The following is a 57671-nucleotide window of genomic DNA, read 5'->3' on the forward strand; positions in this document are numbered from 1 at the left end:
TTCTCGCTTGTGTCTTTATCTGGCTGCCGCTGATTTGAATTCTATACAGCCCCTAGAAAACTTTATTCCGCCATAGTTTACCTGTCAATGGATAAAATCCCAACTTTATTTCATAAGTCGTATCCTACAATTATGTAGATAAAAAAATACCGAACGTTAAGTCCGGTATTTTTTTATGATTTTAAAATTCAATCAATTATGCCCAACCATCTAGCGTTCCCGCCCAGCCTTTTACCAATGGCGCACTTAATGCTTCAAGCAAGTCGATATGCGCCTCATCGAGGTTCAAGGCGGGAATATAATGATACTCTTGCCCGCCTGCACTGAGAAAGTTATCACGGTTTTCAATGGCCAGTTCTTCTAGCGTCTCTAAACAATCCGCTGAGAATGCCGGACTAATCACTTGTACTGAGCGCACACCAGACTTGCCCCAATCCTCTAATACCACGTCAGTATAAGGTTTCACCCACTCTTGTTTACCAAAGCGCGACTGGAAACTGATAATCCATTCATCGTCTTTTAAGCCAAGCGCCTGGGCGACTTGCGCTGCGGTACATTTGCAGCGCTTAGGATACGGGTCACCTTTATCGGCATAAGGCTGCGGGATACCGTGAAAGCTAAACATCAGCTTTTCAGGTTTGCCATGCTCTGCTTGAAAACGGCGAATCGAATCGGCCAACGCCTGAATATATAACGGATGGGCAAAGTAATCTTTGACTATCGTATAATTTGGCAAATTACGTTGCTTAAGCGTCCACTTGGTCAGCGCATCATAGACCGCGCCGCCAGAAGATGCGGAATACTGTGGAAACAATGGCAAGATAACAAAATGGTCAACACCTTCATCACGCAAAGTATCCATCACATCAGGCAATCCAGGATTGCCATAGCTCATCGCAGAGTGTACAGAAACCCGAAATGGGGCGACACTATCGGCCAAGCGTGGCTCTAGCATCTCAACTTGGCTGTTTAATATCTTACGAATGGGCGAATCACCTTCCCAAATACTGGCATAGGCTTTGGCCACACGCTTAGGACGACTTGGCAACACAAAAATATTAAGGATAATTGCCCATAAAAACTTGGGAATCTCAATCACTCGTGGGTCTGATAAAAACTGTTTAAGATAACGTCGCACAGCAGGCGCAGTCGGCTCATCTGGTGTACCAAGGTTAACAAGTAAGACGGCAATACGTGGGGGCAGTTCAGGTTTCATAGCAGCACTATTTTATGGTCAGGTTGTTAGAGATAGGATTATTAAGACATGATTAAAGTAACACCATGTTAGTGTAGCATTTTATCCATTGGCTACGCATTGCAAAAGTGTCTTTATACAATTTGATACGCAGTGGTGAACCATAGATTTTATCCATTATTTACTTGCTATAAAAACTAAGCTCGAAAGACTACTTTCGAAGGTTGTACTCATACGCGCATCGCCATACAATAGGCAAGCACATTGTCAAACAAAGAAACAGTGTAGACAAAAACCGTTTAAAAAAATGTCGATAAAACAGTCCGTCGACATAGTCCCCTTCTTATTTTATTGATGATTGTTGTCTTGCGAGGTAGATTTGAACGCACGCCCTGATAATACCAGTGACCAGTCCCCCACAAATAAATCTAATTCGGTGGGCATCGTTACTCCCCAGAATTTTCATTTCGCCGAGCCGTTGACCTTAGAGTGTAATCGCACTTTGCCGTCATTTGATCTGATAGTCGAAACTTACGGCACGCTGAATAGTGACAAATCAAACGCCATACTCATTTGCCACGCCCTTTCAGGCAGCCATCACGCGGCAGGCTTTCATCATGCCGATGATAAAAAGGCGGGCTGGTGGGACAATATGATTGGCCCCAACAAAGCCATCGATACCAATCGATTTTATGTGGTCTGCGTCAATAATATTGGTAGCTGTTTTGGCTCTACTGGCCCAACGACGATTAATCCAGAAAGTGTCGGCTCAGACCAGCACAATTCAGACAAAAACAATCAGGCCAACGAAGCAGCAGTTTATGGCCCTGACTTTCCACTCATCACGATTAAAGACTGGGTAAAGACCCAAGCGATGCTCTCAGACCGTCTAGGTATTGATGTTTGGCATGCCATTGTCGGTGGCTCAATGGGTGGCATGCAGGCCATGCAATGGTCAGTTGACTATCCAAATCGGTTAAAACGCTGCGTCATTATCGCCAGTACCCCTAAGCTCTCTGCCCAGAATATTGCTTTTAATGAAGTGGCGCGCCAGTCCATTCTTTCTGATCCCGACTTTAAAGACGGACGCTATTTGCAAGCGGGCACTTATCCTCGTCGCGGGCTGATATTGGCACGCATGGTTGGTCATATCACCTATTTGACCGACGATGCGATGAAAGCCAAGTTCGGTCGTGATTTAAAATCTGGCAAATTTATGTATGGCTACGATGTTGAGTTCCAAGTCGAGAGCTACCTACGCTATCAAGGCGAACGCTTTAGCGAGAACTTCGACGCCAATACTTATCTGCTCATGACCAAAGCTTTAGATTATTTTGACCCGACTCGTGATTATCCATTAAAGCCATCAATGTCATCAGAACAATCACATCCATCAGTGCCTACCGCATCATCAGCACAGCTCAAAGACTCTATTGCTGCGTCAGTCAAAGACGCTCAACAACCTGCGCAAAAAAATGAACCAAAGGACGCGGTAGCAGCCGTAGATGAGAGCGAGGATATCCATCAGCAAGAGCTAACGGCATTGAAAGCCGCCTTTGCCCATACACAATGCCAGTATTTAATCGTGTCATTTACCACAGATTGGCGTTTTGCACCGGAGCGCTCACAAGAAATCGTCGATGCACTGATGGCCACTGGTAAGCCAGTCAGCTATATCAATGTCGATGCACCGCATGGCCATGACTCATTTTTATTTGATATTCCACGTTATATGGGCGCGGTCAGAGGGTTTTTGAATGCTCCCTTTATCACGGCGAATAAGTCAAAAGATAGCCTGTCAAAAAGTAACGATCAAAACAGCAAGAAAAACAATCATCAAAGCAGTTATAAAGAATCAGGAGCGCGCTCATGAGAATGGATCATCAATTGGCCGAGCGCTGGATTGCTCCAAACTCACACGTTTTAGACTTGGGTTGTGGTAACGGTGAGCTGCTCGCCCATTTACAAAAAAATCGCGGCGTGACTGGATACGGGCTTGAGATTGACGAAGACAAAATCAACGAGGCGATCTCCAATGGCTTATCCATTGTCGAGCAAGACCTCAATGACGGCTTAGCGCGTTTCGCTGATAATAGCTTCGATACGGTGGTGATGGCGCGGGCGTTACAAGCCGTCAAATCGCCTGATGTGTTACTGCTTGATATGTTGCGAGTCGCGCGCGAGGCGGTCATCACCTTCCCTAACTTTGCGCACTGGCAAAACCGACTACATTTAGGGCTAAAGGGGCTAATGCCCGTCTCAGAAGCCTTGCCTTATGAATGGTATAACACCCCAAACATTCATCTGTGCACTTTTAAGGATTTTGAACAGCTTTGCACTGAGCATGATATTCATATTATCAGCCGTTTCGCCGTCAGTGATTCTGAAAAAGCGCATACACCACTGATGACTGCTTTGATACGGCAGGCTCCCAACCTGTTGGCAGATGTTGCCATCTATCGTGTTACTAAGCAAAAGCCATAGCAATGGCAGTAGGTATGGCTATGATCAACTCAATCTAAAAAAGATACAGTGCTATTGGCTATGCAACCATATAAACTAATAGCCACTCTACAATAAGCCGTGTTTCAACCTTAGCGCCTGTGGAACATTCAAATACCTTAACTATAGTCAGTGAAAAGTAAAATCGATACATCACGTACTGCAGGTACCGTTTTTTCTAGCTTGCTGTGCCTACGCAGACAGAGGCTACAAAAAAACTATACCCGCAGTATCGTAGCGTTTTTAAAGTATTTTAACTATACCACCAGTGCCACATTTGAATATTCCATAAATCCTAACAAAGTGTTATTATTTTCTTACCCTCTAGTAACTGTATGATTTTACTGGAGACAATAACGTATAATTGGCTATTAAATCTTGTAATTAGTATTTGAGTTTCGTAAGTTTGGGTGTTAAGCTAACAAAACAGTGTCAGCCAGACCCTAATTACGACCGTTTATCGGATCGACTAGAGTCAATATGACGCTATCATCATTGGTTACATTACTAATAATTAGGTAAGTTGGTATCGCAAGGGTCCACCTAATTGTTATCGCCGTCTAACTGTCTTTAGCGAGACAATGTTTAGCGGTACCATTCTTTTTGCTTATTAACTGCCTAATTTTGGAGCTGCTATGAAATTATTAAAAGCTGCGTTGTTTACTGCATTATTTTCTTGTGCGGGCTTAGCCAATGCTGAGTTAATATCGAACGTGCCACTTGATACCTCTCGTTTTGAGCTGATGCCGGTTAGTGAGCTGTCTGCGAGCGCTGCTCAAGGCAATCATCACGCCCAGTTTTATTTAGCCAAGCGCCTACAAAAAGGCCAAGGTATTGCTCAAAATACACCACAAGCCATCCAATGGTATACCAAAGCTGCCCAGCAAGGTGTTGCCCCTGCCCAGCTAAATCTTGCCATTATGTACTTGCGCGGCGAAGGTGTAAAACCTAACCTACAACAAGCCCGCGTTTGGTTAGAAAAAGCGGCGATGCGCGGTGATAACCGTGCCAGCTATACGCTTGCACTGTTAGATGAGAAACAAAAAAATCTGGTTGATGCCTATAAATGGTACGACTTGGCTGCTCGCGATGGCATGCTTGACGAAAAAGTGCGTAACAAAGCACGTGGCAAAATCGGCCAGTTGGCATTGAACTTATCAAGCTCAGACATTGCTAGCGCTCGCAGCAAAGCAGATACTTGGTTTCAAAGTAAGTAAGCTTTTAATAGTTTAGAGCATAATAAAAAAATCCAGCTTATTAGCTGGGTTTTTTGTTTTTCATCATTGTTCTACGCTATATTGTTTCGATAAACGTATCGATAAATCTGCAAAAACCCCATCAAATTTGCTACACTACGCGCGCATTTGGTTAATTCCACAACTGCACCAATGTTATAACCCTTTCTAAACTAACAAAGTCTAACCCGAGTGATTACGATATAAGGAAACCGAGCGCAGATAGTATCCAAAGTACATCAAGCGAGGATGACACAATAGCGTATTGATATGGGTTTGACTGTCCACCCAATGCACTAGGTTTGCGACCTAGCCAGCAGGAGAAAAACATGAGTACCTCACAAGCTACTAACGTAAAAGCACCAACCCATGCGACCGAATACGATAGCGTCACCAACAACATCGTCGTTGCTGCCCTTTATAAATTCACCCGCTTTGCTGATTTCGAGCAATACCGCGAGCCAATTTTAAACACCATGCTCGATAACGAAGTTAAAGGCACATTATTGATTGCTGCTGAAGGTATTAACGGAACGATTTCTGGCACACGCCAAGGAATTGATAACGTCCTTGATTATCTGCGTAGTATCGAAGCGATTGGCAGCTTTACCTTTAAAGAGTCTTATACCGATGCCCAGCCTTTTTATCGCACCAAAGTGAAGCTCAAAAAAGAAATCGTCACTATGGGCGTAGAAGACATCGACCCATTACAATCGGTCGGACGTTACGTTAAACCAAGCGAGTGGAATGCGCTTATCTCAGACCCTAATGTTATCCTTATCGATACGCGTAACGACTACGAAGTACAAATCGGTACGTTCCAAAATGCGGTCAACCCAAATACCGAAACGTTCCGCGAATTTCCAGAATACGTCGCCAAAGAGATGGATCCAAGCAAACATAAAAAAGTTGCGATGTTCTGCACCGGTGGTATCCGCTGTGAAAAATCCACAGCATTTATGCGCGAACAAGGCTTTGAAGAGGTCTACCATTTAGAAGGTGGTATCTTAAAATATCTAGAAGAAATCCCTGCCAATGAGTCTATGTGGCAAGGCGATTGCTTTGTCTTTGACAACCGTGTATCAGTCAATCATAACCTAGAAAAAGGCAACTATGAGCAATGTTTTGCTTGTCGTATGCCAATTACTGTCGATGAGATGCAAAGCTCTGCCTATATCAAAGGCGAATCATGCCCGCACTGTATCGATAAAGCCACCGATGAGCAAAAAGCCCGTTTCCGTGAGCGTGAGCATCAGATGCAGCTGGCCAAAAAACGTGGCGAAGCTCATATCGGTAGCGACGTCATCGATGTGATTGAAAAACGTAAAGCAGCTAAAACAGAAGCTCGCCTGCAAGCAGAAGCTGCCAATAAAGCCAAAGCAAAATAAAACGACGCCGAAAAAAGCCATAAAGAAGCCCCAATCAAATTGATCGGGGCTTTTCTTATTTTTACTTTCTTCTAAAACGTGTACTTAATAAAACTTATACCATTCACAAAAATTAGAGTGGCAAGAAAAACGCGTGTAAGTACTACCTCTTGTAGACTAAACAAGTTTGACACAGCCAATCTTACCTTTTGGGTTTGGTATTAGCTACCACGGTAAGTGCTGTAGCCGTATGCTGACAAGGTAATTGGCACATGATAATGCTTGTCGCCTTCGATATTAAAATTCACTTCAACATAAGGGTAAAAAGACTCTAAGCTTTGATTACGAAAATAAGGTGTCGTCTCAAATATTAACTTATACGTACCATCGTGATCGACATTGCCACTATTTGGTAAAAAGTTATTAATACGGCCATTGTCGTCGGTCGTTTTAGTACTAAGTAATTTCCAGGCGCCATCATCTTGCATCATAAGTTTTACATCGACATTTGGTGCAGGCTTGCCTGTACTAATATCTAGGATATGACTCGATAACTGATATTTATCTTGGTCACCAGCCGCAAAACTTGCTGTCGCACTCATAGCCAGCACGCCACCTAATGCAGCAGCTTTTATCATCGTTGTTTTCATAAAAACCCTTATATAACGTTTCATTTATTTATACTAATTTGGTTCTATTTATCATGCTAGGCGTCTATTAGATAGTTGCCTCACTACTTCACTTCATATCATAACGAAGAAGCAATTAACTTTGTGTCTGAGCAATATGTTCGTTTAGTATAAGTTGTCATACAGATATCATTGTAAAGAAAATGTTAATTTATATAATAAAGTTTTATAGGCTGTGGTGATTGTGCTAATCAATACCCGTTAGACGAAAACAGTTGAACAAAGAATAACCGACAAAAAAATAGCAGACAATTATTTCAATTGCCTGCTATCGATATACGAGCGTTTAATTTTAGATCTACCTGCTATTTAAATATCCGTGTTATCTAAATATAAGTGCTACTTAGAACAAAATACGCACGCGAATGGTTTCTTCGACGTCTTTTAACTGATCTAAAGCCGCTGTTGAATCGTTATAATCAACATCCATCACCAGATAACCCACATCACCTTCAGTCATTAGGCTCTGCGCTAAAATGTTGATATGTGCTTCAGCAAATAAGCGGTTAATCTGTGACAGTACGCCTGGGACGTTTTTGTGGATATGTAACAGACGATGCGAGCCTTCTTTGAACGGCAGAGAAACTTCTGGGAAGTTCACAGCTGTCGCCGTGTCGCCTTGATCAGAATATCTGACGAACTTATCTGCGACTTCTAGACCGATATTGGCCTGTGCTTCTTGCGTTGAGCCACCAATATGCGGGGTCAAGATGACATTATCAAACTTACGCAGTGGGGATTCAAACTCTTGATCAGCAGATTTTGGCTCTTTTGGGAACACATCAATCGCCGCGCCCAATACTTTGCCAGACTCAAGTACAGCCGCAAGGTCATCAATCTCAACACACGTACCACGAGCAGCGTTGATAAAGTAGCTGCCATCTTTCATATGCGCGAACTGCTCAGCTTTCATCATATAGCGCGTGCTTGGGACATCAGGCACATGCAAGGTGACGATATCAGCAGTCGATAGTAGCTCTTCTAAGCTACTGACCTGTACGGCGTTGCCAAGTGGTAATTTGGTCACTACATCATGATAAATGACTTTCATACCGAAACTTTCTGCCAATACAGACAGTTGCGAGCCGATAGAACCGTAACCGACGATACCGATGGTTTTGCCGCGCACTTCATGAGAATTGGTCGCCGATTTGCCCCAGCCGCCGCGATGTACCGTTGCATTCTTTTCAGGAATACCGCGGTATAGCATAATGGCTTCCGCCAATACCAATTCAGCCACCGAACGTGTGTTCGAAAATGGCGCGTTAAAGACGGGAATACCCAAATCACGTGCCGCGTCCAAATCTACTTGGTTGGTACCGATACAAAAGCAGCCAATACCGATCAACTTGTTTGCATGCTCAAGTACTTCACGGGTCAACTGGGTGCGCGAGCGAACACCAATGAAGTGGGCATCTTTAATTTTTTCGATCAGCTCATCTTGATCTAGAGCGTGACTGATATTCTCAATATTATGATAACCAGCGCCTTCTAATACTTTTAAAGCATTGTCGTGTAGACCTTCAAGCAATAAAAACCGGATTTTGTCTTTTTGGAGTGATAACGCCATATGAGAACTGTCCTATAATTGTCTTATAAAATTATCTAAGCGATAACTTATGATGGATGAAACGAAAACAGTTTGGATATCTTACACAAAATCGGGCGGCGATGTTAGCAGATTAGATGAATTATTGGTTATCAAGCCTGAAAACTTTTTATGCTATAGTGAATCAGTTTATCTAAACGTTATATAATAGATTCATTTTAAAAACGACACAGTGTTATTGGCTATCATTTTTTTGCAATCGCTGGCAAGCCTGCGAACGGCAAACAAGAGAAATTATAGCAATAGCACGTTACTTTTTACTTTACTAAATTTAATTTACTAAAGTCGTATCGCTTTTATTTTGAACTGACCGCGACTATTTGTGAAGCTTCAACTTGTGAAGGTTCAACACGCCCTATATAAACATACTTATGTACACCTAGATATATCAATTTAGCGATATAATAATCCTTTTTATGCATAGCACTTACGTTTATACCGAGATTTGACCATGACTTCTTTATCTAGCCAAAGCACATCCGACACCCCTACTGCTGCCGTTCAAAACATTTTAAGCACTCTGCTAAATACTCATCAGTTTGACGCCAACCAAATCAAAACCGATAGCGAAAGCTTAGAACATTGGGGCAAAGACTGGACTAAGCACTTTGCCCCTAATGCTGCGGCCATCGTTTTTCCAAAGACCACCGAGCAAGTACAAGCCATCGTCCTACTTGCCAACGAGCACAATGTCGTACTAACGCCAAGTGGTGGTCGTACGGGATTGTCTGCGGGTGCAGTGGCAGCCAATGGCGAGATTGTGGTCAGTATGGATAAGATGAACCATATTGGTCAGTTCTATCCTGCCGATCGTATGGTTGAAATTGAAGCAGGCGTCGTCACTCAACAACTACAACAATTTGCCGAATCAAAAGACCTCTATTATCCTGTTGATTTTGCCTCAGCAGGCTCTAGTCAAATCGGCGGCAATATTGGTACCAATGCTGGTGGTATTAAAGTCATTCGTTATGGCATGACCCGTCAATGGATTATGGGGCTGACCGTGGTCACGGGTAAAGGCGACATCTTGCAGCTCAATCGCGGGATGATAAAAAATGCCACGGGTTATGATTTGCGTCAACTCTTTATTGGTAGTGAAGGCACGCTTGGTTTGGTCACCCACGCCCAAATCAAGCTTGAGCGTCAGCCACAAGACTTAAACGTCATGGTGCTCGGCATGGACAACTTTAATGATGTGATGAATGTCTTGTCTGCCTTCCAAGCGAAGATTGATTTAACCGCTTTTGAATTCTTTGATGATGTGGCGATTGATAAACTGATGGCACACGGTCAAGTACAAGAACCGTTTGAATCGCGTACCAAGTTTTATACGCTGTTAGAGTTTGAAGCGCCATACGAGCCAATCATGGATAAAGCCATGGCCATATTTGAGCATTGTATGGAGCAAGGTTGGGTCGTCGATGGAGTCATGAGTCAAAGTATTGCACAGGCTGAAGAGCTGTGGAAACTGCGCGAATATATTTCTGAGACCATCTCGGTATTTACCCCTTATAAAAACGATGTTTCGGTACTCATCAGTTATGTTCCTGAATTTATCGCTGAGATTGATCATATCGTCAGCAGCAATTATCCTGACTTTGAGGTGTGCTGGTTCGGTCACATCGGTGATGGTAATTTGCATCTTAATATCTTAAAACCTGAAAATATGAGCAAAGATGATTTCTTTGCCGAGTGTCAAATCGTCAATAAGCATGTGTTTGAGACGGTACAAAAATATGGCGGCTCGGTATCTGCAGAACATGGCGTGGGGATGACTAAAAAGCCGTATCTAAACTATAGCCGTAGCGAGGCTGAGATTGACTATCTGCGTGAGGTCAAAAAAGTCTTTGACCCCAATAATATTATGAATCGTGGTAAAATTTTTGATATGTGATGTATTGATATAGTTGATTCACTTTAGAACCGATACAAGTGCTACTGGAGTAAATTTTTCGCAGCCTCTGTCACGCTTGCGAACAGCAAGCAAGAAAAATTTATAACAGTAGCACGTGGCTACCTGTGTATCGATCAGTGTATCGATTTTATATGGAACTGCCTATACTGCTTTTCACTACTACCAACAAAAAAGACGCTAAACTGAGCATGTTAGCGTCTTTTTTGTTACTCGTCTTATGAACTTTACGATTTTTTAACTTATAAATATAGCAATATAAGCGCCAGTATAAGTAGCACGCTCAGAAAACCTTGAACGATTAAAAAGGCTTGATGCGGCGCGGCGATATGACGAAACATATTACCCAGTGCATTATAAGTAATGCCTGCTGCTCTGACATGTGGCGGACTATCAAAAGCTTTGATGATTTGTAAAAACTGCTCGGTACGATCTGGCACCCAACCATGCGGTGCAAACGGCAAAAACGGTGACAACTGTGCGGCTTGGCTTTTGGTGGCAGGTGACCATAACCAACGCTCCAAAAACAGCAAATGCATACGCCAATCATCAAAGCTGCGATGCTCTATCGCTTGCAACAATAACATCTCGACATTCTTATGACGGTTATCGGTAAAGATACGCTGTTTTAAGGCAAATACATGCGCCTTTTCGCCTTCGATACATTGCAAAAAGTGACCATTACCATAACATAAAGTACCTGTAATACCATGCTGCTGATTATAATTACGCGCGTGGCACTCTACCTCCTCAAATATAGAGGTGTTTAAGCGTGAGGTCATGGTCAGAGTGCTGACATACACCAATTGCACGATAGCTGAATCCCCTATTTCGTCCCACGTACTGACTTTATTGGTATGATCTAAAGGCATCATAAAACAATCCTAAAAAGCCGCTGCAATACGACTAAAAAATAAGCAACAGATGTCTAAATCAACAAGAGGTACGGCAAGCAACTCACAAAAACATAGCAAATATTTACCGCGATAGACTGTTATTGGTTATGCAGCTTGCTATCATAACTAGCCAATTTCACAATAATAAACGCGTTAATATAAGCGCTTTGAAAACCACTTCAGCAACACTAAAATAGATAGGTAAAATACGCTAAAATATAACCATAAGCGATTGTAAATACAACAATAAATTATTGTAGCGGTAATATTTTATGATTGAAACTTCTTTATCGCCTTTGTTACACAAAAGCTTGGCCGTTTGCATGCTATCACACCACCATATTCGCTCTTACTAAAACCAGTAAAGCATCAAAACAGGAATATTATGAGTAAAATAGAAAAGATAGACGACTTTCATCTAACGATTGCTGAAATTAAGAAAAAAGACTATTTGCAACTAAAGGAACTGATGGACCGTGTCTATGTAAACTTAGGCGGCGCATGGTCAAAGACCACCATTCATACTTTGATTGATGCCTTTCCTGAAGGTCAGATTGCATTATTTGACCATGATAGGCTGATCGGCATCGTCCTCTCTATGCGCGTTGATTATGCTAAGTTTTCTAACCCGCACACCTATGATGATTTGATTGGTCATAAAGAAATTATCAGAGACAACCCCGAAGGCGATGCTATTTATGGTCTCGATGCCTTAATTGATCCTGAATATCGCGGCTATCGTTTAGGCCGCAGGCTTTATGACGCTCGTAAAGAGCTGTGCCGCCAGTTAAACTTCCGCGCGATTTTGGCCGGTGGTCGTATTCCCAATTATCATAACCACCAAGACCTCACGCCTGGTGATTATATCGATGCGGTTGCCGCTCGTGAAATTCATGACTCTGCGTTGTCTTTCCAATTATCGAATGGCTTTATCGTCAAGCGTATTTTGACCGCCTACTTACCAGATGACGCTCAATCTAAAGGCTTTGCCACTTTACTTGAGTGGGCAAACATTTATTATGAGCCACAAGATTACAAACCAAATACTCGAAAGTCTGAGGTGCGCATTGGGGGTATTCAATGGCAAATGCGTGAAGTCGAGTCGCCTGAAGAGTTGCTCCAGCAGGTCGAATTCTTTGTCGATATTATGGCCGATTACAACTCAGACTTTGCTTGTTTGCCCGAGTTTTTTAACGCACCATTGATGGGTTTGTGCGAATCGACGGATCAAAACATCGCTATTCGATTTTTGGCAGGTTATACCGAATGGTTCAAAAACGAGATTTCACACTTAGCCGTCAGCTATAATGTCAACGTCATCACTGGCTCTATGCCCCTGCTTGATGAAAATGACACCTTATATAATGTCAGTTACCTCTGTCGCCGCGACGGCACGGTAGAAGAACAGCGCAAAATCCATATTACCCCACATGAGCGTAGCGCTTGGGTAATCGAAGGCGGTGATGAAGTCAAAGTATTCGATACTGATGCCGGCCGAATTGGTATTTTGGTCTGCTATGACGTCGAGTTTCCTGAGCTTGCCCGCTTGATGGCGCTTGATGATATGGATATTTTATTCGTACCATTTTGGACCGATACCCAAAACGGCTATCTGCGTGTGCGTCACTGTGCCCAAGCACGAGCGATTGAAAACGAATGTTACGTGATGATTTGTGGTTCAGTTGGTAACTTACCGCAAGTCGAAAGCTTAGATATTCAGTATGCGCAGTCGTCTATTTTCTCACCGTCAGATTTTGCCTTCCCTCACGATGCGATTATGGCAGAAACCACCGCCAATACCGAAATGGTATTCTTTTCGGATTTAAATTTAGACAAGCTTATCCACGTGCGCAACGAAGGCTCGGTACACAATTTGATTGACCGCCGTGACGATCTGTTTAGCTTAAAATGGAAAAAGAAAGCCAAAATTTCAGCAAGTAAATTGACCGATGAAGAGCGCCGTGAAAACTCAGGCAGCGTCCTTATCGGCAACCCATTACAAGACCGCGCACAAAAGCCTTAAGTTGCTACGAGCAAAGATGGGATAATACTTAAAACTCGTTACTAAAACACTTTAATCATACGGCTGACCATTCAGCCGTTTATTTTTATCTATTAAAAGCTATCCAGCAAAAAAGCAGCCACTATGACGACTGATATTCAAAAGATAAAAGAAAACCCTAAAGAAAATCCCAAAAAGACCCCGCAGCAAAAAGCGCTGTCGATAATAAAAACGGTATTATTATATGGTCTAATATTTGCCGTGATTTATACGGCCATTAATTGGTGGCGACAACCAGTCATGCCAGCCAATCCGCAGTTGCAACTAACCGACTATCAAGGGCAAACTGTTGACTTAGCAGCGATGAGCCACGATAAACCAACGCTGGTCTATTTTTGGGGTACGTGGTGTCCTGTATGTAGCGTCACCTCGCCGACTATAAACAAACTTGCCACGGCAAATAATTATCCTGTGGTCACTATTGCGATTAAATCAGGCTCAAATCAAGAGTTGCATAGCTATCTTGATGAGCATAGCTATAGTTTTACGACAGTTAATGATCAAGAAGGAGTCATTTTTGATGACTGGCAAGGACAAGTTACGCCATCGTATGTGATATTAAAAGACGGTGAGATGGCACAAGGATTGACCGGTATTCAGCCACTTTGGTCGCTTAAATTGCGACTGTGGTTGTCGTCTGTTTTTTAATTTCTAGCTTAAAAAGTCAGCTTAACAATGCTTATGGTATTTTTGATTTAATTTATACCACTTTACTTCAAATTAAATAAGTAATAGAAAATCCAAGCCCATTAACTAACAAACATTTGTTATAGTAAACTTTCATTTAATCTTAATAATGGACTTGGAGTTTGAAAAATGAACTGGAAGAGTACTGGTGTCACAATAGTTACGGCTACGTTAATCAGCATTTTAAGCATGACTTCAGCAAATGCCGAGCTTAAGGATTATTATAATGAATGCATGAGCAAATATGAGACGATAAATAATTCGAGACTTTATGAATGTGCTGGATATGCCGATCCAAAATATAAAAGTGCCATGAATAAGGCTTACAATAAAATCTACAAATCTCTCAAAGCTAATGGACGAAACGCTACTGATGCCGATAGTTTTGAAAAATCACAACTCGGTTGGCTAGACTATCGTAATCAACAGTGTGGCTTAGAGGGCATGTATATTGGTAGTCCAGCACACCCGTTGTGTTTAGCATCTAAAAATAAAGCGCGCGCTGAAGAGTTAATAGATTTCTCAGAAAATTTCTAATCAAAAAACCTCTAAAAAGACATTCTTCTGAAATATGTCTATTACACCAAATATATCAAAAACCGACTTATAAAGTAAAAACCTGCCAATCATTGACTGGCAGGTTTTTGGGTGTTTTCAATAAAAGATTAGCGTTGCTTTAATAAAACCAGCCCACCCTAGCCCACCAAAGAGTCCAGCTGCTTATATTTATAATCCAGCGCTTCTGCCACGGCTTTATAGGTCATATGACCTTGCGTGGTATTCACGCCTTTTGCTAACGCGGCGTTGCTATTACAGGCATCTTTAAAGCCTTTTTTGGCAAGGGCTTGTATATACGGCAGGGTGACATTAGACAAGGCGATGGTTGAGGTGCGCGGTACAGCTCCTGGAATATTGGCCACGGCATAATGAATAACACCATGCTTGGTATAAGTTGGCTTATCATGAGTGGTGATTCGATCTGTGGTCTCAAATAAACCGCCCTGATCAATCGCGATATCGATAACCACGCCACCATCATTCATCTCTTGAATCATCTCTTCAGTGACCAGCTTCGGCGTTGCTGCACCTGGAATCAATACCGCACCAATGACCAAGTCACTGTCTCTTACGCTCTCGGCAATGTTGACTTTATTGGATATGAGAGTCTGCACGTTATTGCCAAACATCTCCGATAACTGTTTCAGGCGTTTGGGGTCCAGATCTAAAATAGTGACGCTAGCATGGAGACCAACAGCGATTTTTGCCGCTTCAGTCCCTGATACGCCGCCGCCGATAATGGTGACCCTACCCTTTTTTACTCCTGGTACGCCACCAAGCAACATGCCCTTGCCACCATAAAAAGACTGCAAAAACTGCGCGCCTATCTGTGTACTCATGCGTCCAGCGATTTCACTCATCGGAGTCAGCAGTGGCAGCGAGTTATCCGCCAGCTGTACGGTTTCATAACCGATGGCGGTTATTTTGTTATCAATCAATACTTTGGCAAGCTCAGGCTCATTGGCCAAATGCAAATAGGTAAATAACATTAAACCGTCTGTTAAATATTGATATTCGTCAGTCTGTGGTTCTTTTACTTTAATAACCAATTCGACATCCCATGCTTTAGCAGCGTTATCGACAATGGTTGCACCCACTTCTTTATAGTCATCGTCAGTAAACTGTGAACCCATGCCCGCATCTGTTTCGACGAGGACTTCATGACCGTCATCGATCAACGCACTGACACCGTTTGGGGTTAGACCAACGCGGTTTTCGTTATTCTTTGTTTCCTTTGGGATACCTATTTTCATAACTGCTCCTTGTTATATTAATTTCAGATAAAACAGACAAATTTATAGCAGCATACTACGAGCATTATGTTGTTCTTAATGCTTACAAGCGCGCGATAGGCTACAAAAAACCCCTAAAAGTAGGTGTATGTTTTGTTTTTTAAATCAAATTGAATCGGATATGATATTTGATGCAGATTAAAATTAATTAATAAAAACGGCTAAATCAAAAACGACGATAGACTACTGAGAGTAGGGATTATCTGAGGATAGTGATATGATGCTGTCTTGAATATAAAAACAGCGTAGACATTGATTGCTCAATTTTTATTATCACTTTTATTATCCTAGCAGATATAAAATAAGTAGCAATCACTAGTTAAACAAATTTTGTGAGTGGTTTTGATGGCTGCAAATGCGATACTGGACAGCTCTTTTTACCCCACTGTTTTTGTCATATAATAGCTGACGTTATTTTTATAAACGTTCTCATTATCTTATTAGATGTATTTTATGTTGCATTCGTCTTATTAGCACTTATGATTGACATGACTATTTTATAAGTAATTTATAAGCAGCTGATTGTTGTTCATCGCTTATTTACGACACCTTATAATAAGCCGGAGAAACAACTGCTACTAAGCATTAATCCCGATTTTGCCCTAAATTGTATTGCCTTGAACAGTATGACCTTTAATATTGCCGCTAGCTTTTAGCGCACTTTTAATCCAATTTTAATCACCACTCTAATTTTAATCACCACTCTAAAAGACACCTTCTATGACTGATAAAAGTACTGATAAACCAAGCCACGACTATAAAGACACCCTAAACCTTGCCGATACGCCATTTGCGATGCGCGCCAACCTTGCCAAACGTGAGCCAGATTGGCTTGCTGCTTGGGAAGCTGACGACGTATACGGAAAAATCCGTCAGGCGCGTGCTGGGGCGACCAAGTATATTTTGCACGATGGCCCTCCATACGCCAACGGTCAGATTCACTTGGGTCACGCGGTGAATAAAGTACTGAAAGACATTATTGTTAAATCAAAAACGCTATCAGGTTTTGATGCGCCTTATGTGCCCGGTTGGGACTGTCATGGCCTGCCTATCGAACAAAAAGTCGAAGCCAAAGTCGGTAAAGTTGGGAAAAAAGTTTCGGCGACTGAATTTCGTGGGCTGTGCCGTGAATATGCCAGCACGCAGATTGAGCTACAAAAAGCTGATTTTAAACGTCTAGGTGTGTTTGGCGATTGGGACAACCCTTACCTAACCATGAATTTTCACCAAGAAGCTAACATCGTACGCGCGCTAGCCAAAATTCATGATAACGGTCATGTGACACGCGGTATGAAGCCGGTCAACTGGTGCTTGGACTGTAGCTCGGCGTTGGCTGAAGCCGAAGTTGAGTACCAAGACAAAGTCTCTGACGCTATCTATGTTAGCTTCGATGTTTTGGATACCGAAAAAGTAGCCGCATTGGCTGAGCTAGAGGGCAATATTGCCGCTGTTATCTGGACAACAACGCCTTGGACCTTACCTGCTAACCAAGCTATCGCTGTACATCCTGAACATGACTATAGTGTAGTTGCTACTGAAAAGGGCAACTTCCTATTAGCAACTGACTTAGTTGAAACTGCCTTAAGCGAGCTAAAACTTAGCAATCAAGGTATGTTAGCGACTGTATCAGGTCGCGAGCTCGAAGGTTTACGTGCTCAACATCCATTAATTGTAGAGCGCCAAGTGCCGCTTATCTTAGGCGACCATGTAACCACCGATAGCGGTACGGGTCTGGTCCATACGGCACCCGGTCACGGTTTAGACGATTATATCGTTGGTCTTAAATATAACTTACCGGTTGAAAATCCAGTGAGTGGAACAGGCGTTTACCTAGAAAGTGCGGCAGTATTTGCTGGTGAGCATATCTATAAAGCCAACCCAAAAATCATCGCCACCTTACATGAAAACGGCCACTTAATCAGCCACACTAAGATTGAACACAGCTATCCGCATTGCTGGCGTCATAAATCGCCGATTATCTTCCGTGCGACGCCGCAGTGGTTTATCAATATGGAAACCAAAGGTCTGCGTGAGCGTGCGCTTGCTGATATTCCTTCAGTCAATTGGACCCCAGCGTGGGGGCAAAATCGCATTGAGGCGATGATGACCGGTCGCCCTGATTGGTGTATTTCACGTCAGCGTACTTGGGGTGTACCGATTACTTTCTTTACCCATAAAGAAACGGGTGAGCTGCATCCAAATACCCTAGAGCTGATGGAAGTAGCGGCGCAAAAAATCGATGCAGGCGGCGTGGAAGCTTGGTTTGATGCCAACTGTGAAGACTTCTTGGGTAGCGAAGCCGCTGATTATGATAAAGCGACTGATACCTTAGACGTTTGGTTTGACTCAGGTACGACGCACTTTACCGTACTTGAACAACGTGACGAGCTGACCAATCCAGCCGATTTGTATTTAGAAGGCTCTGACCAACATCGCGGTTGGTTCCAGACGTCATTACTGACCTCTGAGGCCATGTACGAGCGCCCACCGTTTAAGCAAGTATTGACCCATGGTTTTGTGGTCGATGAAAACGGCCGCAAAATGAGTAAGTCACTTGGCAATATCATTACCCCGCAAGATGAGATCAATAAAACAGGCGCAGATATGCTGCGTCTGTGGATTGCATCAAGCGATTATCGTTATGAGATGAGCGCGGGTAAAACGGTGTTTAAAGGGGCGATTGATATGTATCGCCGTATCCGTAATACGCTACGTTTCTTGCTTGCCAACACCGATGACTTTGATCCAGCAACCAACAGCGTCGATATCAATGAGTTGGTCAGCCTAGATAAATTTATCATTGAACGCGCGCAAACGGTACAAGCACAAATTATTAGTGCTTATGATGCGATGGACTTTCACCAAGTCACCCAGCATATCACCGCGTTTTGCTCACAAGATTTAGGTAGCTTCTATTTAGATATTATCAAAGACCGCCAGTACACCACCCAAACTGATGGTCAGCCGCGCCGTTCTGCACAAACGGCGATTTATCATATTACCCATGCTTTGATCCGCTGGATTACACCAATTTTGTCGTTCACTGCGCAAGAAGCATGGGAAGTATTAGAAGGTAAAAACGGCAACGAAGCAGGCTATGTGTTTACTGAAGAATGGTATACCTTCCCAGAGTTTGAGCTAAGCGCCATCAGCAACGATGACTGGCAACGCATCATGCAAGCAAAAGATATCGTCAATAAACATATCGAAACGGCGCGCGGTGAAAAAATCATCAATGCTAACTTATCTGCCGATGTCAATCTTTACGCGGAGGGTGCGATGCATGACAGCTTAGCCAAGCTTGGCGAAGAACTGCGTTTTGTACTTATTACCAGTAGCGCAACATTAAAACCAATGAGCGCGGCACCTACTGCTCATAAAGAAGCTACAACAGAGCAAGCTGATAGTAGCGCCGATGAGTCTGTCGACTTGGTGGTTAATGTGAGCGCAGCAACTGGCACCAAGTGTGTACGCTGCTGGCATATCCGTGATGATATCGGTACCGATAGCACACATCCTGAACTTTGTGCTCGCTGTGCAACCAACGTCAGCGGCGATGGCGAGGTGCGTCACTATGCCTAACCTAACGCCTAACCTAACGCCTAACCCAGCGGATTCAGCAGAAAATAAGCAGCCGAATATCGAGGTCGATAATTCGCCTACGCCTGCCCATGCCACAACAGGTAGCTCATCGATACCTAAAGGTCGTTTGAATAAAACCCCAAAAGTGATCGCTAATGGCAGTCGCGCATTTTCTTGGTATCTGTTGGCACTGGTCGTACTTATTGGAGATCAGTGGACCAAGTGGCTCGCCGAAACCAATCTAAACTTCCTTGACCCCGTCCCTGTCATTGAGCCATTTCTGAACTGGACGCTCGCTTATAACTACGGCGCAGCTTTTAGTTTTCTATCAGATGCTGGCGGCTGGCAAAAATGGTTCTTTTCTGCACTGGCTTTGATCATGTCGCTGTTTTTAATCATCTACTTGGTTAAAGTACCGCGAAAAGCCAAGCTACTATCCACAGGGTTGGCTCTAGTACTCGGTGGCGCGCTTGGCAACCTAATTGATCGCTTGCTCCATGGTCACGTTATCGATTTTATCCATGTTCATTATGCTGACGTTTGGCATTATCCGATTTTTAATATTGCCGATGTTGGCATTTGTATCGGTGTGGCATTGATTGTCATTGATATGCTGTTTTTGGAAGGTAAGCGTAACGCTAAAGCATAATATTAAAAATACAGTCTACTTGTCATCAATCCCCCAATATAGACAACTGTATTGGGGGATTGTTTATGCAGGGTTTCTTAAAAATTGAGAAAGAAGGCATTTTTTTACAGCCACTCTGCTAAAGTTTCTAAGCCACCGCCCGCTAATATAAACAACAATCCTGCCATATTAATGACTACCGTCAAATAATACGCCATGCGGAACTCAGGCTTTTGTGACTTATGACGTAGATAAGTCTGCGCGACCATCGCCCCGACCCAGCCACCAAGCGCGCTCATAATATGCAATGTCATCTCAGGTGTTCGCCAATCACCATTTTGGGCAGCAGCCTTATCTTTGGCGTAGGTGAGGTAAGTTATTACGCCCAATGCTACATACCAACCAACGACTAGCCAGCTTAGCTTGTTCATGACCACCAGTAAGATTAATACCCCATAAAATCCAGCACCAAGAAATAAACGTTTCTTTTGCCCTGCTTCAAACTCTGCTTGCGCGCTACGCTTTTGGTTTCGCTGACGGATTTTCTGATTTTTTTGTGCCATTTTTTGTTGTATAAAGCCCAGCTCTTGCACTGATTTTGCCTGCAGTCGCCCTTGATTGTCTTGCCCAACACTAAAAACAACCTCTTCACCAATATTAGGACGACGCTGGGCTTTAAATTCGCTCACATGAAAAAACACCGTCTCGCCTGTTTCGGTTTCAATAAAGCCAAAACCCTTATCATCTTGCCACTTTTTCACCCGACCTTGTTGCTTATGTGCCATCGATATTATCGCTCTCTATTAGATTCGCTAAATATATTACACTATTTGGGTTACACTATTTAGGCTTACAACCTTTCTTAGATGGCTTATCATTTCTAACATCGTTCTCAACCCATTCCCGACTCCAGCAATAGGTGGCTACTATTATGACCGACTCTCAATTTATTACCCCTAATGAAGATATACGTATCACACACGGCAGCCTTGTGAAGCTACATTTTGAAGTATCGCTAGAAAATGGTACGGTGATTGACTCAACCTTTAACCGCGACGCTCCAGTGTCATTAACCATTGGCGACGAGAGCTTATTGCCTGGTTTTGAGCAAGTGTTGATGAACTTACGTGCTGGAGATACGCGTACGGCTCACCTTGAGCCTGAGCAAGCATTTGGTGAGTGGAATTCTGACAATATTCAGCATTTTAGTCGCACCCAATTTGCGTTAGTTGCTGACAATCCTGAAATTGGCATGCTGGTTGAGTTTGAAGACAAAGGTAAAAATACTCTGCCCGGTACGATTAGCGCCATCAAAGACGACAATATAGAAGTTGACTTCAACCATCCGCTTGCAGGTCAGTCGGTGTTATTTAAGGTCAAAGTATTTAAAGTCACTCCACCGGGCGTCACTGGTGTAAAGCTGATGTAAATGCTAAAAACGGCTGACGATATAGTCGTTTCAAGGTAAATTGGACAAAAAAAGGCTACTGGAAGTACTACAAATAATAGACTGAGTAAGCCTGACACCGTAGCCATTTTATATAGGATTGGCTATAGAATAAAAAAGGATAAATAGATGCAATATCAAACACTGCCACAACTCGATGAACAAGTCTCCAAAATCTGCTTGGGGACGATGACCTGGGGGCAGCAAAATAGCGAAAGCGATGCACACGCGCAGATGGATATGGCACTCAGCGAAGGGGTGAACTTTTGGGATACCGCTGAGATGTATCCGTCACCGCCAGATAAAGACAAGCAAGGCGATACCGAACGCTTTATGGGCACTTGGTTCCATAAGACCAAACAGCGCGACAAGGTTATTCTTGCCAGCAAAATGTCACCGATGGACTTTTTACGTGAGGGGCAAACGCGTTATACCGCTGAACAAATCAGCAGCGCCATCGATGGCAATCTTGAGCGTTTGCAAACCGATTATATCGATATCTATCAGCTGCATTGGCCTGAACGGCAAGCGAACTTCTTTAGTCAGCGCGGTTATAACGAAGCAATGGCAGCGCAGCCATTAGAGGATTTAACGCCTTTTTTGGAAACCATTCAAGCGTTAAATGATGAAATTAAAAAAGGTCGTATTCGTGCTTATGGCCTATCGAACGATACCGCGTGGGGACTGATGCGCTACTTATGGGAAGCTGACAAAAATGGTTTAATCGCGCCGATTACGGTGCAAAATCCCTACAGCTTACTTAACCGCCTCTATGAAGTCGGCATGGCAGAGATTGCCCACCGTGAAAATGTTGGTTTACTGGCTTATTCGCCGCTTGGTTTTGGTGTATTGTCTGGTAAATATCTCGATGGTCAACGACCAGCAGGGGCGCGCCTGACCAAATATGAGCGCTTTGCGCGTTATACCAATGAGCAAGCAAAGTCAGCCACCGCTCAATACGCCAAAATTGCCGCTGATGCCGGTTTGGATATGGCACAAATGGCATTGGCTTTTGTCAATTCGCGCTCGTTTGTCACCAGTAATATCATTGGCGCGAGCAGTACCGATCAGCTCCAATCCAATATCGATAGTATAAATTTAACCTTAAGCTCAGATGTATTAGCCGCTATCGAAGCAGTACATACCCAGCAACCAAACCCATCACCTTAGTTTGATACTTATTACCTATCAATAAATAGATGGTTAAAATCACTAGGTTAAAACTAAAAAAGGCGCAAATCGCAGTTATAAACCTAGCGATTTTCGCCTTTTTACTTAGTAACTTTTTATCTGAAACAGTATTATGCTTTAATTAATTTCGTTAATACGCGCTTATGTAGCTCAGCCAAACCTTCTTGCATACGTGTCTGCAATAGATCAGTCAGCTGACTTTTATTTAAGCCTTTGGGGTCTATCGGTGCCAGTGGCAAGACATAAGCGGTGACGTCTTTACTATCGAGCACCTTTTTTAAGCTATCTTTCATCGTTAGTTTACCATAATAAGGCAGTTCTTCACTTAGTGTGCCATCTTTATTGACATAAGCAATCACCAGCGGCCGTACAGGAACGTCAGCATCTATCGCCGCTTGTAACAAGGTACCATGAATACGCTTGATTCTTTTACCATCGGTAGTGGTCGCCTCAGGGAAGAATATGACCGAGAAACCTTTGGTTAAGAAGTTGGCAATTTGCGTCGCAACTGAGCCTGCATCACCGGAACCTCGCTCGATAAATACGGTGCCTGCTGCATGAGCCAATTTACCAAATACTGGCCATTCACCAATTTCAGCTTTGGATAAGAAAAAAGCAGGGCTCAGCGTACCCACTACCGGAATATCCATCCATGACACATGATTAGATACCCATAAACCATGATGTTGCTCTACTCGCTCGACTGCGATAACCTTTACGCCAAAAGAGCCTGCCATTTTGCGGCAAAAGGCTTGGATATAGCGTGGTAGTGTTTCGCGCGGCGGTTGTTTGAATGCTCCAATACGTTGGGCGGCACGCAGTCCGCCAGCGATGGTGGTGGTCATGCCAGCAATCTGTTTGCCGCGTCCCAATTGCTGTTTGAGTGAAAAGCCTGACTTAGATTGGCTCATCTGTGCCCCTCGTGGTTAAAAACTTATTGGTTAAAAAACTTATGATTATATATCGTAAACAAAGGCCATGAGTATAACAAAATTTATTAACTCAGTGACGATTTGTTCACTGAGTTATAATCTTAATGATTCTATATGGTCGAACAACGTTAAAAAAATATGCCGGGCTACTGCGATGTTTGCTTTTAATAATCACCTCTGTAACATAAAAGCATCGCTAATTGAGCGGATACGCTTTAATATCAAGCGATAAGACCACATATATATGGTCATATAAATGCTATTTCGACGTTTACTAAGGCGTTTACTCAATTGATAATAGCGATATATCTACTTTATTAAATAGGTGATACTCTTTGGATTATTTTGAAAGACATGAAGGTGGCGAACGCGCCATTATAGTACATTTAGACATCCACCAAATTCAAGACCCTGACGATCTTAGCGAGTTTGAACTATTGGCAGACTCAGCAGGCGCAGACCGCTTAGCACTGGTCACAGGCGCGCGCTCACGTCCCGACGCCAAATACTTCGTCGGTAGCGGAAAGGCAGAAGAAATTGCAGAATTGGTACGCGAACACGACGCTGACATTGTACTGTTTAACCACAGCTTATCGCCATCCCAAGAGCGAAATATCGAAGCTCTGGTAAAATGTCGCGTCCTTGATCGTACCGGCTTAATTTTAGATATTTTTGCTCAGCGTGCTCGCACCTACGAAGGTAAGCTACAAGTGGAGCTGGCACAGCTTAACCATCTATCGACTCGCTTGGTACGTGGTTGGACGCATTTAGAACGCCAAAAAGGCGGTATCGGTCTGCGTGGGCCGGGTGAAACTCAGCTTGAAACGGATCGTCGCTTATTACAGACGCGCGTCAATCAGCTAAAGAACAAACTAGAAAAGGTACGCCAAACGCGTGCCCAAGGTCGCGCACGTCGTCAAAAGTCAGACGTACCAACTATTTCGCTCGTCGGTTATACCAACGCGGGTAAATCCACTCTTTTCAATCGTTTGGTCGATGAAAACATCTACGCTGCGGACAAACTGTTTGCCACGCTTGATCCGACCTTACGTCGCCTAGACTGGCAAGGTGTTGGTCGCGTTGTTTTGGTTGATACCGTAGGTTTTGTACGTCATCTACCGCATGAGTTGGTAGAATCGTTTCATGCGACGTTAGAAGAGACACTAGAGGCGGATTTATTGTTGCACGTTATCGATTCTAGTAGCGAAGATATGCATGAGCAAATTCAAGCAGTCAAAGACGTGCTAGCTGAAATCGACAACGATGTGCCAGTGCTCAATATTTATAACAAAATTGATTTGACCGATGAGCCTGCGCATATTGGTTATGCTAGCGAAGGCCAACCCAATCGAGTGTATGTCTCCTCTCGCGAAAATCTAGGGATGGAGGAGCTATCGCTTGCCGTACAGCAGCTGCTGACTGGCGCACTGACGACGTTTGATTTGACCTTACCTTACAATGCTGGTCAATTTAAAAACACGTTATACGAGTTAGGCGTTATCTTAGAAGAAAGCTACGACGATAGCGGCCATGAATGCTTAACCATTCGTTTGCCAAGCGAAAGGCTCAAACAGCTACTTGGCCAAGCCAATCTAGAGCCTTCAGATGTCTTGCCACTGGCGCAAGCAACGTTACTAATGCCAGTACTTGAAGAGTTCGAAAAGCCTGATGAGGATGAGCAGCAGACAATGACCGAAGCCGAAGAAAAAGCCTTTGCGGAATTTGAAGCATTGAATTCGACAGCAGAAAAATCGCTCGATTCAGAAACCTAAATCATGTATTTAACGTACTTTATTTAATAGCTAAAGGACGATATCAAGCGATACCGTCCTTTTTTGTATGCTAAGGCGTGTCCTCAATTCAAGCGATTGTATCTAAATAGGCTAAAAATGGCAGCAAGCCCAATTATTCTATACACTTTATTAGTTTGCTGACTTTATATATAATCACTTTTATATGGCATTCGTGAGGATATATGCTCTCATCCTCCTATTTATACATGACGTGGCCAAAATTACTTATGAAGTCTACTCATTCCCCCAATATACCTCTATGGTTGGCGTTAATCTTAACCTTAGCCATGATTGTTTTTGTTCGTGAAGCCGCCGTTATTGTCTGTCAGTGGGCAGGTATCGAAAAAGCCGCCAATATCGTTGGGTTAATCGTGATGTTTATTATTTTGATCACGTGGCGACTGCTTAAAGGGCTACCCAACTGGCTCACTCAAGCCAGTAATACCTTATTGGTCGATAGCGGCTTTGCCTTTTTACCAGTCTCTGCAGGCGCAGGTTTGCTACTATTTGCGCTAGGTGATGAGTTGTGGGGGGCGATGCTGACCATGATTATCAGTACACTTATCCCACTTTGGGGTCTGGCGATTTTATCTAATCGCTGGTTAAATCGTGAAATAGACACTGACAGAGACAGCACTATCAACGAGCACAAGGGCCAGCTTTGAGCTGCGTGGTTAAAGGAATATGATGAGTTTTGATAGTATGTTTATGACCACCCTTGCTGCGATATTATTAACCTTAGTAGCACACGTGATAGCTCGCATACTGGCGCGCAAGCTCTCATGGTTGCCTATGGTGATTACTGCACTGGCTTTGGTGCTATTGTTTTTGTTTATTTTGCAATGGGATTACAATCATTATTATAGTGCGGCCAAACCGGTATTTGACCACCTGTTAGGCTACGTTACTGTACTGTTGGCTGTGCCATTGGCAGCCATGAACTTTAAAGGCTTGCCGGTCAAAAAACTGACGATGATTGTCATGCTGGCCAGTTTGGTTGGGGCGTTGCTACCGATGTCATTGGCGTATGTATTTTCACTCAGCCACGACACCATACTTGCTTTTGCTACTCGTTCGGTGACCACACCGATTGGGTTGAGTATCGCAGATTTAATTAAAGCACCTCTGGCTATGGCAAACCTAATTATTATTGTCTCAGGAATTATTGGTGGTACGTTGGCGCGCTTTATGTTTCGCGGTATCGATGATGATCGCGCCAAAGGGTTGGCGCTTGGCTTGGCCGCTCATGCATTTGGTACGGTAGAAGCCTGGCAAATCAGTCATACCGCTGGTCGTTATGCGGCATTTGGCTTGGCGGTGAATGGTCTAGTAACCGCCGTTTGGGTGCCTATCTTTATCACGGCGCTTTCCATTTAATCGTGTTTAATAAAACTTCTATTTAACTAAAACAAAGCTTTATTAGTAAACATAGTCGATACTGAATAAAATGAATACACCACACTATACTATACTATAGCTGATTCACTTTAAAACTGATACGAGTGCTACTGGAGTAAATTTTTCGCCGCCTCTGTCACGCCTGCGAACAGCAAGCAAGAAAAATTAGCACCAGTAGCACGGGATTATTGACGTGTCGATTTTATTTAGAACTGACTATAAGTGTCTCTTTTATATGGACCTGACTATAATAGCTCATTACCATTAAAATATTAGCAGTGATAAATAAGCTTAAAAAACAGTGGACTAAAGCATGATTCAATGCCCTTAAAAACGTTAGGGTATTGATTTTTTTACAAATTAATCGCGACTTTTGTATTTCGTTCGGATAATCACATGCGTTGAAAAGTTATTATATGTTATAGGGGCTGTATAGAATTCAGCTAAGGAACTGACAGAGACTATTTTTTAGGCAGTTCGACGCCAAAAATAGTAAGTTTAGTTATTCTAAGCGCGATAGTTTTGGCTATGAAGTGGCAAAAAATAGTCCTGTTCCTTCGGACTGATGCTAAAATCGCCCCAGACGTTGTTGTAAATCTAGCTAAGGTCTCGACATTACCTTCGATTTACGCCTAGTCTGGAATTATTTTAGCGATCAGCAGTCCTAATAGATGAATTCTATACAGCCCCTAGTAAGCAAGTATTATTTTTTGTATCTATTGTGAGTGGTTTTTAATTAAACGTAGTTTTGCTGGATTGATATATCAATGATGGCTGCAAACACGGCAACCGCTTAAACGCGCAAAATAATAGACCTATAAACAATATGTCTATAAACAGTGCGCCTATAGGCAAAGTAATTTGCTATGACTCGATAAAAAGTGATAACCCTATGATGAATGTTGCAACCTTAGTGACTCGCTGCTTGTCTCCTGTTTTACTCACCGCCGTTGCTCTATCCAGTTTTTCTGTCACTGCCCAAGCGGGCAATATGTATATCTATAAAGACACAGGTGGCCAAGTCCTGCTGACCAATGTTAGTCCAAGTGGTAATTTCGATAAATTCACCAAAAAAGTGAAAGTAACCTACTACAAAGATTCTAAAATGTACGACGGTGGCAGCAATAACTACGGTAGCAGCGCTAGCAGCAATAGCGGAAGCCGCAACTCATACGACAGTTATATTCGTGCCTCTGCTGCGCGTCACGGCGTAGATCCTGCACTTATAAAGGCAATGATGCACACCGAGTCAGCCTTCAACCCTAATGCCCGCTCACCTGTCGGAGCGCAAGGCTTGATGCAGCTAATGCCGGCTACTGCACGCCGATTTAAAGTCAGTAATGCCTGGAATCCAGCCGAAAATATCGAAGGCTCTGCTAAATATATTGCATGGCTGATGAAGCGTTTTAATAACAATGTAGAATTTGCGATTGCAGGCTATAATGCGGGTGAAGGTAATGTCGATAAATATAACGGCATCCCTCCTTTTAAAGAAACCCGTAACTATGTCCAAAGAGTGATGAGCCGCTACCATAGCTTATATAAAAATGACGCCGGTCTTACTGAAACCAGTATGAATGCCAGTAACCAAACTGCCAATCCTAATACCAGTGGTGGCTTGCAAAACGTCAGTTACGCGACCAATAATAATACCAATAACCCCAGCTACGCCAACTCAGCCTATGCGGCATTACGCTAATATAAAAACCAGCAGTAATAGCCCCATATAAAAAGCCCGCTAATGATTAGCGGGCTTTTTATATTTAAAAGATAAGCGATTAGCGCTATATCAAACAATCGACGTAGCACTCACTCTTTTAACATCTATACCATTCACAAGAATTAGAGTGGCAAGAAAAACGAGTTCAAGTACTATACCTTCAAGTACTATGTCTTATAGACTAAACAAGTTTGACACGGCCAATCTTAATTTTTGGGTTTGGTATTATTTGTTTGCCGCTTGGGTAGCAGCAACTTCAGCAGCAAAGTCTTCTTGCTTCTTCTCGATGCCTTCACCAACTTCTAGACGTTTGAAACCAAGTACTTTTACGCCTTCAGCTTTTAATACGTCACCAACTTTTTTATCGTTGTCCATCACGTATGGCTGACGTAGTAAAGTGACTTCGTCTAGGTATTTACGTAGGCCACCTTCGATCATTTTTTCAACGATATTGTCAGGCTTGCCAGACTCTTTTGCTTTGGCTTCGATGATGTCTTTTTCGCGTGCTAGTACGTCAGCAGCAACGTCTTCGTCATCGACAGCAACTGGGTTAAATGCAGCGATATGCATGGCAAGATTTTTGCCAGTTTCTGCATTACCGCCTTCAAAAGATACCACTACACCGATACGTAGGCCGTGACGGTATGAGGCAATATTAGCGCCCTCTAGCGTTTCAACACGGCGAACTTGGATGTTTTCACCGATTTTCTGTACCAATGATACGCGTGCTTCTTCAACCGTTTGACCATCGCCATACGGTAGCTCAGAGATAGCAGCGACATCAGTGACGTTGTTTTCTAGGGCAAGGTTAGCCACTTTTTCTGCAAATGCAGTGAAGCTGTCATCTTTTGCGACGAAGTCAGTTTGGCAGTTAACTTCTAACAAGAATGCTTTATTTTCGCCTTGAGCGATGATGATTGCGCCGTCAGCTGCGATGTTACCAGCTTTTTTAGCCGCTTTCGCTTGACCAGATTTACGTAGGTTATCAATGGCAGTTTCGACATCGCCGTTTGATTCTTCTAACGCTTTTTTACATTCCATCATGCCAAGACCAGTACGGTCACGCAATTCTTTTACCATTTTGGCAGATACTTTTACTTCTGACATAAGAGTTACCTTTTATTATGTATGGGGGTGCACGTGCACGATACTTATTTAGACGTATTTAAACGTGCTTAAATGCTGTTTAGCGTGTCAATAATAAGGCATGACGAGTAAAACTACATCATGCCTATTATGAACTTATACGTATGAGCTTATACGCTGTTAATAACTTTATATGGCTGCTAATAGGTTGACTATCAAGACATCCTTACAAAGTTAAACCTTATCGGTCAGCAATTTATTCTGCTGGAGTAGCCGCTTCTTCTGCTTTGGCTTCAGCTGGTGCTTCTTCAGTAGCAGCAGGCGCTTGCTCTGCAGCTTCTTGTGCTTGGTCAGCTTTGCCGCCAGCTTGAGTCTGTGCGTATTCTTTACCAGCGATAATCGCATCAGCCATAGAAGTTACGTACAAAGTCACCGCACGGATAGCATCATCGTTAGCTGGGATGATGTAATCAACGTCGTCAGGGCTAGAGTTGGTATCAACGATACCGATAACTGGGATACCTAGATTTTTGGCTTCTTTGATAGCAATTGCTTCGTGATCAACGTCTACAACGAAGATTGCGTCAGGTAGGCCGCCCATGTCTTTGATACCGCCCAATGAACGCTCAAGTTTTTCCATATCGCGAGTACGCTCTAACGCTTCACGCTTGGTAAGCTTAGCGAAAGTACCGTCTTCTGCTTGTTTCTCAAGCTCTTTTAGACGATTGATTGACTGGCGTAGTGTTTTCCAGTTAGTCAACATACCACCTAACCAGCGATGGTCAACGTATGGCATGCCAGCACGAGTCGCTTGCTCAGCGATGATGCCGCTTGCTGCGCGTTTGGTACCAACAAATAATACTTTGTTTTTCTTCGCAGCTAGGCCATTTACGTAAGTCAATGCTTCGTTAAACGCTTTTACGGTGTGCTCTAAGTTGATGATGTGAATCTTGTTACGCGCACCAAAGATGTATGGACCCATTTTTGGGTTCCAAAAACGTGTTTGGTGACCAAAGTGAGCGCCGGCTTGTAATAAGTCGCGCATTTCGATTTTGGTTGGATTGTTTGTAGCCATGTTAAATATCCTATTGGTTGGGTTATGCCTCCACATCACAAAAACTGCCTATCTAGCGACACGCATTTGCTTTGGATGCACGTGTATAAATACAACACATAGCCATTAAGCAAATTAATCAAGTCGCCAAACACCCAGCAATTTTTTGCCATGATGTGTGTGTCATTGGTTGATGGGTGGGTTTAAAAAAGTGAGCCATGATTTTAACTTAACAATACTAAATTATAAAAATAGCTGCGCTGTATTTTATCATATAACGCTTGGCGACTGCTAGTGCTATTATGCTGTTTGAGCGTATGATATGGTCAATCGACTATAAAAGAGGTAGATTCAAAATAGCGTTCTACTGGTATAAATTTTTCTGGCGTGCTGTGCCTGCGCAGACAGAGGCTGCAAAAAATTCATACCAGTCCCGCTGTATCGATTTTATACTGAACTCACTATATCAGTGATGGATTAAGCGATACAGATACCTATCACTGCCTTATAACCACGCCAGGTAAATGGTGTGACATAGCTTTGGCGGTCTTTGGGCAAATAAGACACGCTTGGCGCGCCCTCAACGATATGCGGCGGAGAGATAATAAACTCCGAGCCAAACTCAGTGCGCGCATTGCCAGAGATGGTATTTGCCATCTCACCCAACAAGTCTTTCATCATCGTCATTGATGAATCAGGCTCGCCCATTACTTTTATCACCTCTCGCAGCATCACACTTGGCGCACTCACATACACACAGCCTTCAAGAGGACCTGATATCTCGATGACACCACTAAAATCATAACCAACCGCACTCTTGTTATGATTTAAATAAGGGGTATCAATAGACACATCCGAGCCATCAATCTGCGCAAAAAACGCATTGATTGAGCTAAGAAACACACCTAGTTTTTCTACTTTAACCATAATATATTACTATCCAACTTTATTACGTGGCAGCAGTATTAATCCTGCAAACAGACCACAATCTCGCCTACTTGCGAATGCCAAGTGATGGGAATGATAAAAGAACGCTCATCGTTCGGCAACACGATACTTTGTGGCGCGCCTTTGAACACAAACGGTACAGAAATATGAAACTCTGAGCCAAATTCTTTACGTGCATTGCCTGCGATGGTATTTGCTACTTCACCGGCTAAATCGATATAATTCTCATCACTTTTATCGGTTTCACCCATGCTATCCAATATAGAGGACAGTAATTGACGGGTCGCCGAAAAATACACCACGCCTTTTTGTCCACCTGATATACCAATCACACCCGTATAATCATGAACTTTTGGCTGCTTGTTTTCCAACAAATAAGGGGTATCAGCAACGAGCTCTTCTCCGCCAAACTGATTAAAATAATTGCTAATAATACTTAAAAAAATCTGTAGCTTTTGTTCTTTCATAATCACATCTACTTAAGTCATTGAATGGTTTAGTCTTGCATCAACTCATGCAAAGACTCTACAAGCTCTTCTTCTGAAAAAGGCTTGCATAAAAATCCGCTGGCACCCAACGACAACGCTTCAATACCCGTAGCCTTATCAGACAACGCTGACACGACCAAAATACGGACTTCAGGGTCAATCGCAATGATCTTTTCAATACACTCAAGTCCGTCCATCTGCGGCATGGTCAAGTCCATGGTAATCACATCAGGACGATGAATATTGAACTTTTCAATAGCTTGAACGCCACTGGTTGCCGTAGCAACCAACATAAACTGCCCTGAATCATACGCGCGCTGAATACGGTTTCGGATGATATTTGAATCATCAACAATCATTAATTTATGCATAACCTATTACCTGTAATGAGGTACGTGGTCATCCTTAACCGCGTACCTGTTGTCCCCAATTAAGCTTTAGGTAACGTAATGACGAATTGCGTCATTTTACCCAGTTCACTATTGACATTCAGCTTGCCGCCGTAGTCTTTCACCAATGCTTTGATGATATCTAGACCCACACCGCGACCACCATCTTCATCGGCATCATCTCTGGTAGAGAAGCCAGAAGCAAATAGCTTTTTAAGTAAATCACCGTGAGTGAGCTGACTTGCCTCTTCACTATTAAAGTGGTTTTCTTCAACCAGTTTATGACGGATACCATCATAGTCGATACCTTGACCGTCATCTTGCACAATCAGCATAAAGTCTTGACCAGTGTCTTGCACTTCTAGGTCAATTTTACCTGCCGCATCCTTCCCAAGAGAATGACGAACGCTTGGCGCTTCAACACCATGTACCACAGCATTGCGTAGTAACTGAATACCAATCTCTTTGATAGGCTTGGCAAGATGCTCTGGGATATTGACTTGCGCTAACGTGTGGCTGTTTAGCTGTATCTGCTTGCCTTGTCTTGCGGCGATATCCTTGGCAAAATCTCGATAAAATGAGAGCTGATCATCCTTTGGCTCATCGTTCAGGTCGATATCCTGACCACCAGCAATAGTGATGCCACCAATCGATAGGCTGGCTGGCTGATGGCTAATAGCAGTATCAGGCGTTGCTGTTTTTACTGCGCTCTCTTTCGCCATCGCATCATTTAACGCAGTTGTTTTTTGCGTGGTGGCAGGTTTGGTAGGTGCTGGCGCTGAGCGGTTGATACGCTCACCGAGCGTTGCAATGGTATTAGACAAGCTCAACAAGTCATCTAAATGCACGGCAAGTGGCAAGAAATCATTACCCGATAGCTGACCTTGGTTTTGCAGCGCATGCAACTTGTCTTCAGCATCTGAGGCAATCTTAGTAAAGCTGTGCAGTTTTAGCGCAGAAGCCTCGCCTTTTAGACTGTGCATTTCGCGATAAATGGCTTTCAACTTGCTTTCTAGCTCAAATTGCGAGCTACCAGGGTTTTTCAAGATATTGTTCATCTTGTTGATATGCGCATCGGTATTGGCAATGAACTCGTTAATAATCTTCGGATTCACATTCAAGATAGTGGTGAGCATCTCAATCTGCATATCGTTCTGAGAACGCTCTTTTTCTAAGCGCTGCTCAAGATAAACAGCATCAGAGACGTCATTGACGTTGACCAAGATACGGGCAATGTCTTTATTATCATACACGCGTGAGAATTTGAAATCTAAGAAACGGCTATTCGCGCCTTTATTGCCAGCAGCATTATGCAGCATGACTTTGTGTAGAGGGTTTAGAGAGTCCACCAGCTTTTCTTTGACTCGTGGGTTGTATAGCTGCTCAATAAACTGCTTGGTGGTGTTTAGGTCTTTATCAGAGATACGACCACGTAATACACTGGTAAGGTTCTCACCTGCCAAGCTATCAGCACCGATAATGTCGTTTAAAGCGCGAGAATGCTGCTGACCAATCTTCAAATCTTTATCTAGCAGAAATAGACCGGTATTGACCGTTTGCATAATTTCTTGGGTTTCGCGGCGCGCCGTTATCAACTCTTCATCAGAGGATTTCAATCTACGCACAAAATATAGTACGAATATGATGAAATATAAAATTGCGAATGAAATACCAAAAACTTGCAGATTCCGTAGGAACCCAGCACGCTGACCGTTCTCATTACCTAAACTATTACTAAGTGCGGTGGCATTATCATAAATACCTTGTGTACTCTCTCCAAACCTATCCTCTAAAGTACTTGCCGCTAAGACTGATTGTGAATCAACATAGCTGGTTGCTTCTTGTTTATAAGGCGTCCACAGATTTAAAGTGTTTTGTACATACTCAATCTGATCAGGCGCAACTGGAGGCTTATAAACATCTTCATCATCACGAATAGCAACATTACCGCCCTCATTAAGCGTAGTGATCTCTTTATCAAGCTCTTGCGTCAATTGAGTTATTTTTGCCGCTTGCGACTGTAGCGCAGATGCAGGTTGCTGCTGTTGACGCATAATATTGAGTAGATATATCTCTTGGGTGAGCGTTGGAATATCACTTCGAAGGTCCGAGCTCAACGTAGTACCAGCTCGCAAATCACGAATCTTCAGTGAGTTATAAATACTAGTAACCAAAACACCTGACGTTAACAGTAAGAAGATAACGACTGAAACGACAATTGAGGTATAGCGGTTTTTAGAGATATCCAAATTTGAACGTGTAGAAGGTGCATCCACAATTAACTTCCTTGTTTAAATAGTGCATAAAATGAGATTAAAAATCTGAATGATTGATCGCTTTAATGTAGCCAAACATTTATGACATCTCTAAGCCTTAGTGTTATACAAGGCAACTGGCCATATAACCATTCAATCATCTATCCTTGAAGATTAGAGTAGGTCTAGGGCGTGTCCTACGTTTTTAGTGAAGAATTACTTTTAGCTTAAGCGTGTTTTATTAAAACCCATACCCTATCAATATCTTTTCCATAGGCACAGATATGTATTCACATAGAGGATATGTTGAAATTTCCAGATAAGTTTAGATAAGATTTTTATAAAACGTTGAATAAAAACAATCTTAGACAATATGATTTAGAAGAAATATTTTTTTATGAATGGTTGCTTAATTACAATTAAGTAAGGTTTTACACAGGTATATTGCTTTTTATTACACAAAATTACATTTTTAATCATACTAAAATGAACTTGCGAATGCAACAATTTTATTTGACTTTTGTTATGGGTTAATTCTTATACTTCTTATAATACCATTTACAAAAATTAGAGTAGCAAGGAAAACGAGTGCAAGTGCTACGCACTGTAGACTAAACGAGTTTGACAGGGCTAATCGTACTTTTTGGGTTTGGTATAAACATAAAAAAAGCATTTAGACGTATAATACGTGCTAAATGCTTTTTCGACATTTATTCTAGCTAGCTAGAATTTATCTATTAACTACTCTGCCCGTTAATTATTCTGCATTATCAAGATTCAAGTTACGGTCGATTTGCCAAATCAAATAACAACCAAGGCTCATTAGGGAAAACATCGCGATACCCATTTTTAGGACTGGATTGACTGGGAATAAGTTTAATAATAAACCCCCAAAGATACCCACTGAAAACATCAGCGATCCTTGTAAGGCACTGGCCATACCCGCACGGTGCTTTTGAAAGGCCAGTGCAATCGCTGAAGCGTTGGGCTGGGTCAAACCTAAGCCTGCGATACAAAAGAAAATACAGGCCAATACCAGTGGTAGCCACGCATCCGCACCAAGAACCATACCAATGACGAACAACACACCCGCAGAAATGACCTGCATCATCGCCCCAAAACGCAAAATACTCAAAATACGAAAGCGATTGGTCAACCATTGGTTCAGCTGGGTAAGACCCACAAAGCCCGCCGCATTCATGCCAAACAGCCAACCGAAATGTGTCGCTGATACGCCATAGGTATCCATGATTAATTCAGAGGCTGAGCTAATATAGACAAACATTGCGCCCATTAATAGCCCGCCACCAATCGCTGGATAGTTAAAAGTGGGGTCTTTTAACAAGTCCCAATATTGACTAAGGACTTCTTTGGCAGGGCGCGTATTACGGTTTTCTTCGCTAAGCGTTTCAAAAAAGAAAAACTTCGTGAGTAATAAATTAAGTGTACCAAAAGCGGCCAAAAACCAAAAAATAGAATGCCAGTTAAAAAACTGTAAAAACAGCGCACCAAGCGACGGGGCTAATATCGGCGCTAAGCCCATCACCAAAATCATAATAGAAAAGGCTTTGGCAGTTTGTTTGGCAGTCAGGCGATCTCGAATAGCGGCGCGAGTGACCACTGCACCCACACACGCACCCAGCGCTTGCATGGTTCGCCCGACAAACAATACATATTCATTATTTGTGGTCGCACAGACAATGGAAGCGACGACATATAGCGTCATGCCGATATATAAAGGCTTTACTCGGCCAACACGATCACTAAATGGCCCATAAAACAGTTGTCCAAAAACCAAACCAACAAAATAAGCAGGAACGGAGTTGGCCATAAATGCTGTTGAGACGCCAAAATCATCTGCCATCGATGGTAATGCTGGTAGATACATATCGATGGATAATGGCCCTACCGCTACGATAAGCCCAAGCATCATAATCCATGCAACAGGCAAATCAGCAGAGCGCACGCGATCAGCAGCAATCGGTTTATTGGGTAGGGAGGATTGTGGAGCAGACATATTTAGACCATTCTATAGAGTGATTATTTATTTTATTATCGATGCGCTGTTTGTGTAATTTTACCTAAGAAATAATAATTTCTACAAACAATCATGCATACTTACGTCCAGTGACGCAAGCCGACCGTCTTATATCGTACTATCTGCTTGTAATTCAATAGACGTATGACGTTAATAAAACAAACTTTCACACCTAAAACAATCTATCAAGATAGGGCACACTTTTCTAACGAAACTGACGCTTACCAAACGCGGTACTGGCTTGCTTGGCTTTTCTAAGTGCCAGCTTACGGTTACGTCCGAGCATCATTTTCAGCTGCCAGACTTTTTCTTTGTATAAGGTAGTCGCAGGCTGATGATGCATGGCATTAATCACCCGTTTACTCGCCAGCACGGCATCGGGAGAGCGCTCGGCAAATTCAGCCGCAAGCTGCTGGGCTTGCTCAAGTGGCGTCTCACTACAATGACTGACGAGACCCAGCGCTTTACCGGCATCGCCATCGACCATGCGCGCACTCATTGCCAGCTCTTTTAGTACGTCTTCTCGGACCACGCCAAACGCTGATTGTGTTAAACCCATATCGGGCACTAAGCCCCACTTGGCTTCCATGATAGACAGCTGGCAATCAGGATGGCTGATACGCACATCGCAGGCGAGCGCCAATTGCAACCCTGCACCAATACAGTGCCCTTCTAAAACTGCTATCACGGGCACTGGCAGATCACGCCACACCAGACAAACACGTTGGAACGAACTCTGCCATGGCTTTACCAGCTCCCAAACCGCGAATGCTTGGTTTTTGGGATGATTTAAATCGCCCAAATCGATACCCGCACAAAACGTCCCTTCCGCCCCATTGAGAATGACCGCTCGTATCGTTTTGTCTTTGCTAATGCGACCTGCTACTGCAATCAGCTCGTTCACTACTTTAAAGCTCATGGCGTTTTTTTTGTGTGGACGATTTAAGGTAACCGTTACTATATTGTCAGTCGCACTGACTTGTAAGGTTTCATACTGATAAGTGGCGATAGTATTCATAACAATCCTTATTAATGAGTAAAAAATGGCGCTGATAACTGATGGCAGTAATATTAACAGCCTTGTCCCTACGCTACCTTATCAATAACTGACTGCCACGATACGATTCACTCTTAATGTCATAAAATATCGGCTCTAAATCATCTTCCATGTCATGTCGTTTTCACTCAAACGGTGATAATTGAGCTGAGGATAAGCAGACAAATCTAGCGTCTGTAAGTTATTTAGCGCGGTTAACAATGCCTCATAATACGGCGCAAGCATGGCAAACTGTGCCGGTGTAGTGTGCTGTACATTCAACAAGCACTTATCTTCTAAATTTTGACTGGCCTGACGTAATTGCGGCACACCCGTGTAGCGACTGCCGCCCAATATACGGTGGGCAATTTGCGCCAGTGTGCTACGGTCACGGGCTTCCCACGCTTGGGTGAGTGCTTGTTTTTCATCATTGATAGTATCGAGCATCATAATGATCAGCTTGGCTGCCAGATCAGGTTTGTTCGCTGAACGAGTAAGGGCATCTTGCCAGTTCAAAATGTTCGTATTATCACCATCACTGACGCTTAGATGGCTGGTTTCTTGGTAATACATCTGTTGTGCAGTATTCGCTGCTGCTTGTTCACTACTCAAGCCATCTACAGGATTTTGTGAGGGATACAGTAAGGGTGCTTGTCCCTGTTTATGCGAGCGTAAACTCTCATAGCGCGGCTGGGTTTCACGCGGTGTTTCGCGTCTATAATCTTCACGAGGCTGACTGTCTCGTAAATAATCATCACGGATTTTCTTTAATGATAACGGTCGAGTGATTTTTTGTTGATTGATCTTATTAGAAGCATTATTACGAATACTCTCATCACCTTTAATCATAGGATAAGTTATCGTAGAATCTGAAGGCCATGTCGAATACGCTTCAGCATTCACATCTTCAAAACCACCATTTACTGAGCTATCAAGTGGCGAGTCGCTTTCTGCTAAGTGGGTAGCCTGCAAACCCGTGCTATGTGCATGAGCACTAGAGGCTGTCGTCGTACGCCCAAGCCATTTTTGTAGCACTTGCAACAACTGAGGCTGACTAATGGGCTTGCCGACATAGTCATTAATACCACTAGCGATAAGTTTGTCTCGCTCATCAGCTAAACCATGTGCCGTCAACGCGATGATAGGAATATGGCTATCAGAATTTTCAATACTACGGATTTGCCTAGCCGCCTCATGCCCTGACATACGTGGCATCTGAATATCCATAAATATTAAATCAATACTATTTTTGTCCTGAGTGCTATTTTTGTCTTCGGTAGACTCTTCAGCGTGAAGCATATTATTCGATTTTTTATTTACTTCATCGCGGGTTTCAGCTTTAGAGATTTGAGTTTTATTCGACAGACTTTGTTTATCACTCTTCGTAGTTTTGATGTTTTTGGTTTGCTGTTTACTGATAATCTCTATGGCATCAAAACCGCTACTCGCGGTCATTACCTGAATACCAAGCTCGCTAAGCAAGGCATCAAGCACCAGCAGGTTAGGCAGATGGTCATCAACGGCCAGTACCGTTACCCCTTTCCAACGCGGTTCTTGCAAGTTTTTTGGCATACTACGATTTTGCGTATCGAGCATGGCGTAGAGCTGTCTTTTATCCAATGGCTCATACAATATATTGGCTTGATAACGGTTCAATAGTGCTTGGTCGGCAGCCACTTGATAGCCAAATACCGCAAGCTTGCCTTGATAATGTAGACGAATTTGTTTGAGTAGCGCCATCATATCGTCCTGGGTATCATCGTCAACGATGACCCAATCCCAATAGTTGCCGCGCTCTTTTAATGATTCAAGTACTCCTGGTAGCGAGTTGGCCTGAGTCAATTTAATCGGTAAATATTGCAAGCTGGCTTTAAGCACTTGAATAGACGCCGTATGATTAATCCATATCAAAACGTTAAATTCATCGGTATCACTCGCCAGCGGCGCCAATACTGGTAGCTCAATCGTCTGACCGGTGGCAGCTTCCAAAACATCCACGTGTGCTGGCATGCGAAACCAGAATGTGGCCCCTTGATTGGCGATGTTTTCTTGAGCGTTATCATGAAAACCAATATCCCCGCCCATCAGACGGGTTAATTGCTTGGAGATGACCAAGCCCAATCCTGTGCCACCATATTGACGAGTGATTGATGGGTCACCTTGACTGAAGCTTTGAAACAGCATTTTTTGATCGGCTAGAGAGATGCCTTTGCCGCTATCTTGCACGCTAATCATCAAGTAATTGTCTCGGTAGTCATCCAAGCTAACGCGCACCACCACATCTCCGCTATCGGTGAATTTAATCGCATTACCCACGATATTGGTCAGTACTTGCTTGAGGCGCAGGGCATCACCATTGATACGCATTGGCACATCGTTATAAAACAACACCGCCATGCGCAAACCCTTTTCTGCTGACACCGGTGAGAGCATATCGACCACGTCATAAATGGTGTCATAAAGGTCAAACTCATGGCGATCGAGTACCAGTTTACCCGCTTCAATCTTGGAAAAATCCAAGACATCATTTACCAACGCTAATAAATGTGCCGATGATTTACGTATGGTTTGCACATATAAATCTTGTTCGGGGTTTAGCTCGCCATGACGTGCAAGTAAGTTAATAAAACCATCAATACTGTTCAATGGTGTGCGCAGCTCATGGCTGATATTGGCCAAAAATGCTGATTTGGCTTGGCTGGTTGAGATTGCCGCATCACGCGCATTTCTGATAGAAATGTTTTGCATTTCCATCTCATCAAAAGCCAAACGCAAATCATCTTCAGTTTGCTCAGCATGGTCTTTTAACTCTTGAAAGCTCCTATGCAGGCGACGCAGCGTTTTGACCAAATCTTGCTGTAATAAATTCAGCTCACCATTTGATTCAACCGGTACGGGCTGGTATAGATTGTCAACATGGGTACGTTGTAATTGCAGACGCAGCTCATAAATTGGTGCGATCCAGCGCTTTGAATAGATATTTAAGCTGAGCAAGAGAATTAAAATAGTGAACAAACCGGTAATCACCAATGCCATGGCAATACGGTAACGCGCAATATAAAGCGGCTCGTTGTCCATATCGACCAATAGCCACAACCTCTGCCCCTCAAACTCTCCCAATATACTGCCATAAGCCGTGCCGATAGCCGTTGGCTGCTGTGATAAGAAGCGCTCTTGTGCATCTATCGATGGCCACGCTTCATCCAATCCATAACCTACTGACGCGAGCACTTGGTTGTTTTCATTGATAATTGCGATACGCTGGACATGTTGCTCGGACTGCATGCGACCGAGTTTATCTTGGATTTCTTCAAGCTTACTTATGGCCGTTAACGCTGTTTTTGGTGTGCCTTCTGCCTCCCTCTCCTCTACAGTGACTTCGCTGTTTGCTTGCTGACGCTCTTGCTTTAAGAGCTCAGGAATCAGCTCGGCAACTGCTGGAGTGTAACGAATGAGCACCGCCTCCGCCAATACCTCTTGCTCTGAATTGCTGGCGCGCATGGTTTCATAAAAGACCAAAATACCACCGACCGCTGCCAACACACAAATTGGCAAAAACACCAATATGATGAGCTGACCATACGCACTGCTGGTATCAAAACGTTTTTTGTATGCCATGCTAGCTTTACTCTCTACTGGGGATTGGGCTATGTATAAATAACGGCGCTAATTGATGACAGCCCCTAAGTCTCTCAACTATTTTAACAGCATTTATAAATATAAATATCGTCATTACCAGGCGTTGCTGATGATTGAGCACCAGTCACAATATCAAATTCAGACGCAATACTAAATATGGCGGCTGCCCACTCATTTACCAAAATCTGTTGATGCCATCAGCGTAGCCAAAAACAAAATGATATAATGATGCAACTTTTTACTTGTCGTCAGATTCTTTTGGTTGCTACAAAAATAAAATGATAGTTAAAATATAAATAAGGATACCTTATGTCCGCTACAGACCTGTTAAACGCCAATTTCATCACTCAAGTCACCGCCCTCGCTGATTGCGTCGGTCAAACGCCGCTGGTCAAGTTACAGCGCCTGCCTGAACAAGAGCAACTGCCTAATGGTACCGCATTACTGGCCAAGCTTGAAGGCAATAATCCAGCAGGTTCTGTCAAGGACCGTCCAGCGTTTAATATGATTTATCAAGCAGAACAGCGCGGTGATATCAAGCCTGGTGACATGTTGATTGAGGCTACTAGCGGCAATACTGGCATTGCTTTGGCGATGGTCGCGGCGATGAGTGGTTATCCAATAACGCTACTGATGCCAACTAACTCAACCCAAGAGCGCAAAGATGCCATGATTGCCTATGGCGCGACGTTAATTGAGGTGGATGAAGGCATGGAAGCCGCCCGCGATTTGGCGCTGCAAATGCAGACCGATGGCAAAGGCATTGTCTTAGACCAATTTAACAATCTTGACAATAGCCAAGCGCATTACCTCACCACAGGGCCTGAGCTATGGGCACAAACTGAGGGCAAAATCACTCATTTTATTAGCTCAATGGGTACCACTGGCACTATTACCGGCGTGTCACGATACCTTAAAGAACAAAACCCTGATATCAAAGTTATCGGCTTGCAACCTGATGAAGAAGCGTCTATTGCCGGTATCCGCCGCTGGCCTGCTGCTTATATGCCAGGTATTTATGATGCGGATTTGGTCGACGAAGTCATGGATGTTGACCAGCATATCGCCGAAGTTTATATGCGCAAACTGGCACAAACGGAGGGCATATTCGCTGGTGTCTCTTCAGGCGCAGCAGCATGGGCAGCGGTGCAAGTGGCTAAAGAAAACCCTGATGCCGTCATCGCCTTTATTGTCTGTGATCGCGGTGATCGTTATTTATCGACCGGTTTGTACAATGTCGATGACAGCATAGAAAACGCAGACAATAAAGCACTGTAACCTCAAAAGCAGCAAGCTTATAAATACTCAGGATTAACTATGTCACAAGCCTTACCATCCGACCCTATATTGGTATTTGATATTGAGACCGTTGCCGATACAGATGCGGCACGTCGTATTTACCCGCAATTGGCTAAGCTTAATGATGCCGATACACTAAGCGCGTTGACGGCGCTACGCATACAGGAAGCGGGACACGACTTTATGCGTTTGCCGCTACAGCGTATCGTTTGTATTTCAGCCTTATATATAAAAGATGGCAAGCTTTCATTGTTTTCGTTGACCGCTGATAAGTTTAGCGAAAAAGACATTCTTGCTAAGTTCTTTCGGGCATTTAGTGACCTAGAAAAACTGCCACAGCTCATCAGTTGGAATGGCTCAGGCTTTGATATTCCTGTGCTGATATATCGTGCGATGCAATATGACCTGTCAGCGCCTTGGCTGTTCGAAGAAGGCGCGCGTATCAAAAATATGCGCTTTGATAACTACGTCAATCGCTTCCACACCCGTCACCTTGATTTGATGGACAGATTTAGCCAATACGGAGCCAGCCGCCGCGAAGCCATGGATGTGGTTGCCAGCTTATACGGTCTACCAGGCAAAACAGATGTCGACGGCAGCATGGTTGGTGATCTGTTTCATAATGGTGACTGGCAAACGCTGTCTATCTATTGTGAGTCTGACGTCATGAATACTTGGCTGATATATTTGCGTTGGTTGCGTTTAACTGGGCAGCTATCCTCAAAAGATTTTGATGCTTGGCAACAGCAAAGCTATGATTACTTAGCAAAATACACCCAAGCGGATGGCAGTGCTCGTCATCAGGCGTTTATTGCTGATTGGTCATCTGCACCCAACTCACAATCAGCAGGGTAGTGAACGTTTTGTTCCATCCTTGTTTTTTAGTATTTATCATTTAATTTATTAAGGCAGGTTTATGCAACCCACCGATTCAAAAACGTCTACAGCGTCTGATGCTACACCGCAAGTAAGCGATACCCAAACCATCACTGTTCCGCCTAATAAGAAAAAGTCTAAACCCTCATCAAAGACGCGTCGTCGTCTAAAAGACGCTGAGCCACTACCCTTTGCTATCGATGGCCTATCGCATGATGGTCGCGGCGTTGCGGTATACGGTAATGGTTTTGGTGTGGACGATGGTCACATCGAGGACAAACATGGCAAAAAAATCTTTGTCAGCTTTGCACTACCTGGTGAAAGCGCCCTAGTTAAAATTACCAATAGTCGTAGCAGCTTTGAAGAAGGCGATGCCATTAGCATCACTGCCAATCCAAATCCTGAGCGTGCCGTACCGCCCTGCCCGCACTTCGGTGTTTGCGGTGGCTGCAATCTACAGCATTGGCAGCCAGATGGCCAAATCAACTTTAAGCAATCTGTGTTGGCTGAAATGCTTATGCACCAAGCCAATGTGGCGCCTGATAACTGGTTAGCACCCGTGGTTGGCGATCGTCTTGGTTATCGTACCAAAGCTCGATTGGGTGTGCGTTATGTCACCAAAAAAGAAACCGCTTTGGTTGGATTTCGCGAGCGCTCAAGTAACTTTTTGGCAGAGCTCAATGAATGCCATATCTTGGACCCACGCATTGGCTTTGAGATTGAGAATTTAAAAGCGCTTATTAGCACGCTAGAAAGTCGTAACAAGATTGCCCAGCTTGAATTGGCCATGGGTGAAGAGATGCCAGAGCTACCCGATGGCAATCAGCCCGTGGCGCTTATCGTGCGAAACCTCGAGCCATTATCAGATGCTGATATTGATAAGCTAAAGACGTTTTTTGCGGCGCGTAACTGGCAGTTGTATTTGCAGTCTAAAGGTGCTGATACTATCCAGCGGATTGCTTTGACCGATGCTGATGATATGAGTCAGCAGTTTGGACGCCTGTATTATCAACTGCCAGAGTACGATTTGACATTTGAATTTATTCCTACCGATTTCACCCAGGTTAATCTGTCTGTGAATCGTCAAATGACCAAGCTTGCTTGTGATTTGTTGGATTTAAAAGCAGGTGAGCGAGTGCTGGATTTATTCAGTGGTTTGGGTAACTTTAGCTTACCGCTAGCGCGACTGGTTGGCGAAACAGGTTCGGTGGTTGGTGTTGAAGGCAGTGAAGCAATGACCGCACGCGCCGCAGACAATGCCCGCCGTAACGGTATTCATAACACCGAATTTTATAGCCAAGATTTGACCCACGACTGTACCGATGAACCTTGGGCCAACCAAGGCTTTGATGCATTATTAATCGATCCACCACGCTCTGGCGCATGGGAAATCATGCAGTATTTACCCAAATTCAACGCTGAGCGTATCGTTTACGTCTCTTGCAATCCAGCAACCCTCGCTCGTGATACCAAAGCATTATTAGAACAAGGCTATCGTTTGACGGATGCGGGCGTGATGGACATGTTCTGTCATACCGGTCATGTCGAATCAATCGCGCGCTTTGAAAAAATCGCCGTTTGATTCTTTACTTTCTCTCAAATTAACGGTTCAGAGTATTAAATAACCGTATTAAAAGCCGCTGACACTCAACCAAAACTTGAGTGTCAGCAGTAGCAATCAATGACGGCTATTTATTCTGATTAACTGTAGACATTACATAGCCTCGCTTGATTTGTTACTGCAACATGAGATAATAATATAAAATTTTACTATCTCTTTTTATTGTTTTTCATTAAGGAAATAGTGAGTATTTACACCCATAGCTTTATATATTTTACGCACGTTTTATAACTGCTAGAAATGGACTTTTTAGCAGTTATACTGTTTTATCGCTGGCACTTTATAGATCTTAAAAACAGATCTTAAAAACAGGTCTTAAAAAACATCAGTCTTGAACTATTTATGAATCTTGAATCATAAGTGTCCACATAATAGATAAAGTTATAATCAATTTAGAATGGCTAAGAGGAGTCGGCTATGGTAAAAATTCGTGAAGGATTACCGCTGGTAGATGGACAGACCACGCAAGCCGACAGTGCCACACTAGCGGCGCAGCTGGTCGCCAGTCAACGTTCCCATCAGTCTGCCAATAGCTATGCCCAAATTCCACTGGATATCAAACATCAATTGGCGACTCATAAGCTACACACTACTTTTGATCGCTCGGCGCACTATGCTTACCATAGTCATGACCCAAACCTTGAAAACGAATATCTAGACAATAAAATCCTCGATGAATCACCCATACTCTCGGAAAAAGAGTTTGAAGCGATTGATTTGGACCAGATAAACATTGATGTCCCTACTTGGTTAGATAACGTCGCCAAGCGGATTGGGCAAGAGTCTGTACCTAACCTGAGCGCTGCCTGTGAATTTATTCGCAGCCATATGAATACTAGCGAATCGGAGCGCTCAGGCGCTTACGTGACTGGTATTGGTATGACCGATATCTTAACTTACCTTTATCAAGATGAAGACGCGCTTGTCGCTGCCATGCTCTATCGTAGTGCGCGCAAATCAATCATAAGTCTGGCTGATATCGAAAAAAAATTCGGCACCGATATATCGACCCTAGTCAAAGATACCTTGGCAATGGGTAAGCTGTCTGAAATTATTGAGAGTAACAAACGCTTAGAAGATCATTTCGTCAATAACCAGCGTGACCAACTGTCCAATATCTATAGCATGCTCATTTCTGTCACTAACGATGTGCGCGTCGTGCTTATTAAGCTGGCTGAGCGTACCTTTGCCATGCGCGAATTAACCTTTTCTAACGAGGAGCGACAAAATCGCGTGGCACGTGAGGTCATGACCATTTATGCCCCATTAGCGCATCGATTGGGTATCGCCCAACTAAAATGGGAGCTTGAAGACTTAGCCTTTCGCTACCTTGCGCCTGAACGCTATAAAGAAATTGCTAAGCTACTATCGGAAAAACGCAGTGAACGCGAGTCCTATATTCAGCGCGTACAAGACAAACTTAACGACGCCTTGGCAGAAGCCGATATTGAAGGTGAAGTCTCAGGACGCGTTAAACATATTTATTCTATTTATCGAAAAATGAAGCAAAAAGGCTTGTCCTTTGATCAGCTTTACGACATTCGTGCTTTACGGGTTTTGGTCAATAATCCTTCGGATTGCTATCATGTTTTGGGCTTGGTACACGGTCTATGGCGTTATATTCCTGAGCAGTTCGATGATTATATTACCAACCCAAAATCTAACGGCTATCGCTCGCTGCATACCGCGGTCATTGCTGAAAACAAATCGCTTGAGGTGCAAATTCGCACTCAAGAAATGCATTTTGAGGCTGAGCTTGGCATGTGCGCCCATGTCAATTACAAAGAAGGCCTAAAAAATAAGAGAGACAACTACCTAAACCAAAGAATCAGCTCATTACGTCAGCTATTGTCTATCAATAACGAAACACGCAATCAACCGCGCTCAACATTATTAACTGGTGAAGAGCTAGAAGAATTAGAGTTTGATGAAGAAGACCAAGTGGTTGATTTCGATGAGCTCGAGCGCATTTATATTTTTAGCCGTGATGGCGATATTACTGAGCTACCAAAGGGCGCGACTGTTCTTGATTTTGCCTATTATGTCCATACCCAAGTTGGTAACCGCGCGCAAGCTGCTCGGGTCAATCAACGCTATGTACCGTTGACCTACCAGCTCAAAACGGGTGAGCAAGTCGAAATTATCACTAAGGCATCACGTGAGCCCAACCGCGATTGGCTGGTTGCATCACTGGGTTATATTCACACCAACCGCGCACGCTCAAAACTGCGTCAATGGTTTAATAAACAAGACCGCGACAAGAACATTGAAATAGGTCGACAGATGCTCAGCAAAGAGCTTGAGCGTTTATCAGTGCACCCCAATAGCATCGATTTAAATGACTATACGCAGCATTTTAATGTCAATAATACCGATGATATTGTTGTGGGCTTGGTCACGGGCGATATTGGTCTTAACCAGCTTACCAGCCATATTTCTCGGCAACTGCATTTAGAACCTGAGAAAACTGAAGAAGATTTTACTCCTAGTATTAACACCAGGGATTCTGGAAAGCTTGACGCCTACAAAATCCATATCGATGGCTTGGATAATATCGAGATTGGTTTAGCAGGCTGCTGCCATCCTGTACACGGTGAGCCAATTTCTGGCTATATCACTTTATCACGTGGCGTTAGCGTACATAATCGCGGCTGCCCAGAATATTTGCGTTTAATTGAACGTGATCCTGAACGCGAAATTGATGCTGCTTGGAAAGTTAAATCAGGTCGCTATCAACCGGTTGACATCCATGTAGAGGCATACGACAGACGCGGGCTACTGCGCGACTTGACCCAAATTATTGATAACGAAAACGTCAATATTCGTCAAGTTGAAACGCTGAGTAACGATGATAATATTGCCTTTTTAAAGTTTCATATTGAAGTTTCAGGGCTGGCACATTTATCCAAGCTATTGGCTAAACTCGAACAGCAGCATGGCATCTTACATGCTCGCCGTGCTGTCGCTTGATTAAAATAATTCGCATTTTTCAAAAACGCCTTTCATTCATAATAGAGTTTTCATAAAAAACACCATGCCTGAATTACCTGAAGTAGAAACAACCAAGACCAGCCTTGAGCCATTATTAGGCCAACAAGTGGCCAATGTAAAAGTATTCCAACCCAAATTACGTTGGTCGATGCCAGATGATTTAAATAGTCTCGTTGGTTACACTTTAGAGAGTGTCAAGCGGCGAGCAAAGTACTTAATACTTAATTTTTTACCAGCAATGGGCGGTAATACCGACTCTTCTAAGCATTTACAGCCAAAACAACTCTTGGTTCATTTAGGTATGTCAGGGAGCTTACAACAGCACAATTACAGTACTGATAAACGCAAACATGATCATTTGGTTATGAGCTTCACTGATGCTGATAATACGAAGACCCAGCTACATTATTATGATCCTAGGCGCTTTGGATCAGTCTTATGGCTTGAAGAATACGGTGATAAACTATTGGGTCATTTAGGACCTGAGCCGTTATCAAAGGAGTTTACTGCTGATTACTTATATCATTTAATCCAGCGTAGCAATAACTCCAATCAAACGCCTGATGACCCTTTAGCCAATAAAGCCAGCACCCGAAAAGCTACCGTCAATAAAACCACTACCAATAAGCAGCCTATCAAACGTGCCATAAAGTCTGTGATTATGGAACAGCAAGTGGTGGTCGGCGTCGGCAATATTTACGCGACTGAAAGCTTATATCTTTCAGGCATTCACCCCGCCACTCCAGCCAATGACGTCTCATATGAGAAAATAGTCATACTGGTCGCTCATATCAAAACTATTTTACAAAAGGCGATAAAACTTGGTGGTTCGACGCTACGTGACTTCACAGTGGCCAGTGGTCAAACAGGCTATTTTCAACAGACGTTGAACGTGTATGGTAGACAAGGAGAAGCTTGTCCACATTGTGATACGGTACTCGATAATATCAAGCTTACTGGAAGAGCCAGTGTTTATTGCCCTAGTTGTCAGCCAATAATCTAAAAACCTTTTTATTTTAGACAATTGCTAGTTACTTTACCTTAGACGCCCTATTCTGGGCGTTCAGCCTCCTGACATACCAGAAAAACAATTGTTCCTAAATATCTTGCATTTTTGTGCTTCAATACACATATTGCACGCATTTTTATTGCTTATTAACGCACATCTTGCTTTAATGGTGCTAGCACTTACATAAATAGTGCATACTGTTTATGTATCTGTAATATTCGCCCTACCTATCGTTGCCGCATTGCTTATATAGAGAAATTATCTCTATGTTGGAGATAGCAACAGCCAGTAATCATACCAATTATGAATTTTAGGATACCGTTATGACTGTTAAAGCCAAGAACCAACGTACAGTTAAGCAAAGCACAGTTAAACAAAGTGTTTTTACTGTTGCCGTAAGCTTAGGTTTGATGGCTGCTAGCATGCAGCCTGCCTTGGCAGCGATAGAGATTGATGAAGCTTTTGGACCTTCTTACGACACGATGGTGGTTGATACCGTGGTTGGTAAGCCTTTACAACTGGTCAGCGCCGTTGCGGGTACTGCAGCTTATATCGTTAGTTTGCCCTTTTCACTGATCGGTGGTAATGCAGATCAAGCTCAGCAAAAGCTGTTCGTTGAACCTTGGGACGCAATGGGCCGCTGCTTAGGTTGTACCGTTGCTGAAGATAACTATTATAAATCTCAAGTTGTTGATAATAATGTAGTGCGCATTGTCGTCGACCAACCCTCGGAGATTTTGATCAATACCAACGACTATGTGGTCGTCACACCTTAAACGTTACTCACTCCATAGGTGTGATATTTAGAAAAATTAAGTAACATACATCTATTAAAGACAAAAACTTATCAATCGACAATAAAAAAGGCTAACTTTGCGTTAGCCTTTTTTATTGCTTTAATTTGGTTAAACCAAACTATTAAGCACCTTTCTTACCACGACCATGACGCTTACGCTCACTTTCAGTCAAATAACGCTTACGTAGACGAATTGCTTTTGGCGTTACTTCAACCAACTCATCATCTTGAATAAATTCAAGTGCTTGCTCAAGCGTGAACTTAACTGCTGGAGTCAGCGTTAACGCTTCATCCGTACCACTAGCACGGACGTTGGTTAGCTGCTTAGCCGTTGTTGGGTTAACCGCCATGTCGTCGTTACGTGAGTTAAGACCGACGATCATACCTTCGTATACTTCGAGCTGTGGTTCAGCAAATAACTTACCGCGCTTCTGTAAGTTAAACAGTGCAAAGCCTAGGCAAACACCTTTTGCCATAGAAACCAATACACCATTGGTTCGGCCGCCAACGTCACCAATTTTCTGTGGGCCATAATGTGAGAAACTTGAGGTCATGATACCCGTACCTGAAGTCAATGTTAGGAACTCAGAGCGGAAGCCAATCAAACCACGGGCTGGTATAGTCGCTTCAATACGCATACGACCTTTACCATCAAGCTCCATATTGGTCATCTCACCTTTACGTAGACCAACCTGCTCCATGATAGAACCTTGATGCTCATCTTCAATATCGAAGACGACATTTTCATACGGTTCTTGTAGTTTACCGTCAATTTCTTTAACGATAACTTCTGGGCCTGAAACACCCATCTCAAAGCCTTCACGGCGCATGTTTTCGATAAGTACAGATAGATGAAGCTCACCACGACCCGATACTTTAAATTTATCTGGAGACTCAGTGTCTTCTACACGTAATGCCACGTTGTGAATCAATTCACGCTCAAGACGCTCACGAATGTTACGCGAGGTCACAAACTTACCATCACGACCAGCAAAAGGTGAGTTATTCACTTGAAAGTTCATAGATACTGTTGGTTCATCAACCGTTAGCGCTGGCAATGCTTCAACATGATTGGGATCACAAATAGTATCAGAGATATTAAGAGAATCAATACCAGTAATACAGATGATATCACCTGCTTGTGCATCCTCTACGTCGATACGATCTAAACCGTGATAGCCCATAATTTTTAAAATACGACCATTACGAGTATTGCCGTTCTTATCAACGACCGTCACTTGAGTATTGGTTTTAACTTTACCACGCTGGATACGACCGATACCAATCACGCCCACAAAGCTATTGTAGTCAAGGCTAGAGATTTGCATACGGAATGGAGCATCAGCATCAACTTGCGGAGGCTGAACCACATCAACGATAGTTTTGAAAAGCGGTGTCATATCATCCGCTAAATTATCAGCTTCTAAACCTGCAATGCCGTTCAATGCTGAGGCATAAACAACGGGGAAATCTAGTTGCTCGTCGGTTGCACCTAGATTGTCAAACAGATCAAAGATTTGATCCATTACCCAATCAGGGCGTGAACCTGGACGGTCAATTTTGTTAATAACAACAATCGGCTTTAGACCTTGCTCGAACGCTTTCTGAGTCACGAAACGAGTTTGAGGCATTGGACCATCAACACCGTCTACTACTAGTAGTACGCAGTCAACCATTGACATAACACGTTCAACCTCACCACCAAAGTCGGCGTGACCTGGAGTGTCGACAATGTTGATACGGTATTCAGTTTCGTCAGTAGTATCTGTCCAGCGGATGGCTGTGTTTTTAGCCAAAATAGTAATACCACGCTCTTGCTCAATATCACCTGAATCCATCGCACGTTCAGCAATGTTTGCACGGTCGTCAAAAGTACCAGATTGATGTAATAATTTATCAACCAAAGTTGTTTTACCGTGGTCAACGTGGGCAATAATTGCAATGTTACGCAGGTGTTTGATATCGTTCGCCATATAAAATGCTCGTTTCGTCTTAAGAAAATGCAGTAGCATTAAGCACCGCTGGATAAACTTTTATCTTCAATCAGGTAGATATTAAATACTTACTTTTAGGCGACTACACAATAGGTGCTGTCGTTTAATTATTTTCAGTATAATCAAACATCTACGCTGATAAATTCATCATACAGATAGCTATGCTAATGTACATTCTGTCAATTTACAGAATGTTTGGGCAGCTAGTATAACATTATTGCTTGATAAATTTATGCAATAACTCACCTTTCTCAATACATAAATAAAAAAAAGCCACCCAATGGGCAGCTTTTTTTGTAACTATATATTTAAAATTATAACTAATGAGCGGTTATTTACTCAACAACCATATCTTTAGTTTGTTCAACAGTCATTGTTTTGTCACCAGTGATGATGGCATAAACACGACGGTTCATAGCGCGACCTTCTTCAGTATCGTTTGGCGCGATTGGGTTGTCATAACCATAACCAACAGTTGATAGACGGTTTGGAGCGATACCGAATTCATTAGTTAGCATAGATTTAACAGCAACGGCACGAGCTTCAGATAGGCGTTGGTTATAACGTGCTGAAGGACCAGTTTTAGAAGCATGACCTTCTACACGTGCTGTAGAGTTTGGATACTCACGCATCTTCTCTGCTACTTTAGCGATTTCTGGTTTGTATTGGTTTTTGATAGCTGATTTATCGTTATCAAAGAATACACGTAGTTCCATTTTCAGCTCATCAGTAATATCTACTGGTACTGGGCAACCGCGCTCATCAACTACAACGTTCATAGGAGTGCCTGGGCATGCATCGATGCTATCAGGTACGCCATCACCGTCAGAATCAAGATCAGATTCCACAACCACTACTGGCGTATCATCAACCATTGGCTCTGCAACTGGTGGTACAGCTACCGTAGGCGCTAAATGACCACCAAGTACAACTTCTAGGCCGGCCAACGCCATGCCTTCCCACCAGTTGTTATCGAAGTTATGAATCGCACGAGCTTCACCACGTAGGCTTAGCGCGTCGTTGATGCGATACATAGCACCTAAACCTAGGTTACCGATAGTATCGGTTGTTTCTGATACTTCAGTACCAGCAGCTATTTCAGTACCAGCTGGAATGCCTTGTAACGCACCCGTGGTTTTATATGATTCTTGGTTCTCTACTTTGATTTTAGACTGACCAGCACCAACCAATACATATGGTTTGAATGCGTTATCAGTATAACCAGTGAATTCTTCCGTACCGATCAAGAAGTTACCAGAAATCATGGTTTGTTCGACGTCAAAGCGGTTAACGCCTGCATCAGCAGAATCTTCAGAAGCTTCGCCATTCGCGCTAGATACACCGTACTCTACTTGAAACTGAGTAGAAGGAGTTAGCTCGATACCTAATGCAGCACCAGTATATAGGCTACTTTCTTTGGCTACGCCACCATTGTTGTTACCACGAGTACCATCACCGATAACATCGCCATTGGCGTTTTCATAAAGGTTTTTACCAGTAGCAAGAAGATCACGTTGATCATCATGAGCTTCACCAGTGTAATGATAACCTAGTAATAATGGGCTGATAGTTACACCAGCATTAGCTGCTAAAGGTGCAGCCGCTACAGCAACAATAGCTAGAGCAATTTTATTCAATTTCATGGACTTCCTCCAAAGGATAATTTTAGTGATGCATTAAGCAAAACCGCTTCTCAAGATGTTCTAAAATAGACATCTTTTACGAATTTGTAAGTGACAAAGCAAAACCAATTAAGGAGTAGCTTAGCGATTATCAATTCAGTTTACAACTTTTTTCGTTAACGAGCTACACATTATTACACGATACTGTCGTAACTAAAACACAATAATCCGCTTAAGTTACCTAGAACTAACACACCTTACGATTTTTATCTTTTGTATGTCAGTTCACAATAGATAGTCAGCCGAGCAATACCTACTGTCTGGACATATTTTAATACATTTAGACATTTTTCTCTATTACTAAAACCTGTCATTCACTAATTGAAACATTTTTTGACAGTAGACATATATTCTGTTTATATTGTATCAGTCAACATTATTTCATACATTACAAAGATAACTGTTGTTACAATTTATCTGTCGCTAGCCAACTTACTCATCATAGGCAATAAGACCTCATGACACTTCTTTATAAGATATTGTTAAGTTATGAAAGGCTATCTAAATTTTCTTTATTCACCCTAACTTTGGTTAGGAATGAGTTCGCGAACAGTAGTAGATCGAGTGTTTATGGTTTTTGGTTCTACTTCCAATGGCTTAGGACACCTAACTCTAGGAAAGAAAAAAGAATACAGATAAGGACTCTTGGGCATAGAGGCAGACAAGGTTTTACGTTGGTTGAACTCATAGTTACTGTCGCTGTATTGGCCATCATAGCAAGTATCGCTACTCCGGCAATTCTAAATCAGTTAGCAAGTATGGAAGCTAAGCGCATCAAAAACCAACTAGAAAGCGCTCTACGTTTAGCAAAAGCAGAAAGTCTTATTAGACGCCAAAACGTGTTGGTTTGTCTATCTAATGCTGCTGGTCGTTGCGATAGAGACAGTGATAAAATACTTTTATTATTTATAGACAGTAATGGTAATAATCACTTTGATGCTCAGGTAGATTTTTTGCTGAGCCAGCAAACTTTAAACTTAAAATACGGCAAGCTGAAATTGCGAGTAGGAAACGAGCGTCATTACACTAAGTTTTGGGGTAATAGTGGCACACCTCGAGGGCATTTTGGCCATATCAAATACTGCCCGATCGCTACTTATAGTCAAGCCATGTATCAAATCTCATTCAACCAGACAGGCATTATTAAACAGAAACTTAATGAAGACCACCCTACCGAGTGTAATAAATAATGCGACGAGTAATAAGGCCTGCCCGAATGCTTAAAATATCGTCAGTTCGATGTAAAAAAGATACCGTGCGACTGGTATTAATTTTTTGCAGCCTCTGTCAGCGTAGACACCGCAAGCAAGAAAAATTAATACCCGTCACGCGTCAAAGAAAATGTATCTTAATTTAGGGGCTGTATAGAATGTATAAAACATAGCTTAAGGTTTTTTGTGCATCGCTTCTTTCATCATAATAACCGCCTGCTCTAACCCTACGAATACAGCATCGGCAATGAGTGCGTGGCCAATGTTTAACTCATAAATGCCTTCAATCTGTGCAATAGCATTGACATTATCACGGGTTAAGCCATGTCCTGCATTAATCAAAAGTTCGCTATTGGTACGTTGCGCAGTAGCAATCGCATGTTTGATGCGTTTTAGCTCGGCACCTTGTGCCGCTCTATTGTCCGCTAAACCTGCTTCAGCGTAAGCACCCGTATGCAGTTCAATGGCATCAGCACCGCAATCTATGGCCGCAGAAACCTGCTTGTCTTCTGGATCAATAAATAAAGAGACCTTAATGCCTGCAGCCTGTAACTTGCTAATATAATCGGTCAGCCAAGCAACTTGTCCTGCGACATCAAGCCCACCTTCTGTCGTTAGCTCTGCGCGTTTTTCGGGGACTAAACATACCCAAAATGGTTTAACTTCGCAGGCAATCACTAGCATCTCAGTCGTCGCTGCCATCTCTAGATTCATTCTAGTCGTCAACTGCCCTGCTATCTCATAGACATCTGAGTCTTGAATATGACGACGGTCCTCACGCAAATGGATAGTGATACCATCGGCACCTGCACGCTCGCACAATAAAGCGGCCTCTAACGGACTGGGATAAATCACCCCACGTGCTTGACGTAAAGTTGCCACGTGATCAATATTCACGCCTAACAAAGGGGTTTGAGAAGTATTTTTAGATGAAGCGAATGAAGAGGTGGTCATAATAAATCCTTTTGATAACAAAACCTATATTTAAAAACAAGCATCCCAGCAGCACTATATTCTTTTAAAAGTGAATCAACTATAACTATAATTTGTCTTTTTTGAAGTAGCTCAACTATAGTGAAGCTATTAGCAAATAACAATTCTATTATTGATAGCGCTGTTGCTGCTGCCATAACAGACGACTTTGTAATGGTTGATAATCAAGTAGATGGTCTATCAGCTGCCGATGAATCCTTGACCAATTATTCAGTGTGGTTTCAGCAATACCCAATTTTGCCATCTCAATAATATCCGCACCTACAAAAAGGCTTTGTCCAGTAGCACTTTCTACATGCTCAGACGGCATATTATTCTGAGAAGTAGGCATAGAGACAGCAACCAAACCCACATCAGGTAAAAAACGATACACACAATCAGCTTCAATGCCATCCTGCATACTGTCATGAGCTAGCGCTAAGGTAAAACCCAACTCGCTAAATAAGTGCTGTTCAAACTGGCGCAAACACAGACGCAATTGATTGGCGCTTAAAGGCTGTCTAAGCTGAATCAGACTTTCTTTATAATGCTGCCACAATACTGGCATCGGGTCTTCAGTAGGTAGGAGACGCCACAGTATTTCATTTAAATACAATGCCGAGTATTGATGTTGGCCCGTGATGTTTTCGTAAGGAGCTGACTCTAGATAAGGCACTGGCTGTAGCAAAGTAGCAGCGTCTTTTGCGGCGCCTGTCTCAATAATATTTTGTGAGGCAATATTAATTTGACTAAAAGTCTTTAAATCACGTTTACCAGTGGCGAAGAGTTGCAATGGCATAAATAAGGGCGCGCCTTTTTTCCCAATACCGTGTATCACCCCATGTTGCTGAGAAAAAAGATAATATAAGGCGCGCTTTTCTTGATAGGGGCGCTGATGCAATAGATAACCGACTAACGCTTCATTACGCATGTGTTATTACCTCAACATTAAGCATCAGTATCGAGCACATAAAAAAGTGATTAAAGCGCTACTTTGCGATTAATACCCTAAACTGGTTAACGCACGCTCGTCATCAGACCAACCGCGCTTCACTTTTACCCATAGTGTCAGCATGATTTTTTTATCAAAGAGCTGCTCCATATCTTTACGAGCATCCATACCAACTTGCTTGATACGTTGACCTTTATCACCGATAACAATGGCTTTTTGGCCACTACGCTCGACATAAATAGTGGCATCAATAAAGGTACAAGCCTTACGTGGACGACCTGTTTTTGGATCGGTATGCGCAGGCTCATCTTTGAACTCGTCAATCTGTACCGTTAAATCATACGGTACTTCATCGCCTGCGCTACGCATGATTTTTTCACGGATAATTTCGCTGGCTAAGAAACGCTCTGAGCGGTCGGTGATTTGCTCAGTATCATAGATAGGTGCGGCAACTGGTAGATGTGAGGCAATCACTTCTTGTAGACGGTCTAGGTTCTGACTTTTTAATGCGGAGACAGGTACAATATCAGCAAAATCGAAACTATCACTAAAGGTTTCAATAAGCGGCAACACGCTGCCCTTATCTTTTAAAGTATCCGCTTTATTAATGACCAATACCACGGTCAAATTTGTCTCGCCG

Annotated in this window: 45 protein-coding genes (1 of these 45 running past the window's edge); 23 read left to right on the plus strand and 22 right to left on the minus strand. The window is 43.0% G+C overall.

The annotated features are described in order from the left end of the window. Positions 1 to 196 precede the first annotated feature (196 nt). Positions 197 to 1216, minus strand: a complete 1020-nt coding sequence (gene hemH / locus EI162_RS00740) for a ferrochelatase (RefSeq protein WP_192522520.1) — start codon at positions 1214 to 1216, stop codon at positions 197 to 199. 358 nt (positions 1217 to 1574) lie between these two features. Here hemH and metX point away from each other — a divergent pair, with 358 nt between their 5' ends. From metX to EI162_RS00760, 4 genes are all read left to right on the plus strand, one after another. After that, positions 1575 to 3068 (plus strand): homoserine O-acetyltransferase MetX, encoded by a 1494-nt coding sequence (gene metX, locus EI162_RS00745; RefSeq protein ID WP_225735316.1) that lies wholly within the window; start codon positions 1575 to 1577, stop codon positions 3066 to 3068. Next, positions 3065 to 3679, plus strand: a complete 615-nt coding sequence (gene metW / locus EI162_RS00750; RefSeq protein WP_192522521.1) for a methionine biosynthesis protein MetW — start codon at positions 3065 to 3067, stop codon at positions 3677 to 3679. The genes metX and metW overlap by 4 nt, the downstream gene beginning before the upstream one ends. A gap of 653 nt (positions 3680 to 4332) precedes the next feature. Next, positions 4333 to 4914 (plus strand): tetratricopeptide repeat protein, encoded by a 582-nt coding sequence (locus EI162_RS00755; protein ID WP_192522522.1) that lies wholly within the window; start codon positions 4333 to 4335, stop codon positions 4912 to 4914. Positions 4915 to 5261: 347 nt separating this feature from the next. Then, on the plus strand, positions 5262 to 6320 hold the full coding sequence (locus EI162_RS00760; protein WP_192522523.1) for a rhodanese-related sulfurtransferase: 1059 nt from the start codon (positions 5262 to 5264) through the stop codon (positions 6318 to 6320). A gap of 200 nt (positions 6321 to 6520) precedes the next feature. On the opposite strand, the gene uraH is transcribed toward EI162_RS00760, so the two are convergent. Both uraH and serA read right to left on the minus strand, forming a co-directional pair. Further along, positions 6521 to 6949, minus strand: a complete 429-nt coding sequence (uraH, locus tag EI162_RS00765; protein ID WP_225735317.1) for a hydroxyisourate hydrolase — start codon at positions 6947 to 6949, stop codon at positions 6521 to 6523. Between the two features lie 382 nt (positions 6950 to 7331). After that, positions 7332 to 8558: a phosphoglycerate dehydrogenase gene (gene serA, locus EI162_RS00770; protein WP_192522524.1), complete on the minus strand. Its 1227-nt coding sequence runs from the start codon at positions 8556 to 8558 to the stop codon at positions 7332 to 7334. A 490-nt stretch (positions 8559 to 9048) separates the two neighbouring features. On the opposite strand from serA, the gene EI162_RS00775 reads away from it, so the two are divergent. Next, positions 9049 to 10491, plus strand: coding sequence for an FAD-binding oxidoreductase (locus EI162_RS00775; RefSeq protein WP_192522525.1), 1443 nt, complete (start codon positions 9049 to 9051; stop codon positions 10489 to 10491). A 260-nt stretch (positions 10492 to 10751) separates the two neighbouring features. On the opposite strand, the gene EI162_RS00780 is transcribed toward EI162_RS00775, so the two are convergent. After that, positions 10752 to 11384, minus strand: coding sequence for a BLUF domain-containing protein (locus EI162_RS00780; RefSeq protein WP_225736878.1), 633 nt, complete (start codon positions 11382 to 11384; stop codon positions 10752 to 10754). A gap of 406 nt (positions 11385 to 11790) precedes the next feature. Here EI162_RS00780 and EI162_RS00785 point away from each other — a divergent pair, with 406 nt between their 5' ends. The 3 genes from EI162_RS00785 (at position 11791) to EI162_RS00795 (ending at position 14691) form a co-directional block, all read left to right on the plus strand. Further along, positions 11791 to 13428 (plus strand): carbon-nitrogen hydrolase family protein, encoded by a 1638-nt coding sequence (locus EI162_RS00785; protein ID WP_192522526.1) that lies wholly within the window; start codon positions 11791 to 11793, stop codon positions 13426 to 13428. Between the two features lie 123 nt (positions 13429 to 13551). Continuing rightward, complete coding sequence (locus EI162_RS00790; protein WP_192522527.1) at positions 13552 to 14115, plus strand: protein disulfide oxidoreductase; 564 nt, start codon at positions 13552 to 13554, stop codon at positions 14113 to 14115. A 168-nt stretch (positions 14116 to 14283) separates the two neighbouring features. Continuing rightward, a complete protein-coding gene (locus tag EI162_RS00795; RefSeq protein WP_192522528.1) occupies positions 14284 to 14691 on the plus strand; it encodes a lysozyme inhibitor LprI family protein in 408 nt (135 codons plus the stop codon). A 158-nt stretch (positions 14692 to 14849) separates the two neighbouring features. Here EI162_RS00795 and ald read toward each other — a convergent pair whose 3' ends face one another. Then, positions 14850 to 15965, minus strand: coding sequence for an alanine dehydrogenase (gene ald / locus EI162_RS00800; RefSeq protein WP_192522529.1), 1116 nt, complete (start codon positions 15963 to 15965; stop codon positions 14850 to 14852). 759 nt (positions 15966 to 16724) lie between these two features. Between ald and ileS the strand changes: the two genes are divergently transcribed. Then, positions 16725 to 19586: an isoleucine--tRNA ligase gene (ileS, locus tag EI162_RS00805; protein ID WP_192522530.1), complete on the plus strand. Its 2862-nt coding sequence runs from the start codon at positions 16725 to 16727 to the stop codon at positions 19584 to 19586. After that, the gene (gene lspA / locus EI162_RS00810) at positions 19579 to 20235 is read left to right on the plus strand and encodes a signal peptidase II (protein ID WP_192522531.1); all 657 of its coding nucleotides are present in this window, start codon (positions 19579 to 19581) and stop codon (positions 20233 to 20235) included. The genes ileS and lspA overlap by 8 nt, the downstream gene beginning before the upstream one ends. Before the next feature lie 104 nt (positions 20236 to 20339). On the opposite strand, the gene EI162_RS00815 is transcribed toward lspA, so the two are convergent. Next, positions 20340 to 20999, minus strand: a complete 660-nt coding sequence (locus EI162_RS00815; RefSeq protein WP_192522532.1) for a DUF1294 domain-containing protein — start codon at positions 20997 to 20999, stop codon at positions 20340 to 20342. A gap of 146 nt (positions 21000 to 21145) precedes the next feature. On the opposite strand from EI162_RS00815, the gene EI162_RS00820 reads away from it, so the two are divergent. After that, on the plus strand, positions 21146 to 21643 hold the full coding sequence (locus tag EI162_RS00820) for an FKBP-type peptidyl-prolyl cis-trans isomerase (RefSeq protein ID WP_192522533.1): 498 nt from the start codon (positions 21146 to 21148) through the stop codon (positions 21641 to 21643). A 147-nt stretch (positions 21644 to 21790) separates the two neighbouring features. Then, the gene (locus EI162_RS00825) at positions 21791 to 22831 is read left to right on the plus strand and encodes an aldo/keto reductase (RefSeq protein WP_192522534.1); all 1041 of its coding nucleotides are present in this window, start codon (positions 21791 to 21793) and stop codon (positions 22829 to 22831) included. A gap of 131 nt (positions 22832 to 22962) precedes the next feature. Here EI162_RS00825 and EI162_RS00830 read toward each other — a convergent pair whose 3' ends face one another. Further along, a complete protein-coding gene (locus EI162_RS00830; protein WP_192522535.1) occupies positions 22963 to 23763 on the minus strand; it encodes a lysophospholipid acyltransferase family protein in 801 nt (266 codons plus the stop codon). 356 nt (positions 23764 to 24119) lie between these two features. On the opposite strand from EI162_RS00830, the gene hflX reads away from it, so the two are divergent. The 4 genes from hflX to EI162_RS00850 all read left to right on the plus strand — a co-directional run bounded on the left by hflX (position 24120) and on the right by EI162_RS00850 (position 28674). Continuing rightward, positions 24120 to 25556 (plus strand): ribosome rescue GTPase HflX, encoded by a 1437-nt coding sequence (gene hflX / locus EI162_RS00835; RefSeq protein ID WP_192522536.1) that lies wholly within the window; start codon positions 24120 to 24122, stop codon positions 25554 to 25556. Positions 25557 to 25804: 248 nt separating this feature from the next. Next, entirely contained in the window at positions 25805 to 26242 is a 438-nt protein-coding gene (locus EI162_RS00840) for a CidA/LrgA family protein (RefSeq protein ID WP_192522537.1), read from the plus strand. Positions 26243 to 26264: 22 nt separating this feature from the next. Beyond that, positions 26265 to 26954 carry an LrgB family protein gene (locus tag EI162_RS00845; protein ID WP_192522538.1) on the plus strand — a complete coding sequence of 230 codons (690 nt, stop codon included), beginning with the start codon at positions 26265 to 26267 and terminating at the stop codon, positions 26952 to 26954. Between the two features lie 913 nt (positions 26955 to 27867). Next, on the plus strand, positions 27868 to 28674 hold the full coding sequence (locus EI162_RS00850; RefSeq protein ID WP_192522539.1) for a lytic transglycosylase domain-containing protein: 807 nt from the start codon (positions 27868 to 27870) through the stop codon (positions 28672 to 28674). Between the two features lie 246 nt (positions 28675 to 28920). Here EI162_RS00850 and tsf read toward each other — a convergent pair whose 3' ends face one another. From tsf to EI162_RS00895, 9 genes are all read right to left on the minus strand, one after another. Further along, on the minus strand, positions 28921 to 29802 hold the full coding sequence (tsf, locus tag EI162_RS00855) for a translation elongation factor Ts (RefSeq protein WP_192522540.1): 882 nt from the start codon (positions 29800 to 29802) through the stop codon (positions 28921 to 28923). 235 nt (positions 29803 to 30037) lie between these two features. After that, positions 30038 to 30856, minus strand: coding sequence for a 30S ribosomal protein S2 (gene rpsB, locus EI162_RS00860; RefSeq protein ID WP_192522541.1), 819 nt, complete (start codon positions 30854 to 30856; stop codon positions 30038 to 30040). Between the two features lie 456 nt (positions 30857 to 31312). Further along, the gene (locus EI162_RS00865; RefSeq protein ID WP_192522542.1) at positions 31313 to 31762 is read right to left on the minus strand and encodes a chemotaxis protein CheX; all 450 of its coding nucleotides are present in this window, start codon (positions 31760 to 31762) and stop codon (positions 31313 to 31315) included. A 38-nt stretch (positions 31763 to 31800) separates the two neighbouring features. Beyond that, positions 31801 to 32250, minus strand: coding sequence for a chemotaxis protein CheX (locus tag EI162_RS00870; protein WP_192522543.1), 450 nt, complete (start codon positions 32248 to 32250; stop codon positions 31801 to 31803). Between the two features lie 29 nt (positions 32251 to 32279). Beyond that, positions 32280 to 32642 (minus strand): response regulator, encoded by a 363-nt coding sequence (locus EI162_RS00875; RefSeq protein ID WP_192522544.1) that lies wholly within the window; start codon positions 32640 to 32642, stop codon positions 32280 to 32282. 59 nt (positions 32643 to 32701) lie between these two features. Next, the gene (locus EI162_RS00880) at positions 32702 to 34936 is read right to left on the minus strand and encodes an ATP-binding protein (protein ID WP_318779280.1); all 2235 of its coding nucleotides are present in this window, start codon (positions 34934 to 34936) and stop codon (positions 32702 to 32704) included. 736 nt (positions 34937 to 35672) lie between these two features. Continuing rightward, the gene (locus tag EI162_RS00885; RefSeq protein ID WP_192522545.1) at positions 35673 to 36932 is read right to left on the minus strand and encodes a multidrug effflux MFS transporter; all 1260 of its coding nucleotides are present in this window, start codon (positions 36930 to 36932) and stop codon (positions 35673 to 35675) included. Between the two features lie 226 nt (positions 36933 to 37158). After that, on the minus strand, positions 37159 to 37971 hold the full coding sequence (locus tag EI162_RS00890) for a crotonase/enoyl-CoA hydratase family protein (RefSeq protein WP_192522546.1): 813 nt from the start codon (positions 37969 to 37971) through the stop codon (positions 37159 to 37161). Between the two features lie 135 nt (positions 37972 to 38106). Continuing rightward, on the minus strand, positions 38107 to 41607 hold the full coding sequence (locus EI162_RS00895) for an ATP-binding protein (protein WP_192522547.1): 3501 nt from the start codon (positions 41605 to 41607) through the stop codon (positions 38107 to 38109). Positions 41608 to 41937: 330 nt separating this feature from the next. On the opposite strand from EI162_RS00895, the gene cysM reads away from it, so the two are divergent. From cysM to EI162_RS00925, 6 genes are all read left to right on the plus strand, one after another. After that, positions 41938 to 42906: a cysteine synthase CysM gene (gene cysM, locus EI162_RS00900; protein ID WP_192522548.1), complete on the plus strand. Its 969-nt coding sequence runs from the start codon at positions 41938 to 41940 to the stop codon at positions 42904 to 42906. 39 nt (positions 42907 to 42945) lie between these two features. Then, a complete protein-coding gene (locus EI162_RS00905; protein ID WP_192522549.1) occupies positions 42946 to 43782 on the plus strand; it encodes a 3'-5' exonuclease in 837 nt (278 codons plus the stop codon). A 61-nt stretch (positions 43783 to 43843) separates the two neighbouring features. Continuing rightward, entirely contained in the window at positions 43844 to 45385 is a 1542-nt protein-coding gene (gene rlmD / locus EI162_RS00910; protein WP_192522550.1) for a 23S rRNA (uracil(1939)-C(5))-methyltransferase RlmD, read from the plus strand. Positions 45386 to 45841: 456 nt separating this feature from the next. Continuing rightward, the gene (locus EI162_RS00915; RefSeq protein WP_192522551.1) at positions 45842 to 48394 is read left to right on the plus strand and encodes a RelA/SpoT family protein; all 2553 of its coding nucleotides are present in this window, start codon (positions 45842 to 45844) and stop codon (positions 48392 to 48394) included. Positions 48395 to 48458: 64 nt separating this feature from the next. After that, entirely contained in the window at positions 48459 to 49418 is a 960-nt protein-coding gene (gene mutM / locus EI162_RS00920) for a bifunctional DNA-formamidopyrimidine glycosylase/DNA-(apurinic or apyrimidinic site) lyase (RefSeq protein ID WP_192522552.1), read from the plus strand. Between the two features lie 329 nt (positions 49419 to 49747). Further along, positions 49748 to 50200, plus strand: a complete 453-nt coding sequence (locus tag EI162_RS00925) for a hypothetical protein (RefSeq protein ID WP_192522553.1) — start codon at positions 49748 to 49750, stop codon at positions 50198 to 50200. A 142-nt stretch (positions 50201 to 50342) separates the two neighbouring features. Here the strand turns inward: EI162_RS00925 and typA are convergent, their stop codons facing one another. Then, positions 50343 to 52193 carry a translational GTPase TypA gene (gene typA, locus EI162_RS00930; protein ID WP_192522554.1) on the minus strand — a complete coding sequence of 617 codons (1851 nt, stop codon included), beginning with the start codon at positions 52191 to 52193 and terminating at the stop codon, positions 50343 to 50345. A 356-nt stretch (positions 52194 to 52549) separates the two neighbouring features. Continuing rightward, complete coding sequence (locus tag EI162_RS00935; protein ID WP_192522555.1) at positions 52550 to 53857, minus strand: OmpA family protein; 1308 nt, start codon at positions 53855 to 53857, stop codon at positions 52550 to 52552. A 674-nt stretch (positions 53858 to 54531) separates the two neighbouring features. Between EI162_RS00935 and EI162_RS00940 the strand changes: the two genes are divergently transcribed. Further along, on the plus strand, positions 54532 to 55086 hold the full coding sequence (locus EI162_RS00940; protein ID WP_318779282.1) for a GspH/FimT family pseudopilin: 555 nt from the start codon (positions 54532 to 54534) through the stop codon (positions 55084 to 55086). 195 nt (positions 55087 to 55281) lie between these two features. Here the strand turns inward: EI162_RS00940 and EI162_RS00945 are convergent, their stop codons facing one another. The 4 genes from EI162_RS00945 to era form a co-directional block, all read right to left on the minus strand. Further along, positions 55282 to 56061 (minus strand): pyridoxine 5'-phosphate synthase, encoded by a 780-nt coding sequence (locus EI162_RS00945; protein ID WP_192522557.1) that lies wholly within the window; start codon positions 56059 to 56061, stop codon positions 55282 to 55284. Then, positions 56058 to 56237 (minus strand): hypothetical protein, encoded by a 180-nt coding sequence (locus tag EI162_RS00950; protein ID WP_192522558.1) that lies wholly within the window; start codon positions 56235 to 56237, stop codon positions 56058 to 56060. The genes EI162_RS00945 and EI162_RS00950 overlap by 4 nt, the downstream gene beginning before the upstream one ends. After that, positions 56210 to 57010, minus strand: a complete 801-nt coding sequence (gene recO / locus EI162_RS00955; protein WP_192522559.1) for a DNA repair protein RecO — start codon at positions 57008 to 57010, stop codon at positions 56210 to 56212. The genes EI162_RS00950 and recO overlap by 28 nt, the downstream gene beginning before the upstream one ends. Positions 57011 to 57079: 69 nt before the next feature. Next, positions 57080 to 57671: the 3' portion of a GTPase Era gene (era, locus tag EI162_RS00960; protein ID WP_192522560.1), read on the minus strand. It continues 521 nt past the right edge of the window; 592 of the gene's 1113 nt are visible here — the last part of the coding sequence; its start codon lies off the right edge, out of view; it ends in the stop codon at positions 57080 to 57082.

The organism is Psychrobacter sp. FME6, assembly GCF_014861365.1.
In the GTDB taxonomy this organism is placed as follows: Bacteria; Pseudomonadota; Gammaproteobacteria; order Pseudomonadales; family Moraxellaceae; genus Psychrobacter.

What these genes read in the sequence shown, in the direction of transcription:
- hemH (WP_192522520.1), bottom strand. Translation starts at nt 1,216, where the DNA reads ATGAAACCTGAACTGCCCCCACGTATTGCCGTCTTACTTGTTAACCTT.
- metW (WP_192522521.1), top strand. Translation starts at nt 3,065, where the DNA reads ATGAGAATGGATCATCAATTGGCCGAGCGCTGGATTGCTCCAAACTCA.
- EI162_RS00755 (WP_192522522.1), top strand. Translation starts at nt 4,333, where the DNA reads ATGAAATTATTAAAAGCTGCGTTGTTTACTGCATTATTTTCTTGTGCG.
- EI162_RS00760 (WP_192522523.1), top strand. Translation starts at nt 5,262, where the DNA reads ATGAGTACCTCACAAGCTACTAACGTAAAAGCACCAACCCATGCGACC.
- uraH (WP_225735317.1), bottom strand. Translation starts at nt 6,949, where the DNA reads ATGAAAACAACGATGATAAAAGCTGCTGCATTAGGTGGCGTGCTGGCT.
- serA (WP_192522524.1), bottom strand. Translation starts at nt 8,558, where the DNA reads ATGGCGTTATCACTCCAAAAAGACAAAATCCGGTTTTTATTGCTTGAA.
- EI162_RS00775 (WP_192522525.1), top strand. Translation starts at nt 9,049, where the DNA reads ATGACTTCTTTATCTAGCCAAAGCACATCCGACACCCCTACTGCTGCC.
- EI162_RS00780 (WP_225736878.1), bottom strand. Translation starts at nt 11,384, where the DNA reads ATGATGCCTTTAGATCATACCAATAAAGTCAGTACGTGGGACGAAATA.
- EI162_RS00785 (WP_192522526.1), top strand. Translation starts at nt 11,791, where the DNA reads ATGAGTAAAATAGAAAAGATAGACGACTTTCATCTAACGATTGCTGAA.
- EI162_RS00790 (WP_192522527.1), top strand. Translation starts at nt 13,552, where the DNA reads ATGACGACTGATATTCAAAAGATAAAAGAAAACCCTAAAGAAAATCCC.
- EI162_RS00795 (WP_192522528.1), top strand. Translation starts at nt 14,284, where the DNA reads ATGAACTGGAAGAGTACTGGTGTCACAATAGTTACGGCTACGTTAATC.
- ald (WP_192522529.1), bottom strand. Translation starts at nt 15,965, where the DNA reads ATGAAAATAGGTATCCCAAAGGAAACAAAGAATAACGAAAACCGCGTT.
- ileS (WP_192522530.1), top strand. Translation starts at nt 16,725, where the DNA reads ATGACTGATAAAAGTACTGATAAACCAAGCCACGACTATAAAGACACC.
- lspA (WP_192522531.1), top strand. Translation starts at nt 19,579, where the DNA reads ATGCCTAACCTAACGCCTAACCTAACGCCTAACCCAGCGGATTCAGCA.
- EI162_RS00815 (WP_192522532.1), bottom strand. Translation starts at nt 20,999, where the DNA reads ATGGCACATAAGCAACAAGGTCGGGTGAAAAAGTGGCAAGATGATAAG.
- EI162_RS00820 (WP_192522533.1), top strand. Translation starts at nt 21,146, where the DNA reads ATGACCGACTCTCAATTTATTACCCCTAATGAAGATATACGTATCACA.
- EI162_RS00825 (WP_192522534.1), top strand. Translation starts at nt 21,791, where the DNA reads ATGCAATATCAAACACTGCCACAACTCGATGAACAAGTCTCCAAAATC.
- EI162_RS00830 (WP_192522535.1), bottom strand. Translation starts at nt 23,763, where the DNA reads ATGAGCCAATCTAAGTCAGGCTTTTCACTCAAACAGCAATTGGGACGC.
- EI162_RS00840 (WP_192522537.1), top strand. Translation starts at nt 25,805, where the DNA reads ATGAAGTCTACTCATTCCCCCAATATACCTCTATGGTTGGCGTTAATC.
- EI162_RS00845 (WP_192522538.1), top strand. Translation starts at nt 26,265, where the DNA reads ATGAGTTTTGATAGTATGTTTATGACCACCCTTGCTGCGATATTATTA.
- EI162_RS00850 (WP_192522539.1), top strand. Translation starts at nt 27,868, where the DNA reads ATGATGAATGTTGCAACCTTAGTGACTCGCTGCTTGTCTCCTGTTTTA.
- tsf (WP_192522540.1), bottom strand. Translation starts at nt 29,802, where the DNA reads ATGTCAGAAGTAAAAGTATCTGCCAAAATGGTAAAAGAATTGCGTGAC.
- rpsB (WP_192522541.1), bottom strand. Translation starts at nt 30,856, where the DNA reads ATGGCTACAAACAATCCAACCAAAATCGAAATGCGCGACTTATTACAA.
- EI162_RS00865 (WP_192522542.1), bottom strand. Translation starts at nt 31,762, where the DNA reads ATGGTTAAAGTAGAAAAACTAGGTGTGTTTCTTAGCTCAATCAATGCG.
- EI162_RS00870 (WP_192522543.1), bottom strand. Translation starts at nt 32,250, where the DNA reads ATGAAAGAACAAAAGCTACAGATTTTTTTAAGTATTATTAGCAATTAT.
- EI162_RS00875 (WP_192522544.1), bottom strand. Translation starts at nt 32,642, where the DNA reads ATGCATAAATTAATGATTGTTGATGATTCAAATATCATCCGAAACCGT.
- EI162_RS00885 (WP_192522545.1), bottom strand. Translation starts at nt 36,932, where the DNA reads ATGTCTGCTCCACAATCCTCCCTACCCAATAAACCGATTGCTGCTGAT.
- EI162_RS00890 (WP_192522546.1), bottom strand. Translation starts at nt 37,971, where the DNA reads ATGAATACTATCGCCACTTATCAGTATGAAACCTTACAAGTCAGTGCG.
- EI162_RS00895 (WP_192522547.1), bottom strand. Translation starts at nt 41,607, where the DNA reads ATGGCATACAAAAAACGTTTTGATACCAGCAGTGCGTATGGTCAGCTC.
- cysM (WP_192522548.1), top strand. Translation starts at nt 41,938, where the DNA reads ATGTCCGCTACAGACCTGTTAAACGCCAATTTCATCACTCAAGTCACC.
- EI162_RS00905 (WP_192522549.1), top strand. Translation starts at nt 42,946, where the DNA reads ATGTCACAAGCCTTACCATCCGACCCTATATTGGTATTTGATATTGAG.
- rlmD (WP_192522550.1), top strand. Translation starts at nt 43,844, where the DNA reads ATGCAACCCACCGATTCAAAAACGTCTACAGCGTCTGATGCTACACCG.
- EI162_RS00915 (WP_192522551.1), top strand. Translation starts at nt 45,842, where the DNA reads ATGGTAAAAATTCGTGAAGGATTACCGCTGGTAGATGGACAGACCACG.
- mutM (WP_192522552.1), top strand. Translation starts at nt 48,459, where the DNA reads ATGCCTGAATTACCTGAAGTAGAAACAACCAAGACCAGCCTTGAGCCA.
- EI162_RS00925 (WP_192522553.1), top strand. Translation starts at nt 49,748, where the DNA reads ATGACTGTTAAAGCCAAGAACCAACGTACAGTTAAGCAAAGCACAGTT.
- typA (WP_192522554.1), bottom strand. Translation starts at nt 52,193, where the DNA reads ATGGCGAACGATATCAAACACCTGCGTAACATTGCAATTATTGCCCAC.
- EI162_RS00935 (WP_192522555.1), bottom strand. Translation starts at nt 53,857, where the DNA reads ATGAAATTGAATAAAATTGCTCTAGCTATTGTTGCTGTAGCGGCTGCA.
- EI162_RS00945 (WP_192522557.1), bottom strand. Translation starts at nt 56,061, where the DNA reads ATGACCACCTCTTCATTCGCTTCATCTAAAAATACTTCTCAAACCCCT.
- EI162_RS00950 (WP_192522558.1), bottom strand. Translation starts at nt 56,237, where the DNA reads ATGGCAGCAGCAACAGCGCTATCAATAATAGAATTGTTATTTGCTAAT.
- recO (WP_192522559.1), bottom strand. Translation starts at nt 57,010, where the DNA reads ATGCGTAATGAAGCGTTAGTCGGTTATCTATTGCATCAGCGCCCCTAT.